Genomic DNA, 57671 nt, shown 5'->3' on the forward strand with positions numbered 1-57671 from the left:
GTAAGCCCTGTTCCCATCAGGCAGTAATGAGAAGGCCGTCCCAAAAGGGGCGGCCTTTTTTTTATGGGCGTCAGTCGAGTTTGATGTCAGCGCCTTTTGGACCGCCCTCTTCGACTTCCACGCCGAATGTCTCAAGGAAGCGGCAGACCATCATGTAGTAGCCGATCAGCAGAACCAACTCTTCCAGCAGGGACGGTCCGAAATGTTTCAGAACCGGTTTGAGCGCGCCGTCTGAGGGATGGGGATGCGTTACCAGATGGTCTGTAAAGGTCAGTGCCAGTTTCTGCTCGTGGCTCAAGCCGTCGGCATTTGGACCAGATTTCACCGCTTCGATCAGTTCGCCATCCATGCCGATCGCCAATCCGATAGCCTCGTGCTGGCTCGTTTCATATTTGGCATTGGACAAGTACCCGACACGCAGGATCACACATTCGCGGGTGATCGGATCCAGTTTTCCATTTTGCAGAAAGGCCGTACCCATGCCGATAAAGGGCTTCAGCAGATGAGGAGCATGGCCAAGCATTTGGAAGATATTGAGCGGGGCGAGCTTATCCAGAAAGGCTTTCTGGTCTTCAGGAAGGGCGTCAACGTCGGGATAGGGGATGCGGGACACAATTTTTCTCCATGGGCTGAAGCTCTAGTCTTGCGGCATGACGGCATTTGAGGCAAACCGCTCTTTCGCCTGTAGGGGTATAGCTCAGTTGGTAGAGCATCGGTCTCCAAAACCGAGGGTCGAGGGTTCAAGTCCTTCTGCCCCTGCCAGGCGGATTTCCGAATTTTCAGTCAATACAGTCCGTTTCCGGGCTGCTGGTCCTGGCGGCGCTTAGATGATTGAAAAATCGCGGGGCGGTGCGATGCTGGTCAGAATTGACGGGAATTTCAGACCATGCCGAACGCAATATCATCGGAACGCGCACAGCCTTGGTGGAAGGGTGCGGTCATCTATCAGATTTATCCGCGGTCGTATCAGGATACGAATGGAGATGGCGTTGGCGATCTGAAAGGCATAATGCAGAGGCTGGACCATGTGGCCTCCCTCGGCGTGGACGGTGTCTGGATATCGCCCTTCTTTACCTCCCCCATGAGGGATTTCGGATATGATGTGGCAGATTATTGCGATGTCGATCCGGCATTTGGCACGTTGGAAGATTTCGACGCACTCTTGAGCCGCGCGCACGCACTCGGCCTGAAAATCGTCATCGATCAGGTCTATGCACACTCATCCGACGCGCATGCCTGGTTCGCCGAGAGCAGAGAGGACCGAACCAATACGCGAGCGGATTGGTATGTCTGGAGCGATCCAAAACCCGATGGAACACCGCCTAATAACTGGCAGGCTGTGTTTGGCGGACCGTCCTGGACATGGGATGCGCGACGGCAGCAATATTACATGCACAATTTCCTGCCGAGCCAGCCGCAATTGAATTTGCACAATCCGGATGTCCAGCAGGCGCTCATCGATGTGATGCGGTTCTGGCTGGATCGCGGCGTGGACGGTTTCCGGCTCGATGCGCTCAATTTTTCCCTGTTCGACCCGGGATTGCGGGACAATCCGCCGAAAATTCCTGCACCCCGAAATGTTTCGCGTCCCTTTGACCTCCAGGAACATGTCTACGATCAATCACATCCAGATCTGCCGGGATTCCTGCAGCGCTTGCGAATGCTCATGGACCAATATGGAGAAATATTCTCGGTCGCGGAAGTTCCAGGTCCAAGCCCGCTCGAGGAGATGCGTGCCTATACGGCGGGCCAGCTGCATCTCAATTCCGCCTACAGCTTCGATTTCCTCTATGCGAAGCGGTTGGGCGTCGAAGCGATTGTTGCATCGCAAAGCAACTGGCTTGGCGCGCCAGGAGAGGGCTGGCCATCATGGGCCTTTTCAAATCATGATGCGCCGCGGTGTGTCAGCCGCTGGTTGGAGGGTGCCGATCCTGTTGTTCGGGCCAAATTGACCACAGCTTTGCTGTTTTGCCTGCGCGGGAATCCCATCCTTTATCAAGGCGAGGAGCTTGGCCTACCGCAGGCGGAGATTGCGTTTGAGGATTTGCAGGACCCTGAAGCAATCGCGAATTGGCCCCGCACGCTCGGCCGCGATGGCGCTCGCACGCCAATGCCCTGGGCCAGCGCCGATACATATTGCGGTTTCAGCGATGCCAAGCCGTGGCTGCCTCTGGGCCAGGGCCATGCGGATTTGGCGGTAGATCTTCAGGAAGCCGATCCCCAGTCTATGCTTCAATTCACACGCACGCTCGCGCGTGTGCGCGCCAGCTCGCCCGCGTTACAATATGGCGAAATCGAATTTATCGACTTGTCCGGGGACTTGCTCGTGTTTCGTCGGCTATGGGAAGGCGAAACGATTGAGTGCGTCTTCAATATTGGCGGGACCGAAGTGGTGGCTGCGATCACAGACGTTTCATCTGATCAGGTTCTAATGTGCGTCGGAAGCGATAGTCCAAACAAGACACGCGTCCCGCCATACTCGTGTCGGATTTCCCGCCACTAGGACAAGCCGCAGGATTCGCGGACGATAAGTTCGGTTGGCAGACGCTCAGATCGCATGCTGCCTGTGTCCACCGACGCAATCAGCTTGGCGACAAGGATCCGCCCGGCCCGCGCAGGATCCTGTGAGATCGTGCTCAGGGCAGGATAGCCATAGGCGGAGAGTTGAAGATCGTCATAACCAATCACCGAGACGTCATCGGGCACACGCACTCCCTCTCTGAGCAAGCTGCGAATGGTGGCCAGGGCAATCAGGTCATTTGCTCCGAAAACAGCATCAAACGTGACGCCGCGCTCCATCAGGCTGGAAATTGCAGCTTCGGCGGATTCTACGTCAAAACTTGACTGGAGCGTGAGGTCCGCGTCGAGCGGAATGTCAGCCCGACGATGCGCAGAGATATAGCCTTCATAGCGCTGCAAAATCTCTGGATTGGACGTATCACCCACAAAAGCGATTCGCCGGCGGCCGAGATTCAGCAGGTGAGACGTCGCCCGTTTGCCGCCGCGCAAGTTATCCGAGCCGATAGAGCAGTATTTCTGGCCGGGGATTTCCGCGCCCCAAACTATGAAACGGCTTTCAGTTTCGGCCAGTTGGTTGAATCTTTCGTGCAAGAAGCTCTGGCCAAGAAATATGACGCCCTCAGCACGGTTCGCGGTCATGATGGAGGCGAGGTCGTCCTGGTTTTTCGGGGCCAGATAAGAGATCAGCACATCGCAGCCAGCCAAACGCCCAGCCTCACTGAGGCCGCTGATCAGTTCCTGAAAGAACGGGTCAGAGACTTCCGTCTGGCGCCCAGCCAGTGTGGGCACGACGACTGCAATCGTCGCAGCAGCGCCGGACAAGAGCGCCGGCATGGATGGGCGGAAATTATAGTTGTGCTCGCGGGCGATCTTCCAGACCCGACGCTTGGTTTCATCATTTACTGCGGGGCTGTTATTTAGGGCGCGCGAAACAGTTGCGATCGAGACACCCGCGATTGAGGCAAGATCCTCCAAACGCGTTCTAGTGCTGGACATCTCGTGCTTCCTCCGCTTAAGAACACCAAAAACAACGTTGTCACATGTTTGGTCTATTCGTCCAGACCGTTGATCAAAGAGTCTGCAAAATTTGCAGAGAAGCACTACCAGCCGGGGAAGCGAAGCTAAAGTGAAGAATGATGATACCAAAATTTGCGTTTCACGACCTTTGCGAGTCTGACGAATAAGCTGACAAACTAGAAAATACTCGGGATCGATCCGAATTCGGCCTGATTCCGCCAATGTTCACCTCGAGCGCTCTGGAGACTGCCTGATGGCAAAATTCATTCCTGTCGATCCGTTCGACATCGTTATCTTCGGCGGGACAGGTGACCTCTCCCGGCGCAAGCTCTTGCCTGCCTTGTTTCACAGATGGCTGGATGGCCAGATTCCGGAATCCAGCCGTATTGTTGGCACTGCGCGCAGTGAGATGGACACCAAAGAATATCGCAAGATGGCAAGAGAAGCCTGTGAGTCAGCGTCTGGCGACAACTGGGATACGAAGGAATGGTCCAAGTTCGAGAAGTTGATTGAGTATGTGTCCATTGATGCAACACAGGAAGATGCAGATTGGGCCACCCTCAAATCTTTCCTGACACTGGATGACAACCGTCCGTGCGTATTTTACCTCGCTACGTCGCCGCGCCTGTATGTTCAAATATGTGAAGCACTGGGCAAGGCGGGCCTGTCAGAGGGCAACACTCGGGTTGTGCTGGAAAAGCCGATCGGGACCGATCTGGAATCTGCCAAGGCGATCAATGACGGTGTTGCTCAAGTCTACGCCGAACGCCAAGTTTTTCGGATTGACCATTATCTTGGCAAAGAGACGGTACAGAACCTCATGGTCCTGCGATTTGCCAATATGCTGTTCGAGCCAATTTGGTCTCGCAATTATGTGGACCATGTTCAGATCACGGTTGCTGAAGACCTGGGTCTTGAGGGACGTGCAGATTATTATGATAAATCCGGTGCCCTGAGAGACATGGTGCAAAACCATATGCTCCAGCTGCTGTGCCTGACGGCTATGGAGCCGCCGAACCAACTCGACGATGATGATGTTCGTACCGAGAAAATCAAGGTACTCAACGCGCTGACACCGATCACGGGCGAAGCCGCCAAGAAGCAAACCGTTCGCGGGCAATACAAGGCTGGTGTGAAAGACAACAAGCCCGTTAAAGGCTATCTGGAAGAGTTGAGTTCTGAAACCGTCAGCTCGACTGAGACCTTTGTGGCGATCAAGGCCAATATCGACAACTGGCGATGGGCGGGCGTCCCCTTCTATCTGCGGACTGGCAAGCGGATGTCGCAGCGTCACTCGGATATCATCATTCAGTTCAAACCAACACCCCATTCCTTGTTCGGGGAGGGGTATGAGAGTGCGAACAAGCTGGTTATTCGTCTGCAGCCGGATGAAGGTGTGCGCCTGTTCGTTCAAATCAAGGAGCCGGGTCCGGGCGGTCTACGCGTCAAGTCTCTGCCCTTGAACCTCTCCTACGCCGAAAGCTTCACGGTTCGGTATCCGGACGCGTATGAACGACTATTGATGGACGTCGTGCGCGGAAACCTTTCCCTCTTCATGCGCAAGGATGAAGTTGAAGCGGCCTGGACTTGGGTTGATGGGCTTATCGAAGCCTGGGAAAAATCAGGTGATCGCCCCGAAGCCTACACAGCCGGTTCGGATGGCCCACTCGCTGCTGCCATGATGATGGACCGCGACAATCGGGCATGGTGGGAGGGATCATGAGCGGATTGGCGCATGAATTCATGATGTTTGACAGCCGCGATGAGGCAACGCGCTTTGTAACGCAATTCATAGCAGGTGGGCTGACGAAGGCGTTGGAGCTGAAAGGCACCGCGTCGCTGATGGTGTCAGGTGGCTCAACGCCGGGGCCGATATTTGATGCCCTTGCCACGACCGAGCTGGATTGGGCGCGGGTCATGGTTGGTCTCGTCGATGAACGTTGGGTCAACCCTGAAGACGACGCATCCAACGAGCGCCTCGTACGCAGCCGACTGCTAAAGGCAAACGCCGGAGCTGCAGGCTTTCTGCCGATGAAAACAATGGACGCCATGCCGCAGGAAGCTGTGGCAGACAGAGACAAGGCGTATGCCCCGCACTGTGAGCCCGCAGACGTGGTTTTTCTTGGTATGGGTGAGGATGGTCATACCGCCAGCTGGTTTCCGGGTTCGAAGGATCTGTCAGCCGCTCTGGAAAGTAAAAATGTGGTTGCAGCCGTTGATGCGACCGGGTGTCCGGTCGCCGGTGAAAATCCGCAGCGTATTACCCTTACAGGCAAGGGCGTAACGAGTGCGTCGTCCGCGATTCTGCTAATCTTCGGAGAAGCGAAAAAGGCAGTGTTCGACACGGCGATAATGTCGTCCGTGCAGGAAAAGCCTATTAAATATGCAATCGATAAATTGGGGCCGCGTTTGACGGTCGTATGGGCAGCATAATGGTTGAGATGAATTCGACAATCGCAGAAGTGACCGCGCGCATTCGAGAGCGGTCACGAGACGCGCGCCAAGCATATCTCGAAATGATCCGTAGTCGTCGCCCCAAGGATTTCGCCCGACGGAGGATGTCTGAAAGCAGTTTGGCGCATGCCTCGGCGGGATGCGCGGTGATTGAGAAGACACAATTACTCGGCGCTGGCTGGCCGAACATTGGTGTCATTACAGCCTATAACGACATGCTTTCTGCGCATGCGCCGTATCAGGACTATCCAGCCATTATCCGGGATGCCGCTCGGGAGGTGAACGCCATTGCGCAAGTTGCCGGAGGCGTCCCCGCCATGTGCGATGGCGTCACACAGGGCTTTACCGGGATGGAGCTGTCGCTGTTTTCTCGCGACGTGATCGCGATGGCGTCGGCCATCGGCCTGAGCCACGACGTATTTGATGGCGCGATGCATCTGGGTGTTTGTGACAAAATTGTTCCCGGCCTCGTGATCGCCGCGCTACGGTTTGGCTGGATTCCGTCTGTGTTTGTGCCAGCTGGGCCGATGCCGTCCGGTCTGCCCAACCCTGAAAAGCAACGTGTTCGTCAGCTGTTCGCGGAAGGCAAGGTAGGTCGTGACGCGCTCTTGAAAGCGGAGTCAGAGAGCTATCATACGCAGGGCACGTGCACATTCTACGGCACAGCGAACTCGAACCAGATGCTGATGGAAGTCATGGGGTTCCACTTGCCAGGTGCTGCCTTCGCCAATCCAGGCACACCTATTCGCGAAGCGCTGACACGTGCAGCCACACATCGCGTCGCGGAGATCCATGCGCAGGGCGATCACTATATGCCAGCGGGCGAAATGATCGATGAGCGGTCTATTGTGAATGGCGTGGTAGGTCTGATGGCGACGGGGGGGTCTACCAATCATGCACTTCACTTGCCAGCCATGGCAGCTGCTGCGGGCATCATTCTAACTCTGGAAGACTTTGCGGATATCAGCGCGGTGACGCCGCTGCTGGCGCGTGTTTATCCAAACGGACCGGCTGATGTGAATCATTTTCACGCAGCAGGCGGTATGGGTTTCCTCGTGCGCGAATTGCTTGAAGCCGGTTTAATGGATGGCGACGCGATGGGCGTGGCTGGTCCGATATCAGGCTATGCAGTGGAGCCTTATCTGGAAAACGGCAAAGCCGCTTGGCGTCCTGCGCCGGCAACAAGTGGGAATACGGACATATTACGGTCGGTATCTGACCCGTTCTCCAAGGATGGTGGATTGCGGATGATGGACGGGCCGATTGGCTTGGGCGTCAGCAAGGTGTCCGCTGTAAAGCCGGAGCATCGCGTTGTGGAAGCGCCTGCTATCATATTCGATTCCCAGGAAGCGCTGAAAGCGGCATTTGATGCAGGAGAACTGGACAAGGACTTCGTCGCTATTGTTCGGTTCCAGGGACCGGCGGCGAATGGTATGCCCGAATTGCATACGCTCACGCCGCCGCTTGCGGTTTTGCAGGACAGGGGATTCAAGGTCGCGTTGGTAACAGATGGACGCATGTCGGGCGCGAGCGGCAAAGTGCCGTCCGCGATTCATGTGAGTCCGGAAGGTTCTCGCGGTGGCCCGATCGCGAAAGTGCAAAATGGCGACATGATTGTGTTTGATGCCGAGCGCGGTGTGCTCGATATCAAGGTTGATCCGGAAGAGTTTGCAAAGCGCATCCCGGACGAATACAGGCCAAACGACAACGGCATGGGACTTGGCCGCGAAATGTTCACCTATTTCCGGGAATTGGCAGGTCCTGTCAATTTCTCGAATCGGGGGGACTGACCTGATGCGTGAGTCCGTGCTGGTAGGGGATGTAGGGGGAACGAATGTCAGGTTCGCTTTGGCCGAGAAGCCGGGCGGTAAAGTTGAGATCAATGACTATTCAAAACTATCGGGGGACAGTTTCGAAACATTTGCCGCAGCGTTGCGCCAATATCTGGAAGACACCGGATTAAAGCCGAAGCATGCCTGTTTTGCCATGGCCGGGCCTGTGCAGGATGGCGAAGTGATGCTGACCAACCGGGATTGGCACGTCTCGGCCCGGCGCCTGTGCGAGACGTTTGGCTTCGACGATATTAGAATCATCAATGATTTCACCGCGATGGCGCGATCGGTGCCTGAGCATTCCGGCGACTATTTTGAGGAAATCCTGCCTGGTGAAGAAATGACGGAACTGCCTGTAATAGTGGCCGGGCCTGGCACCGGGTTCGGTGTGGCATCCTTATTTCCACTGGGCGACGATGCCTGGCAGGTTCTCACCGGTGAGGGCGGGCACATCGCCTATGCGCCAAGGGATGCATTGGAATTCGACATAGCAAGTGTTCTCATGCGGAATCAGGGCTATGTATCGAATGAATTGGTTGCATCGGGCATGGGGCTCGAATTCGTCCATCGCGCCTTTTGCGAAGTCTTCGGGCGCGAATTGGAAGACATCTCGCCTGAGGAGATGCGACACCGGGCCGATCAAGGTGACGAGATGTTTGATCAACTGATCGCCATGCGCGCGAAAGCCGTCATGGGGGCGGTCGGCGATCTGGCGCTCGCAAATGGAGCACTCGGCGGCGTCGTTCTTGCCGGCGGGGTAACTGAGCGGATCGTTGATTATTTGCGACGACCTGAATCGGTTGCCCGGTTCCGCGATCGCGGGCCGATGTCTGGCTACCTTGCGAATTGTCCGGTACGCCTTATGCACGACCCCGAGGCGCCTCTGATTGGCGCTGCTGCCTATTATGCCCAGGAGACGCTTAAATGAATTCCTCGCTTGATGCCCTGAAAGCAGCTGCCCAACGGGCACCGATTGTTCCTGTGCTTGTTGTGCCTGATGTGGACGCAGCGGCTCCATTGGCGCGCGCGCTTGTTGAGGGCGGTCTCACGATCGCCGAAGTTACGCTGCGCACGCCAAGTGGCTTGAAGGTCATCGAGGAAATGAAGAAGGCGCAGCCGGATTTGATCGTGGGAGCGGGGACGGTCTTGACGAAGGAGGACGTGGTGAATTCAATGAATGCCGGTTCTGACTTCCTTGTATCTCCCGGCATGTCGCCCGGCCTGCTGGACGCACTTGGTGATTACATGGGCATCACAATTCCGGGCGTGGCGACCGCCAGCGAAGCGATGACGCGCTATGAGGAAGGGTTCAAGATGCTGAAACTGTTTCCGGCCGCGATTGCTGGCGGCGTAGGCGCGCTCAAGGCGCTGTCCGGACCGCTGCCGCATCTCCAATTCATGCCGACGGGCGGTGTCAGCGCCGATAATGCGGGTGAGTATCTGGCCCTGCCAAACGTGGTGGCGGTGGGCGGCTCCTGGATCGCGACGGAGAAGGATGTAACCACTGGGGCGTGGTCCTCCGTCGCTGAGAAGGCAAGGACGGCGCTTGGCAGGATCTAATCGCCGTCCTCAAATGACCGCCGGGTCTCAGGAGCGTCCGAAGACGCGCTCGAAGGTCGTGTCCACGTGTTTGAAATGGTAGCCAAGGTCGAACAAGGACTCGAGTTCGGAATCTGTCAGTCGGGATGATACTTCCTCATCCTGTTTGAGCAGGTCGAGAAGGTCACCTTCCTTCTTCCAGGTCCGCATCGCATTGCGCTGGACCAGACGATAGCTGTCTTCACGGCTGACGCCTTTTTCGACGAGGGCCAACAAGATGCGTTGCGAATTGTGGAGGCCACCCATGCTGTCGATCGTGCTCATCATGTTTTCCGGATAGACCAAGAGGTTCTCGATCACGCCGCCAAGACGGTGCAGCGCAAAATCAAGATGCACGGTCGCGTCCGGGCCGATGCCACGTTCGACCGAGGAGTGCGAGATATCGCGCTCATGCCATAGCGCAACATTTTCCATGGCAGGCGTCACAGCGGAGCGGACAAGCCGGGCAAGACCGGTAAGGTTCTCCGTCAGAATGGGATTGCGCTTGTGTGGCATGGCGGATGAGCCCTTCTGGCCCGCCGAGAAGAACTCTTCGGCTTCGAGCACTTCAGTGCGCTGGAGGTGACGTACTTCTGTTGAAAGCCGTTCAATAGAAGACGCGATCACACCCAAGACTGCGAAGAACATGGCATGGCGGTCGCGCGGGATGACCTGGGTAGAAACGGGCTCGACGCTGAGACCGAGCTTTTCGGCAACATGAGTCTCAATGGACGGGTCGATATTTGCAAATGTGCCAACTGCGCCGGAGATTGCACACGTCGCCACTTCTTCGCGAGCCAGCACCAGGCGGGTCCGTGCGCGCTGGAATTCGGCATGATAGCCGGCAAGTTTCACACCGAATGTAGTGGGTTCTGCATGAATCCCGTGACTGCGGCCAATAGTGGGTGTCAGCTTGTGTTCAAAGGCTCGCTTTTCGAGTGCGGCCAAGACGCGGTCTACACCAATCACTAGGAGGTCGGTTGCGCGTACAAGCTGGACATTGAAACATGTGTCCAGGACATCTGAAGAGGTCATGCCCTTGTGCAAGAAGCGCGCTTCGTCACCAACGTGTTCTGCGACATTCGTCAGAAAGGCGATGACGTCATGCTTCACTTCACGCTCGATCTCATCGATCCGATCTACGTCGAACGCCGCACGTTCGCGGACCGCTGCGGAGACTCCTTCCGGAATCAGACCCTTCTGCTCCATGGCTTCGGCTGCGAGGGTCTCGATCTCCAGCCAGATGCCGAATTTGGATTCGGGAGACCAAATGGCTGCCATTTCGGGGCGGGTGTATCTGGGGATCATGGAGTACCTCGGGGCTGGGATTCGGCTTTCTAATACTGGCTGGAGCACAGAACACCAGTGTCTCGGTAAATTGAGCGCAGAGGAAACTGCGTGGCGGGTGCGTATCTCCTGGTGCGGGGAGGGTTGCGGAATATGAGTGCATGGTTGAAATGCGTGGTAATTGGTAGACTGGAACGCTTGTATGTTTCGGTGGCGGCTGGAGCAGGTTCATGCAACTCAAACCGATGATCGCGACCGCTGCTGGGCTTCTGATGATGGGACCAGCGCTGGCCGAAAACATAACTGGAACCTGCCATGCGCCTGTTTTAATTCCGGAAACGTTCGAGACCGTGACCGAGCAGGTGCTGCACGAGCCCGAACGAACCGAAATTCGTATTTATCCCGCCGAATACAAAACAGTGTCGCGGTTGGTCGAGGTCAAACAGGCCGCGACCGAGTATAGGATCGTGCCTGCAGTCTATGAGGCGGTTACAGAGCAAGTGCTGGTCCGGCCGGAACGAACAGAGACGGTTGTGATCCCGGCAGAATACGAAACCTACACCGAACAAGTGCTGGTCCGGCAGGCTTATTCGACTTTGGATTTAAAGGAAGATGTGGCTGGTCGCGCGATTGCCGGCGAGGATGATGCCAGCAAACCTCCGGGGAACGACGTGCTTGCGTCGGTCGATGTCCCGGCAGAGTACAAGACAATTACACGCACGCGTATTGTGAAGCCTGACCAGTCCGAGACACGCATAGTTCCAGCAGAGTATCATACGCTCGTGAAGCAGGTCCTGGTCGAACCGGCACGTGTCGAGCCGGTTGCGATACCAGCGGAGTATGAAACGCTCATGATCGAACAATTGGTCAGGCCCGCCCGTGAAGAAATCGTCTCGATCCCGGCGACGTATCGCACGGTCGAGAAACGGATCGTGACAGGCGAGGGGAGGGCGGTATGGAAGACTGTGTTGTGCGACGAAGATATATCTCCCGAGACGATTACTGTCCTTCAGAAAGCGCTTTCACAAGTCGGTCATGCGGTCGAAATTGATGGCAAATTCGGGCCCGCAACGATGAGCGCGCTGAAAGCGTATCAGCGGGAGCAGGGCTTGGGTGTGGGTCAGCTGTCGTTTGAAACGCTAGAGGCACTCGACATAGCTGCTCACTGATCCTCTGGATGCGAATGGATCGCAAAAAGCCGATTGAATTCATGGCTATGGTGCCGAGCCTGCTGCGCCCGTTCTGCTTTGCGCCGTGACGCACCGCCGCAGTATAGTGCACGTGAGTTGGGCAATAATTCAGGCTAGACTGAGTTGCTGCGATATATTGCGTCTGTCTGTTGCGCCATAGGCGAAACCGTCCTAATCCGGCGCCAGATCAAGCCACCCCTGCGGCAGGAGACAAGGTACCATGTCAGAGATCGAACGCTTGGCACTCGACTATTTGCCCGTGATCATTTTTCTGGTCATCGGCGCCGTGATTTCGGGCCTGTTCATTCTAGGTTCGGTGCTTCTGGCGCCCAGCAATCCGGATCCGGAAAAGAACTCAGCATATGAGTGCGGCTTCCCCGCTTTTGACGACGCGCGGATGAAGTTCGATGTGCGATTCTATCTCGTCGCGATTCTGTTCATCATCTTTGACCTGGAAGTGGCATTTCTGTTCCCGTGGGCAGTAAGCCTTGGAACGATTGGCTTGGTCGGATTCTGGTCCATGGTTGGTTTCCTCGGTGTTTTGACCATCGGATTTGTTTATGAGTGGCGCCGCGGTGCGCTGGAGTGGGAATAATGGCTGACGATTACAAGACATATGCTCTTGGCGGCGCGCGGACGGGAGTCGAAGGCGGCTTTCAGCCCGGCAATGATGACCCGTTCTATACCGGCCTGTCAGACCAATTGGCTGATAAAGGCTATTTCACCGCCGCAGCCGATGATCTGATCACTTGGGCGCGGACCGGTTCCCTGATGTGGATGACGTTCGGCCTTGCCTGCTGCGCCGTGGAAATGATGCACGCCGGCAACCCGCGTTACGACCTTGAGCGCTTCGGTATGGCGCCGCGCGGTTCACCCCGCCAGTCGGACGTGATGATCGTTGCCGGCACCCTGACCAACAAGATGGCACCCGCCCTGCGCAAGGTTTACGATCAGATGCCGGAGCCACGTTATGTGATTTCCATGGGTAGCTGTGCCAATGGTGGCGGCTATTACCATTACAGCTACAGCGTTGTGCGTGGCTGCGATCGAATCGTGCCGGTCGATATCTATATTCCGGGGTGCCCGCCGACTGCTGAAGCGCTGGTTTACGGCTTCTTGCAGCTGCAGAAGAAGATTCGCCGCGAAGGCTCGCTGGAACGGTAGGAGCTGACATGATGACAACAGAAGCTATCGAAGCCCTGGGTGAACTGGGCGCTCATATCGCCGCGCGCCAGCCGGATGCCGTCAAGTCTGCGGACGTGACGCTTGGCGAGTTGACCGTGTTGGCCGAGCGCGATCACATTGTGAGCCTGATGCGCTTCCTGCGCGACGACCAGCAGTGCAATTTCGAGACCTTTGTCGATGTTTGCGGGGTTGATTATCCGGAGCGGACCGAGCGGTTCGAAGTCGTTTATCACCTGCTTTCGATGCGGATGAATCATCGTGTGCGCGTACGTATCAGTACCGATGAAGATACGCCCGTTCCAAGTATTGTCGGGCTTTGGCCTGCCGCAAACTGGTTCGAACGGGAAGCCTTCGACATGTATGGCATCCAGTTCTCCGATCATCCTGACCTTCGCCGCATCCTCACCGATTATGGCTTTGAGGGGTATCCGCTGCGCAAGGACTTCCCCCTGACAGGCCATTATGAAGTGCGTTACGACGACCTTGAAAAGCGCGTCGTCTATGAGCCGGTCGAACTGCCGCAGGAATATCGCAATTTCGATTTCCTCTCACCGTGGGAGGGTATGACCAGTCATATTCCCGGGGACGAGAAAGCCGAGGAGCCTTCTGAATAATGGCTGACACCGCGCACATCTCCGAAATGGAAGACCGAAAGTTCACACTGAATTTCGGTCCTCAACATCCGGCCGCCCACGGCGTCCTTCGTATGATTCTCGATCTCGATGGCGAGATCGTGACCCGTGTGGACAGCCATATCGGCTTGCTGCATCGCGGCACCGAGAAGCTGCTGGAGTACAAGACATTCCTGCAGGGAATGCCATATTTCGACCGACTGGACTATTGCTCTCCCATGAATCAGGAGCACGCCTGGTGCCTGGCCGTCGAGAAGCTGCTGGGCGTCGAAGTCCCCCGGCGGGCAAGCTTGATTCGCGTGCTCTATTCAGAGCTCGGCCGGATCATGTCGCACTTGCTGAATGTAACAACGCAGATCCTCGACGTAGGCGCGTTGACGCCGATCACCTGGGGTTTTGAAGAACGTGAAAAACTGTGCGTGTTCTATGAGCGCGCCTCAGGCAGCCGCATGCACGCCGCTTATTTCCGCCCTGGCGGCGTCCATCAGGACCTGCCGCAGAACCTCATTGACGATATTGCGGAATGGTGTGAGCAATTCCCGGGCAAGCTTGATCACATCGAAAGCCTGGTCACCGAAAATCGCATCTTCAAACAGCGCAATGTCGATATCGGCCTAGTTGATGAGAAGACCATCATGGAGTGGGGATTCTCGGGCGTGATGGTGCGTGGGTCGGGTTTCGCCTGGGACCTTCGCCGCTCGCAGCCTTATGAATGCTATTCCGAGCTCGATTTCAAAATTCCGGTTGGCCGGAATGGCGACAATTACGACCGCTATGTCTGCCGTATGGAAGAGATGCGCGAGTCGGTGAAGATCATGCAGCAATGTGTTGACCTCATGTCGAAAGAGGGGCCCGGGCCTGTCCTTGTGCCCGGTTCGAAGCTTGCGCCGCCGCGCCGGGCCGAGATGAAGAATTCGATGGAAGCCCTGATCCATCACTTCAAGCTGTACACTGAAGGTTTCCATGTTCCGGAAGGCGAGACCTATGTCGCCATCGAGGCGCCGAAGGGCGAGTTCGGCGTCTATCTCGTCTCGGACGGGACGAACCGCCCGTATCGCGCCAAGATTCGCGCGCCGGGCTATCCGCACCTGCAGGCGATGGACCATCTCAGCAAGGGTCACATGCTGGCGGACGTGTCCGCCATCTTGGGCTCACTCGATATCGTGTTCGGGGAAATCGACCGATGAGTACTGCGCAGACACGCTTTTTTGACGAACATCCTCTCAAGGATGAAGCCCGTCGCTGTTTTTCGAAAAGGGGCGAGTAGTGGCACTACGCCGTTTTGATATGGAGGCTGGAGGCGACACATTCGCGTTCAAGCCCGAGACCGAAGAGAAAATTGCGTTCTGGCGCGGCAAGTATCCGGCTGACAAGCAGCGGTCTGCGGTGATCCCGATGCTGTGGTTGGCGCAAAAGGACAATAGTGGCTGGCTATCCGAGCCTGCTATGCGTGAAGTCGCCGATCGTCTGGAGATGCCGTATATCCGCGTCTATGAAGTCGCGACCTTCTACACGATGTTCCGTCTGCAGCCGGTCGGAAAGTACCACATCCAACTCTGCGGCACGACGCCTTGCCAGTTGCGTGGCGCGGAGAAGCTGAAGGAGGTCTGCCAGACCGAGATCGGCAAGCAGATGTTCGTGACCGATGATGGTCGTCTGTCCTGGGAAGAGGTCGAGTGTCTTGGCGCGTGCGTGAATGCGCCCATGGTTCAGGTGAATGACGATTATTTCGAAGATTTGACCCCAGATTCGCTGGGGATGATTCTCAACAAGCTGAAGAATGGCGTCGAGGCACATCCCGGCCCGCAGGTCGACCGGATCAATAGCGCGCCGGAAGGGGGCACGGCTATCCTGACCGATCCGCAATTATTCGATGGAACACGCAACCAGTCGGGTGCTTTGCCCAATTTGCCGACCGCCGAGCCAGAACCGGAGCCGACGGCTGCCGGCAAACCAGCGGAATCTGCGCCGACGAACACACAACGCGAAGTTCCCCAAAAGGAAAATACCGGCAAGACGACGCTGATCTCGAAGACGGAAACCGCCGAGAAATCTGCACCTGCTGCCGTTTCAGGCGAAAAGCCGGAATCGGTCGCGATCGCCTCTGAAGACCATGATGATCTGAAGCGCATCAAGGGTATCGGACCGAAGAATGAGGATGCGCTCAATGAACTCGGCATCTTCACCTTCCAGCAGATCGCGGACTGGACGCCAGCCAATATTGACTGGGTCGAAGACTATATGAGCTTCCCGGGTCGGATCGAGCGGGAAGACTGGATCGCGCAAGCAAAAGAGCTGGCCACGGGCGGCGAGACCGAGTTCTCGAAGCGGGTCGATGCGGGGCAGGTTGCCTCCAGCAGGGATGATGAGGACTAGGCCATGCTGCAGGACAAGGATCGCATCTTCACAAACCTCTATGGTTTGCACTCACCCGACCTCGAAGCGGCGAAGAAACGCGGCGCCTGGCACCTCACCAAGGAGATGCTGGATCAGGGGCCAGACTGGATATGCGACCAGATCAAGGCCTCAGGCTTGCGCGGTCGCGGCGGCGCTGGCTTTCCGACCGGTCTGAAATGGACGTTCATGCCGAAGGAAGTGCGCGATCGACCGCACTATCTGGTCGTCAATGCTGACGAGTCCGAGCCCGGCACGTGCAAGGATCGCGAGATCATGCGGCATGATCCGCATCTGCTCATCGAGGGCTGCATGGTGGCAAGCCGCGCGATGCGCGCCCATAAATGCTATGTCTACCTGCGTGGTGAGTATATCAATGAGCGCCATGCGCTCGAGAAAGCCGTCAAGGAAGCCTATGAGGCAAAGCTGATCGGCAAGGACAATGTGAATGGCTGGGATTTCGATCTCTATGTCCATCACGGGGCCGGCGCCTATATCTGCGGCGAGGAGACAGCCTTGCTGGAAAGCCTTGAAGGCAAGAAGGGACAGCCCCGGCTGAAACCACCGTTTCCGGCCAATGCTGGCCTGTATGGCTGCCCAACAACAGTAAACAATGTCGAGTCGATTGCAGTGGCTCCGACCATTCTTCGCCGCGGTGCTGAGTGGTTTGCCGGATTTGGCCGTCCAAACAATGCGGGCACAAAACTGTTCTGTGTTTCCGGGCATGTGAACAAGCCATGTAATGTCGAAGAAGAAATGTCGGTCACTTTCCGTGAGCTGATTGATAATCACTGCGGCGGTATCCGGGGTGGTTGGGACAATCTCAAGGCGGTGATCCCCGGTGGATCGTCCGTGCCGATGGTGCCGGCCGAGCAGATCATGGACGCCTACATGGATTTCGACACACTGCGGGACCTTAAATCAGGCCTGGGCACGGCGGCGGTGATCGTGATGGACAAGGACACCGACCTGATCAAGGCAATTGCCCGTCTCGCATATTTCTACAAACATGAAAGCTGCGGCCAGTGCACGCCGTGCCGTGAAGGCACAGGCTGGATGTGGCGCGTCATGGAGCGAATGGTCAAAGGCGAAGCCGAGCATGATGAGATCGAGACGCTCCTGGATGTAACCAAGCAGGTTGAAGGCCACACGATTTGCGCACTCGGTGACGCAGCGGCCTGGCCGATTCAGGGCCTGATCCGCCACTTCCGCCATGAGATTGAGGATCGCATCAACCAGTACAGACTGCCGCGCGCCATGGTGCAGGGCGCAGTCGTGGCAGCGGAGTAGAGATATGTCCGACGACCTTTTTAAGTTGAATGTCGATGGCAAGGACATTGAGGTCCCACGCGCCTACACGCTGATGCAGGCGTGTGAGGAAGCGGGTGCTGAGATTCCGCGCTTCTGCTATCATGAGCGCCTGTCGGTCGCCGGCAATTGCCGCATGTGCCTTGTCGAATGGGAAGGCGCACCGAAGCCGATTGCTTCGTGCGCGCAAACCGTGGGCGACATGCGTCCGAACCGGGATGGATCGGCACCGAACATCCGCACCAAGGGCGCCTATGTGGAAAAGGCCCGTAATGGTGTCATGGAATTCCTGCTGATCAACCATCCGCTGGATTGCCCGATCTGCGACCAGGGCGGCGAGTGCGACCTGCAGGATCAGGCCATGGCCTATGGCCGCGCCGGCAGTCGCTATGACGAGAACAAGCGTGCCGTTGAAGACAAGAATATGGGCCCGCTGGTCAAGACGATCATGACCCGCTGCATCCAGTGCACGCGATGCGTGCGCTTCGCCGCCGAAGTCGCGGGGGTCGAGGAGCTCGGCATGATTTCGCGTGGCGAAAATGCCGAAATCACGACCTATCTGGAAAAGAGCCTGACATCCGAACTGTCTGGCAACGTCATTGATTTGTGTCCGGTTGGTGCGCTGACCTCCAAGCCATACGCATTCAATGCGCGCCCCTGGGAGCTGCGTAAAACGTCCTCCATTGATGTGATGGACGCCATGGGCGCTGCGATCCGCGTGGACGCCAAGGGTGATGGCGTGATGCGCATCCTTCCTGAAGTGAGCGAAGGCATCAACGAGGAGTGGCTGTCGGACAAATCCCGTTTCATTTGGGATGGCCTAGCCCGCCAACGCCTCGACAAGCCTTACATTCGCGAGAACGGCAAACTGCGCCCGGCTAATTGGGGCGAGGCTTTTGCGGCCGTGAAAGAGGCGCTGTCGGCATCCCCTGAAAAAATCGGCGTTGTCGCCGGAGACTTGATCGAGGTTGAGCAGGCCAAGGCAGCGCTTGATTTTTTCCGAGGGCTCGGTGTGGAGAATACAGATTGTCGTCCCGCCGGGGCGCAATATGGCACAGATGGGGTGCGCGAACGTTATATCCTGAATGGCACACTGGCTGGCGTAGAAGATGCTGACGCCTTGCTGTTGATCGGTACGAATCCGCGCGTTGAAGCCGCTGTCTGGAATGCGCGCATCCGCAAGGCATGGCTTTGGGCTGACCTGAAAGTTGGCCGTATCGGCGAAGCTGCGGATCTGACATATGAGCATGCCTGGCTCGGCGATGGCGCGTCGGCGCTTGCAAATATCCGCAATTCGGACTTCGGCAAAGTGCTCGCAGATGCCGAGCGGCCGATGGTCGTCATCGGCGAACGCGCGCTCTGCGGCGAAGATGGCGCAGCAGTTCTCGCTAAAGCGCTGGAACTGGCAAACGAAATTGGCGCCGTTAAAGACGGCTGGGCCGGATTTGGCGTTCTTCACAATGCGGCGGGCCGCGTGGGCGCGCTGGACGTTGGGTTCGTGCCTGGCGAGGGTGGAGCCGCGACGGCAGATATCCTGTCCGGCGGGATGGAAACGGTCGTGCTTCTCGGGGCTGACGAGCTCGATCTGTCTAACCTTGGCAATTCGAAAGTCATTTACATAGGCTCGCATGGCGATGCGGGGGCTGCGCGTGCGGACATTATTTTGCCGAGTGCCGCTTATACCGAAATGTCCGCCACCTTTGTGAACACCGAAGGCCGCGTCCAGATGACGAGCCGCGCTGTGCAGCCAAAAGGTGAGGCACGCGAAGGCTGGGCCATTTTCCGAGCCTTGTCGGAAGTTGTTGGCAAGAAACTGCCCTATGATACCGCCGATGCGCTGCGTGCTGAATTGCGCGGTCCTGAGGGTGAAAGCACCACTTTCTCAGGACTTGGATTCGCGCCGGGCGCGATGGGGGCGGAGGCCCTCAAAACGCCAATCACGACTCCTTCGACAATCCTTGTGACCGCGACATTCCGTCCGGTGTTTGACGATTTCTATATGACGAACCCGATCGCACGGGCGTCCAAGACGATGGCCGAATGTTCTGCGCTGGCCTCAGCGCTGGACACTCCGGTAGCAGCGGAGTAGGGCGGGCGCCATGAGCAACTACGTCGAGTCTCTCGGGCAACTTTGGGGGCCATTGCTGGTCCTCGGACAGATCGCACTGTTCACGCTCGTCCTGTTGTTATCGATCGCATTCCTCCTGCTTTTGGATCGCAAGGTCTGGGCTGGCGTGATGATGCGCAAAGGCCCGAACGTTGTTGGACCTTTCGGCCTGATGCAGTCATTCGCCGATTTCGGAAAATTCCTGCTCAAGGAAATCGTGATTCCGGCTGGTGCGAACAAGACCGTCTTTCTTATCGCGCCAATCCTGACCTGTACGCTGGCCTTCGCGGCCTGGGCGGCGATTCCGGTTGCGCCCGGCACTGCAAGCGGCACGAGCTGGGTCATCTCGAACCTCAATGTCGGCGTGCTTTACCTGTTCGCGATCAGTTCGCTGGGCGTCTATGGCATCATTATGGGCGGCTGGGCGTCGAACTCCAAATATCCGTTCCTCGGCGCCCTGCGCTCGGCAGCGCAGATGGTCTCCTATGAAGTGTCGATCGGCTTCGTGATCGTGACCGTCATCTTGCTGGTAGGTTCGATGAACCTGACGGATATCGTGAACGCGCAGGAAGGCGGTATCTGGACCTGGCATGCTTTCAGTTTCCAGCACTTCCCGCTGATCCTCGTCATGTTCCCGATGTTCATTATCTTCTTCGTATCAGCGCTTGCTGAGACCAACCGGCCACCCTTCGATTTGCCGGAAGCCGAATCCGAGCTCGTCGCGGGTTACCAAGTGGAATACGGCTCAACGCCCTACCTGCTTTTCATGCTGGGCGAGTATCTCAACATTGTTCTGATGTGCGCGTTGATGACGATCCTTTTCCTTGGCGGCTGGCACGGTCCATTCGCGCTGGGAGAGGAATTTGTCCGCGATCACCCCTTCGTGAATGCATTCGCCGGCTTGTTCTGGTTCATGTTCAAGATCCTGTTCCTGTTCATAATGTTCGCGATGGTGAAGGCGATTGTCCCTCGTTACCGCTATGACCAGCTGATGCGCCTGGGGTGGAAGATCTTCCTGCCAACCTCGCTCGTGGCGGTTCTGATTGTGTCCGGCTATGTCGTTTATCTGGGAGTTCAGTCATGAGTCTGGCTCAAACCATCCGCGGCGCGCTCCTGACCGATTTCCTCGGCGCGCTCGTCGTGGCGACAAGGGAAGTGTTCACGCGCAAGGCAACGGTGAACTATCCGTTTGAGAAAAATCCTCTTTCGCCGCGCTTTCGCGGGGAACACGCTTTGCGGCGCTATCCCAGCGGTGAAGAGCGCTGCATCGCCTGTAAATTGTGTGAGGCAATCTGCCCGGCGCAGGCCATCACGATTGAGGCTGAGCCGCGCGCAGACGGTGCCCGTCGTACCACACGTTATGATATCGACATGGTGAAATGCATCTATTGCGGCTTCTGTCAGGAGGCCTGTCCGGTCGATGCCATCGTGGAGGGGCCGAACTTCGAATTCGCCACTGAAACGCGCGAAGAGCTGTTCTACGACAAGGACCGCCTGCTCGCGAATGGAGATCGTTGGGAACGACTGATCGCCAAGAATCTGGAACTCGACGCGCCTTATCGCTAGGCCGCCGGAACTATTAACTCGTGGGGCGTTCTGCCCTGCCAAGAAGGGGGCCTAGTAGGGCTGTGGCAGTCATCGCTTTCTATCTGATCGCGGCCGTCGTGCTCGTCTCGGCGCTGTCGGTGATCATGGCGCGCAACCCCGTTCATTCGGTGTTGTGGCTCATTCTCGCATTCTTCTCATCGGCCGGTTTGCTTGTGCTGATTGGCGCTGAGTTCCTGGCGATGCTTTTGGTCGTTGTCTATGTCGGCGCGGTTGCTGTGTTATTCCTGTTCGTCGTTATGATGCTGGACGTCGACTTCGTCGAGCTCAAGCGCGGCACACTGAGATACTGGCCGTTTGCTGTGCTTGTCGGGATCATATTTGCCGCCGAAATCGTGCTGGCATCGGTGATCGGCACAGCAGACATGGAGACCAATTTCGATGCATCTCCGGGCGCTGAGACTAATGCCGAGGCCATTGGGCAGGTAATGTATACGCAATACCTGCTGCTGTTCCAGATGGCGGGCATCATCCTGCTCGTTGCCATGGTTGGTGCCATCGTGCTGACGCTGCGCCACCGTCCAGAGACCAAGCGCCAGAACATTGCCAAGCAGACATCGCGCCGTCGCAGCGATGCCTATGAATTGAAAGACCCCACTCCGGGGCAGGGGATCTAAGAAATGGACCTTGGGCTTTCCCATTTTCTCGCCGTCTCGGCGGCCCTGTTCACAATCGGGGTCGTGGGCATCTTCGTGAACCGCAAGAACATCATCGTCATCCTGATGGCGATTGAGCTGATCCTGTTGTCGGTAAACCTCAACCTCATTGCCTTTGCGGTATTTAGTGGCACGATTGCCGGGCAGGTCTTCGCGATGTTGGTACTGACAGTTGCGGCAGCCGAGGCAGCTGTTGGTCTTGCCATTCTCGTCGTCTACTTCCGCAATCGCGGTGATATCTCGGTCGAAAATGTCGACCTGATGAAGGGGTAGGGCGATGCTTCCAGATATCCTGATCCTCTATATCGTCCTTGCGCCAGGGCTCGTGGCGCTGACCGGCCTGGCACACAAGCAGATTGGCGACAAAATCGTCATGGGGCTGACCACTGCTGTCGTATTATCAGCAGGCGCGCTGTCGCTGATCCAGCTGTTCGCCTATGTGGCGGGTCTTGGTGGTCACACGGGCACTGAGGAGCATCATGCAAGTCTCGTCGCCGCGACGACCGGCATGGAAATCAAGCAGCATGTGATTACCCTCATGCCATGGATAAGCGTCGGCGAATTCCAGGCGAATTGGGCAATCCGCGTCGACACGTTGTCCATTGTGATGATGGCGGTGATTACCGGCGTATCCGGCCTCGTGCATCTCTATTCCTGGGGATATATGAGCGAGGACCCGCACAAGGCGCGCTTCTTCAGCTATTTGTCGCTCTTCACCTTCATGATGCTCATGCTGGTGACCGCTGACAATTTCATCCAGTTGTTCTTCGGCTGGGAAGGCGTGGGTCTCGCTTCCTACCTGTTGATCGGCTTCTGGTACCAGAATAAGGCGCCGAACGACGCCTCCATCAAGGCTTTCGTTACCAACCGTGTAGGCGATTTCGGCCTTGCGCTGGGCATCATGGCCGTCTTCTTCGTATTCCGCTCGGTCGAGTTCGGTCCGGTACTGGACGCCGTGCGCAACAATGTGGCGGTTGTGCCTGTTGGTTTCACGGAAGCGGCACCGGTCCGCGATCTGATGATTCCGTTCCTGCATTGGAATCTGAACGCGCTGGAAGTTATCGGTGTGCTGCTCTTCATTGGCGCCATGGGCAAGTCGGCCCAGTTCTTCCTGCATGTCTGGTTGCCGGATGCGATGGAAGGTCCGACACCGGTATCGGCCTTGATCCACGCCGCAACCATGGTGACGGCGGGCGTCTATCTCGTCTGCCTCTTGTCGCCGATCTATGAGTACACATTCTGGGCTGCAGGCATGATCACCATCGTGGGCGCGGTGACCGCGCTCTATGCGGCCACGGTTGGTATGGCGCAAAACGATATCAAGCGCGTGATTGCCTATTCGACCTGTTCCCAGCTTGGCTACATGTTCTTCGTGGCAGGTGTCGGCGCCTATGAAGCGGCCATGTTCCACCTCTTCACGCACGCCTTCTTCAAGGCGCTTTTGTTCCTTGGCGCTGGCTCGGTTATCCATGGTATGCACCATGAGCAGGATATGCGTCGCATGGGCGGGCTCGCCAAATTCATGCCGCTCACCTATGCGGCCATGATGATCGGGACGATTGCCATTATCGGCCTCGGTATTCCGCACACCCAGATCGGTTTCGCTGGCTTCTTCTCCAAGGACGCCATCCTGGAAAGCACTTTCGCCGCTGGCCAGTCCAAGGTCATGTTCGGTCAGGTAGCTTTCTGGTTCGGCCTGATTGCAGCCTTCCTGACGAGCTTCTATTCGTGGCGCCTGATCTACATGACGTTCCACGGTCCAAAGACCTGGGAAGCTCATGATCATCATGACAACCACGCTCTTGAAGATGTGCATGGAGTTGATGAGGCACATGGCCACGCTCATGACCACACACCGCATGAGAGCCCGCTCGTCATGCTGGTGCCTCTGGGACTGCTCAGCTTGGGTGCGATTTTCGCGGGCGTATATTTCTACGACGCATTCGTGGACAGCAATAATGAGACTTTCTGGGCCGGCGCGATCTATCGCGCCGCAGAGAACCATGTCCTGCATGATCGTCATAATGTGCCTGAATGGGTGTTGTACGCCCCGCTGGTCGTTACGATCGCCGGCTTCCTGATTGCGACGTTCACCTATTACTTCAACCGGGGTGTTGGTAAGCGTGTTGCCGACAGCGGCGGTCCGCTGCACTCGCTGTTCTACAACAAATGGTATTTCGACGAGATCTATCAGGCCACGCTCATCAAGGGCTCGGCCATGCTCGGCAATCTCTTCTGGAAGGCGGACAAAAAGATCATCGACGGCATCGGGCCTGATGGTGTTGTGGCCGTGACCAAGGCTTCGGCTGGACGCTTGTCCAAGATGCATACCGGATATCTCTACCACTACGCATTTGTGATTATCGGTGCTGCACTCGTATTCGGCGGAATATTGTGGCTGCGCGCTGGAGGAGCCAACTAATGGGCGGTTTTCCCATTCTTTCAGCGATGACGTTCCTGCCCTTGGCAGGCGCACTCATCATCATGCTCGTGCGCGCAGCGACAGCTGGCAGCCGGGATGCATCCTCCAGTGATACCGAGGGGCGTACAGCGCTCCTGGCTGGCCTGATCATTTCCGGTGCAACCTTCATTGCATCCCTCGCGGCATTTGGTGCGTTTGATGCGTCTCAATCGGGCTATCAGCTCGTCGAGCAATACAGCTGGTATCGTAACATCAGCTACAAGATGGGCATTGATGGCCTGTCTATTTCGCTTATTTTGCTGACCACTTTCCTGATCCCTATCTGCCTGCTGGCCAGCTGGAACTCGATCCACAAGCGCGTGACGGAGTATGTGGTCGCCTTTCTCGTTCTTGAGACCTTCATCATCGGCGTCTTCACCGCGATGGACCTCGTCCTGTTCTATATCTTCTTCGAAGCCGGCCTGATTCCGATGTTCCTGATCATTGGTATCTGGGGCGGCAAGGACAAGATCTATGCGGCGTTCAAATTCTTCCTCTATACGCTGATCGGTTCACTGCTGATGCTCGTGGCCGTGGTGTACATGTACCAGGTTGCTGGTGGTTCTGACTTCGAGATTCTGGAGAAATATTCCTTCGATCCGAACGTTCAGACCTGGCTCTGGCTGGCCTTTATGGCGTCGTTCGCCGTGAAGCTGCCTATGTGGCCGGTTCATACATGGTTGCCGGATGCACACGTGCAGGCACCGACTGCGGGATCCGTTTTGCTGGCAGGCATTCTTCTGAAGATGGGCGGCTATGGATTCCTGCGCTTTTCGTTGCCCATGTTCCCGGACGCGAGCCACATGTTTCAGCCGATGATGTTCGCACTGGCGGTGATCGCCATCGTATACACGTCGCTCGTCGCGTGGCGGCAGACGGACATGAAGAAACTGATCGCATATTCATCTGTTGCGCATATGGGCTTTGTTACGCTCGGCGTGTTCGCCTTCAATGAGGCCGGCGTTCAGGGGGCCATTTTCCAGATGCTGAGCCACGGCCTGATCTCCGCCGCACTCTTTCTGATCGTTGGCGTCGTTTATGACCGGATGCACACTCGTGAAATTTCCGCCTATGGCGGATTGGTTCACCGGATGCCGGTCTATGCCACGTTCTTCATGCTGTTCACCATGGCCAATGTCGGTCTTCCTGGCACGTCTGGCTTCATCGGCGAGATCCTGACCATGGTCGGTGGCTTCCAAGCTTCAACCTGGGCAGCGTTTGGCGCCGCGCTTGGTGTGATCTTTTCGGCCGTTTATATGCTCACCCTGTATCGCCGGACAGTGTTTGGAAAAATCACCAATCCCGATCTGAACACGATTAAGGATATGAACAGGATTGAATGGATCTGCATTGCTCCACTCGCCATCCTCACAATCCTGTTTGGTGTTGCACCCAATTTGATTTTCAACATTACCGAAGGTTCTGCCTTGCGCATTCTGAACCTGATGGCGGGAGGCTGATCTCGTGATTGATTTCACTGCCATGATACTGACTGTTGGGCCTGAGCTCTGGCTCGTGGCGATTGCCTTGATTGGCGTGCTTGTGGGCGCCACGTTGAAGGATCGTTTCAACAGCGTATCTATCAAGTTCGGCGCTCTTGCCCTCTTTGCGGCCGCCGCGTTTTCGCTGATGAACTATGAAGGCGGCGAAGCCTTCAATGGTCTCGTTCGTACGAACACGTTCGTGAACTTCGCAAAATTTGTCAGCTATGTCTTGGCGGGATTTGCGCTGCTCACATCTGAGGGTTTCCTGAAGCGGCATGGTACCATTCGGTATGAATATTCCCTGCTGATCCTGCTCGCCTCCTTCGGCATGGGCATGATCCTGTCGGCGGCTGACTTGATGACGCTCTATATGGGCGTCGAAACGCTTAGTCTGTCTTCCTATGTCCTGGCTGCGTTTCATCGGGATTCTGCCAAGGCGTCCGAAGCTGGGTTGAAGTACTTCGTTTTGGGGGCGCTTGCATCTGGCATGCTGCTGTATGGCGCATCACTCGTCTACGGGTTCAGCGGTTCGACAGAATATGCCGTGATCGCTGCAGCGGACCCATCGATCGGCATGATGTTCGGCATGGTCCTGATGATTGTCGGTCTCGCCTTCAAAGTCTCTGCTGCGCCCATGCATATCTGGACGCCGGACGTGTATGAGGGCGCGCCGACACCGGTCGTTGCGTTCTTCGCCTCTGCGCCCAAAATGGCGAGCATGGTGGTCTTTGCGAATGTCATGTTCACCATGTTTGGCGACGTGATCGACCAGTGGCAGTTGATCATTTGTATCATTGCCGGTTTGTCCATGATTGTCGGGTCACTTGGCGCGCTGACACAAACCAATATCAAGCGCTTGCTTGGCTACTCATCGATTGCGAATATGGGCTACGCGCTCGTCGCTGTTGCCGCGGGTCCGGAATTGGGAGCGGGGCCTTTGCTGGTCTTCCTGACGCTGTACGTGATTGCGTCACTTGGCCTGTTCATGGGCGTACTCGCCATGCGTCGCAAAGGCGGCATGGTGGAAGGGATCAACGAGCTTGGTGGGTTGATGCGAAAGCGTCCCGTGCTGGCGATCGCGCTTTCCATTCTGATCTTTTCGATGGCGGGCCTTCCACCGTTCGGTGGGTTCTTCGGAAAATGGGAAGTATTGTCCGCCGGGGTTGAGGCTGGGCTGATGCCAGTCGTGATAATTCTCGTGCTCGCGTCGGTCGTATCGCTTGGCTATTATCTCCGTCTGATCAAGATCATGTGGTTTGACGAGCCAACAGAGCGTTTTGAAGCGGTCGATGGCCCGGTAACGATTACAGTTCTGCTTGCAGCGCTGATTGCCGGTATCCTGTTCCTGTTCTTCATAAGCGCACTATCAGGATGGGCGGGCACAGCGGCTCTGGGACTTGCAGGTTGAGCTTAACCTGGCCCGTCTACCATCTTGGCGTCATAGACAGCACCAATTCCGAAGCGAGGCGGCGGGCGAAGGCTGGCGATTTCGACGATTGCTGGCTTGTCGCAGAAGCTCAGACCGCTGGGCGCGGTCGTTTGCAGCGTCCGTGGATTTCGCCGTCTGGAAACTTGTTTTCCACCGCGCTGTTTCATGAGCCCGGCGGCATTCCAGTAGCCTCCCGTATTCCCTTCGCCGGGGCGTTGGCTGTTTCTGATGTGGCTGCGCAGCTCGCGCCTGACGCCCACGTCCGTTTGAAATGGCCGAACGATGCGCGCGTAAATGGCGCCAAAATCTCCGGCATTCTGATCGAAACCGGCGGGCAGGGCGCTGCGTTCTGGGTCGCCGCAGGCATTGGGATCAATGTGGCTTCCGCACCTGAGGGCGCCGGCCAAATGGCAACATCACTGCATTCCTTGAGGGGCGACGCGGTCCTGACTCCGGCTGATGTCCTGACGGCGATTCGTGGTGCGTTTGGGCGTCGTCTTGACCAGGCGCGGCAAGGATTTGAAACGTTGCGGCAAGACTGGCTGAAAGTCGCTGAAGGGCTCGGTCAGACGATCTCGGTTTCGCGAAACGGCGATCCCCTGATAGGCGTATTGGAAGATATGGCGGAAGACGGGTCGCTGGTGCTTAGATTGCCCGACGGACGCCGGGAGACAGTACGGGCTGGTGATGTCAGCCTGATAGGGAGTAGCTAGGCGATGCTGCTGGCAATTGATGTAGGCAACACGAACACGGTGTTCGGCATTCATGATGGCGAGACGTGGGTCAATCAGTGGCGCAGCGCAACCGATGCCACCAAGACCGCCGACGACCACGCCGCATGGTTGTGGCGGTTGGCTGACATGTACGGGATGGAGTTGAAGCGCATCAAAGGGTGCGTGATTTCAACCGTAGTACCTCAGGCCCAGTTCAATTTTCGCAATCTCGCACGTCGCTACCTCAATCTCGAGCCCTTGTTCATCGGGGATCCCAGCCTGAAAACGGGTGTCGAAGTCCGCATTCACCGGCCCGAACAGGTTGGGGCCGACCGGATTGTGAGTGCGCTTGGGGCGCACATGACCTATTCCGGCAATCTCATTGTAATTGATAGTGGGACTGCAACAACGTTTGACGTTGTGGCGGAAGATGGCGGCTTTGAGGGCGGCATCATCTCTCCAGGTATCAATCTGTCCATGCGGGCGCTACATGATGCGGCGGCGCAGTTGCCACGCATCGCGATCCAGAAACCAGCCCAGGTAATCGGTCAGGATACGATCAGCGCCATGCAGTCAGGTGTGTTCTGGGGGTATATCGATCTCATTGATGGGCTCGTAACCCGGATCAAGGCCGAATATGGAAAGCCAATGAAAGTGGTTGCCACCGGCGGTGTGGCCTCCCTCTTTGAAGGCGCCAGCGAGACAATAGATTATTACGATCAGGATATTACCATTCGCGGCCTGCTCGAAATCTACAAACGGAACAGTTGAGACCTATGGCAGACACGAACGGTATAGAGGACGAGCTGGTTTTCCTCCCCCTGGGGGGCTGCGATGAGATCGGCATGAACCTCAATGCCTATGGCTACGGTCCGGCGCATGACCGCCGTTGGATCATTGCCGACCTCGGTGTGACGTTCGGATCACTTGAGACACCAGGGATCGACCTGATCTGCGCGGATCCCGAATATCTAATCGGGGAAAAGATCGACGCGGTATTCCTGACACATGCGCATGAGGACCATATCGGCGCAGTCGGCCTGTTGTATCCTCGCCTGCAGACAAAGGCCCCGATCTATGCGACGCCATTCACGGCAGAGCTCGTGCGCTCGAAAATGGTTGAGCGGGGCGTGGACCCGTCCTGGCTCAAGCCGGTTGCGCTGGGCGGAACAGTTCAGGCCGGGCCGTTCGAGGTTACCTATGTCACGCTGACTCACTCAATTCCCGAGCCGAACGCCTTGGCGATCAAGACGCCGCTGGGCACGATCCTGCACACCGGCGACTGGAAGATCGATCCGGATCCCCAGATCGGATCTGCGACGGACGTCAAAGGCCTGACTGCCCTAGGGGATGAAGGCGTTCTCGCCATGGTCTGTGACTCGACCAATGTCTTCGAAGAAGGGGAGTCCGGGTCCGAAGAATCGGTGAAGCAAGGGCTGACAGACCTGATCGCCGAGCAGAAACAAGCTGTGGCCGTGACCACGTTTGCATCGAATGTGGCACGCGTGAAATCGATCGTCGAAGCTGCCGAGTCGGCGGGCCGGGCTGTATGCCTGGTCGGGCGCAGCATGCATCGCATTACGGACGCGGCAAAATCCGTCGGCATATTGCCGCCGCATATGGAATTCATTGACGAATCCGAAGCGAGCCAGATTCCCGCCGAACACATCCTGTATCTCTGTACGGGAAGTCAGGGTGAAGCGCGGGCCGCATTGACGAGAATCTCACGGCGGGATCATCGTAATGTGTCGCTCCATGAAGGCGACACAGTGATCTTCTCGTCCCGACAGATCCCAGGCAATGAAAAGGGGATTTTTGCGCTTCAGAATGCACTGGCAGAGCAGGGCGTCAGGGTGATCACGCCGCGCATGGTGCCATATCCGATACATGTCTCCGGTCACCCTTGCCGGGACGAACTGCGCCGCATGTATGGATGGGTGCGACCGCAAGTATCAATTCCCGTGCACGGCGAGCGTCGGCACATCATGGAACATGCCAATTTCGCGAAATCCCTGCAGGTTCCCCATGCTGTAACACCGCAAAATGGCAGCCTGATCCGGATCGCACCGGGAAAGGCCCAGATTGTTGACGTCGTTCCAGCCGGTCGGTTGTTTCTGGATGGGGATCGGCTGGTGCCGGAAGGTGCGCAGGGAATTGAGGAACGCCGGAAGCTTTCCTGGGCTGGAATCATCTTCGCGTCCATGACGCTGGACGATGATGGAGACATACTTGACGGCCCCATCGTGTTGGCAAAAGGCCTGTCGGAGACAGATGGTCGCCTCGCTGATGAGAGTATCGAGCCGCTTGAGATCGCTGCCGAGGATGCAATTGGTCGCATGAAGAAACGCGACCGAATGGACGATGATGCCGTCGAGCGAACCGTCGGCCGCGCCTTGCGGAAAGCTTGTCTTGAAACATTTGGTCACCGTCCCGTAATAGAAGTGATCGTTCTGAGGAGTTGAAACCTGTGTCAGAGTTTAAAATTGGTCCGTTGAACCATGTCGGTGTTGCAGTGCCAGATCTTGAAGCCGCTTGCGAAACCTATCGGACACTCTATGGGGCCACAGATATCACCACGCCGTTCGACATGCCGGAACAGGGCGTAAAGGTCTGTTTCGTCAATCTGCCGAATAGCCAGATTGAGCTCATCGAGCCTTTGAGCGTCGAATCCCCTATCGCCAATTTCATCACGAAGAACCCGAAAGGCGGCCAGCATCATGTCTGCTTTGAAGTGGATGACATCGACCAGGCGGTCGAAGAGATGGGCAAGCGTGGCGCCACAGTCCTCGGGAAGCCCCGGATTGGTGCCCATGGGACTCCCATTGTCTTTGTCCACCCGAAGAATTCGAACGGTGTCCTGATCGAGCTGATGGAAACTCCCAAGGAAGCCCACTAATGACCATTTTCGGCGCTGGTGTTGTCTTCACCATTGCCTGGTGGCTGTCCTTTTTCGTCGTTCTTCCGATCGGCGTGAAGGGCCAGTGGGAAGACGATTCCACGATTGACGGAACGGAAGAAGCGGCGCCGAAAAACCCCATGCTTGCCAAAAAAGCGCTATGGGCCACAGGCGGCGCGATTGTTCTGACAGGTCTTACAGCCATCATCGTGCCACGTTTGCTTGCGCAATAGGGGGCGCTGCGGCTAGGTGGCCTTCGTTTACCGCGCGATCACGGAGATTCCATGCGTCTGTCGAAGTATTTCCTGCCCGTATCCAAAGAAGCCCCGTCAGATGCGGCCATCGCCTCGCATCAATTGATGCTGCGCACCGGCATGGTCCGCCAGAACGGCGCCGGTATCTACACATGGCTGCCACTTGGCCTTCGTGTCCTCAAGAAGATCGAACAGATTGTGCGCGAAGAGATGAACCGCGCAGGCGCTGTGGAAATGTTGATGCCGACGCTTCAGCAAGCCGATCTCTGGCGCGAGTCCGGTCGGTATGAAGCCTATGGCAAGGAGATGTTGCGCATTACCGACCGGCATGACCGCGACATGCTGTACGGGCCGACCAATGAGGAGCTCGTCACGGATGTGTTCCGTTCATATGTGAAGAGCTACAAGCAACTTCCGCTGAACCTCTATCACCAGCAATGGAAATTCCGGGACGAGATCCGCCCGCGTTTCGGAGTGATGCGCGGTCGCGAGTTCATGATGAAGGATGCCTATTCCTTTGATCTGACCCCAGAAGACGCGCGCCACTCCTACAACCGGATGTTCTGCGCCTATCTCAATACATTCTCCCGCCTTGGCCTAACCGGCGTTCCCATGCGGGCAGACACGGGCCCGATTGGGGGCGAGTTAAGCCATGAATTCATCATTCTCGCCGAAACTGGCGAGAGCGCTGTGTTCTGCGACAAGGCTCTGCTGGATATGCCCGCGCCGGGTCTGGACCTGGATTTTTCGTCCGACCTGACAGCAGAAGTCGAAAAGCGGACGCAATACTATGCCGCGACCGAAGAGATGCATGACGAAGCTGCCTTCGCTGAACTGCCGGAAGACCGAAAGGTCTCTGCGCGCGGTATTGAAGTCGGCCACATCTTCTATTTCGGCACCAAGTATTCCGAACCCATGAACGCAGTTGTCCAGGGACCTGACGGCCAAATGGTGCCGGTCGAGATGGGGAGCTACGGGATCGGCGTTTCGCGCCTTGTCGGGGGTATTATTGAAGCCTGCCATGACGAGAATGGCATTGTCTGGCCCGAAAGCGTTGCGCCGTTTCATGTCGGTATCGTCAATATGCGGGTCGGCGATGAGGAATGTGACAAGGTTTGTGAGCAAGCCTATCAGGCGCTCGAACTTGCCGGAATAGACACGCTATATGACGAGACTGATGACAGGGCTGGCGGCAAGTTCGCGCGGATGGATCTGATTGGTCTACCATGGCAGATTGTCATCGGACCACGTGGTATCAAAAACGGTGTCGTTGAAGTCAAGAATCGCAAAACGGGTGAGAAATCAGAAATGCCGCTCGCGGATGCCCTCAGCAAGGTGCGGCCCGAATGAGTGATATTCCGTCAGCGGCCGCGCCGTTTGGGAAGCTGGAGCGCACACTCGCCTGGCGGTACTTGCGCGCCAAGCGGGAGCATGGCGGTGCAAGCCTGATATCGATCATTTCCTTTGTCGGCATCTTCTTTGCGGTTGCTGCGCTGATCATCACCATGTCCATCATGAGCGGTTTCAGGGCGACCTTGCTGGATGCTTTGCTGGGCGGTCAGCCACATGTCTACGGCGTTGTTGCGTCGTATACAGAGGAAGAAGCCGAACAGATTGCGGAGACGATCTCTCGGATTGATGGTGTGTCCAGTGTCGCACCGTATATTGAAGAATATGTGCTCGTGACGGCGAATGGTCGCAAGACGGGGGCGGCCGTGCGGGCCATCCGCAAGGAAGACCTCGCCACTATGCCTTTCCTGAAGGATGGCGGGGCGGCGGCCATTGAATCCGGGTTTGGCGAAGGCAAGAATGGCGGCAATGTCGTCATGATGGGGGCATTTCTGGCTGCTGGCCGGGAAGGCCTCGGTGTCCGGCCGGGCGACAAGGTAGAGATCATTACATCGCAGACCAATGCCGGACCTCTCGGATCAACGCCGCGCAGCAAGGCCTACACTGTCGGAGACGTTTTCAAGACGGGAAGCGTTGAGCTCGACCGGCTTTATATCTTTATGCCGATGGAGCAGGCGCAGATCCTGTTTCAGTCCAAGGATCGCTACCAAATGCTGGATATCCGACTGGATGATCCGAACAAAACAGCCGCGGCCATGGAGGCCATAGCGGCAGCTACAGGCAATGCGCTTTACGTATTTGACTGGAAAAGCCAGCGCGCGGGCTACCTCAACGCATTGCAGGTTGAGCGGACCATGGTGCGTATGCTCGTCATGGTGATCATGGGTATTGCCACACTGAACATCATCGTCGGCGTTGTTATGCTGGTGAAGAACAAGACACGCGATATCGCCATTCTGAGAACGATTGGTCTTGGACGCGGCGGTGTGCTCCGTGTCTTCCTGCTCGTCGGAACCATACTTGGTACATTGGGCGCGCTGCTTGGCATGGCGATCGGCATTCTTGTTGTCACGAACATCGACGCTGTGGAGGCGTTCATCAATCTGTTTGTGCCAGGCGAGGTTTTCGATGCTGAAGTCTACGGCCTGGAGGGTCTACCTGCGATCCTCGATTGGGGCGAAGTCCTGCAGACCGGCCTGTATGCGCTCGGCATGTCCATGCTCGTTTCCATCATTCCGGCCTGGTGGGCTTCCCGTCAGGACCCGGTCAGCGCGTTGAGGTTCGAATAATGGCCCAACCCGTTCTCGAACTTCGCGATATTGACCGGTACTACAAGACGGCCGCTGGCGAATTGCACGTTCTTGGCGGAACCAATCTGCAGCTGAATGCAGGCGAGTTGGTCGGACTGGTCGGCCCATCTGGTTCCGGAAAATCTACCCTGTTGCACACTGCAGGCCTGCTGGAGCGACCAGAATCTGGCAAGGTCATGCTGGATGGCATTGATTGCCTCGCCCTGGACGACAAGGGCCGCACGGCGATACGTCGGGCCAAGATCGGTTTCGTCTACCAGTTCCATCACTTGCTGCCGGAATTCAATGCAGCGGATAATGTGGCGATGCCTCTGATGATCGCAGGCACGAAACAATCTGCTGCGCGCGAAAAGGCGGAACACTTGTTGGCTGAAATGGGGCTTGATGAGCGCGGCCATCACCAACCCGCGCAAATGTCGGGTGGGGAGCAGCAACGCGTCGCAATTGCCCGCGCCCTGGCAAACGACCCGCGTCTTGTCATCGCCGACGAGCCTACAGGAAACCTTGACCCCGGTACGACGGAGCGCGTGTTCGCGACCCTGATAAAAATGGTTCGCGATGAAGGCGCTGCTGTGCTGGTGGCGACGCACAATCTGTCACTGATCCGCCACATGGATCGCGTCCTGACCTTGGCTGACGGCAAACTGGTCGACTACCAGCCGGACTAAGTTGTGGAACGTAGCGCTTGGCCTCTGGTCTGGCGGTAATGCGCGCGGCACAGTATCCTGTGAAAAGGAGATTTCCCGTGACTGAGTCGCCCTTCATCCATCTTGCCGTCCGGTCGAGCTATTCCTTGCTCGAAAGCATGATCACGCCCAAGGGCCTGAAGGCTTGGTGTGTCGAGCAGGGAATGCCTGCTGTGGCGATTACCGACCGGAACAATCTTTATGGCGCACTGGAAATCTCGCTGACGCTGACGGATGCAGGTATCCAGCCCATCATGGCATGCTGCTTCGATGTTACAGACGGTATGCCAAAGAGCGAACCGACCCGGGTGTCGCTCTATGCGCAGAACGAGATCGGCTACAAGCGCTTGATGCTGTTGTCTTCGCGAGCCTATTTGGACGCAGCCGATGGTGTGCCAAAGCTTTCACGGGAGTTGTTGCTGGACAAAACAGACGGGCTGATCCTGCTGACCGGCGGCGCAGAAGGTGAAGTCGCGCGCCACCTTTTGAAAGCTCGTATTGCGGATGCTCGAACCGAACTCTCCACGCTTGCCTCAGCTTATCCGGGGCGCTGCTATGTAGAGATCACGCGTCATGGTACCGAAGATGAGTATGCCTGCGAGGAGGGATTGATTGACCTCGCCTATGTACTCGGCTTGCCGCTGGTAGCGACGCATGATGCCCGGTTCATGAAGCCGTCGGACGCCAAGGCACACGATGCAATGATGTGTATTTCGAATGGCCAGTATCTGGGCCAGGAAGATCGCAAGCGTGTCGATGCATCCCAATATCTCAAAACCGCTGAAGAAATGCGGGAACTGTTCGCTGACATTCCCGAAGCCATTGCGAACACGTTCGAAATCGCCCAGCGCTGCGCGGTGAAGGCAGAGACGCACAAGCCCATCCTGCCGAACTTTTCGAATGAAGGACGTTCGGAATCAGAAGAACTCCGCAAGCAGGCCCTCGAGGGGCTGGAATACCGTCTTGGCGCGGCGGACAAGCTGTATGCGGAGCGGGATACCTATTTTGAACGGCTTGATTACGAACTGACGATCATCGAGCGCATGGGGTTTCCAGGCTACTTCCTGATCGTCTCCGACTTCATCAAATGGGCCAAGGACAATGACATCCCGGTGGGGCCGGGGCGGGGCTCCGGTGCGGGCTCGCTCGTCGCTTGGGTGCTTCTGATCACGGACCTTGATCCGCTCCGCTTTGATCTGCTCTTCGAGCGCTTCCTGAACCCCGAACGTGTGTCGATGCCGGATTTCGATATCGATTTCTGTCAGGAACGTCGGGGAGAAGTCATCCGCTATGTGCGCGACAAGTATGGCGCCGACTCCGTCGCCATGATCATCACGTTCGGCACATTGCAGGCCAAGGCCGTCGTCCGCGATGTCGGCCGCGTGATGCAGATGCCATATGGTCAGGTCGACCGGCTTGCCAAACTCATTCCATTCAATCCAGCCAATCCACCCAAGCTGCAGGATGCGATCGACGACGAGCCGAAATTCCAGGATGAAATCGACGCCGACGAGCGTGTTGGGGAACTGCTGGAAGTCGCTCTGTCGCTCGAAGGCAAGTACCGAAATGCGGGCACGCACGCCGCAGGTGTTGTGATTGGTGATCGACCACTGGTCGAGCTTGTGCCGCTCTACAACGATCCACGAGCGGACCTGCCAGCGACCCAGTTCAACATGAAATACGCTGAAATGGCGGGGCTGGTGAAGTTCGACTTCCTCGGCCTGAAAACCCTGACGGTGATCGACCGGGCGCTCAAGCTGATCCGACGGGACGGGCGAGATGTCGGGCCGGAATGGCAAAGCCTGGATGATCAGGCCACATACGACCTCATGGCGAGCGGCGAGACGCTGGGCGTGTTTCAGCTCGAAGGCGCCGGCATGCGGGATACGCTCAAGAAGGTGCGTCCGCACAATCTTGAGGACGTCATTGCCATCATCTCACTCTACCGGCCCGGTCCGATGGAAAACATTCCAGTTTATGTCCAGGGCAAGGAAGACCCATCTTCAGTCATCTATCAGCATCCGGACCTGAAACCTGTCCTCGAGGCCACTTACGGAGTGCCTGTTTACCAGGAGCAGGTCATGCGAATGGCGCAGGAGATCGCTGGCTACTCCCTTGGCGAAGCTGACCTTCTTCGTCGTGCCATGGGTAAGAAGAAAGTCGAGGAGATGATCGCCCAGCGGAAGCGGTTCGTCGAAGGTGCGGCTGAACAAAAGGGGATGGAAGAGAAACTCGCCAACGACATCTTCGATACGATGGAGAAGTTCGCCGGCTACGGTTTCAACAAATCCCACGCTGCGGCCTACGCTTTGATCGGTTACCATACGGGCTACCTGAAGCGGCATTTCCCGGTCGAATTCCTCGCCGCTTCGATGAGTCTTGATATCGGAAACACTGACAAGCTCGCGGCCTTCTTCCAGGAAGCCAAGCGACTAAAAATTCCGGTTCTGGCTCCTGATGTAAACACTTCTTCGGCAGACTTCGATGTGCGTGACGGTGCGGTCGTATATGCGCTCGGCGCACTGAAGGGCGTCGGACTTGAGGCCATGAAACATGTCGTCGAGATACGGGACGGAGATGGTCGCTTTGCTGATCTCTATGATTTTGCTGAACGCGTCGATCCGAAACATGTGAACAAGAAAGCGTTTGAATCGCTTTCCAAGGCCGGTGCATTCGATGGCATGGAGCCGAACCGCGCCAGAATGCTGGAGTCAGCGCCGCTGCTGGCAAATTTGGCGGTTAGTGCAGCCCAGGACCGACAAGGCGGGCAGGGCGGTCTATTTGCCGAGGCCGAACCTGCACTAAGGCCGGTGTTACCGAAAACCAAGGCCTGGAATGGTCAACAGAAGCTGGATCAGGAGTTCAAGTCGATCGGGTTCTACTTCTCTGGCCATCCCCTGGATGACGTGCTTGAGGGATTGGACCGCGAACGCGTGACCCTGGCCATGGAGGTGCAGGATCGTGCCTCAGACGGCAAGCCGCTCGAGATGATCGGCGTCGTCCGCGCGCGTAGCGATAAACCTGCGCGCAATGGCGGCAAGTTTGCGTTCCTGACGCTTTCCGACCCATCTGGCGAAGTCGAGATGATGGTATTCCCCGAAACCTTGTCCCAAAACTACGATTTGCTGCAGGTCGGCAATGCGGTGGCGATTACTGTCGGGGTGAAACGAAACGCCGAAGAAATCAAACTGAACGCTGAACGGGTATTAAAGCTTGAAGCAGCCAGACTGTCGAAGGCAATGGGGGCGCTCAAGATTCGGCTCGCTGTTGGCGCATATGTTGGCGATCTGGCGGGAGTGGTTGGCCATCTTGCAAAGCTTCAGGACCTGGAACAGGGCGAACTCCTGATCGAAATGCCACTGGAAGACGGCCGAGTTGTCACCATGAAGCTGCCGGCAACTTACACGATTGGCCTGAGTGCACAGCGGGCCCTGAAAGAAGCGCCCGGCGTGGAGCGCGTCGAGCCCCTCAAAGCGGCCTGACAAAAGCCGCGCCAGAACTCTTGCAGGCATCGGCATTTTCTGTATAAGCCGCCACATCAGAAACCAGTTCACGGGTGCATCCGGTGCGACGGGCCATAGGGGTCCAACGTTCCACTCGTGACGGCCAACCGGATGGAGAAAATCTATGGCCCTACCTGACTTCAACATGCGTCAGCTGCTCGAAGCTGGCGTTCACTTCGGTCACCAAACCCACCGCTGGAATCCTCGCATGAAGCCGTATATCTACGGTGATCGTTCGGGAATCCACATCATGGACCTGTCCCAGACTGTCCCTTCGCTGCACCAGGCCCTGGTCTTTGTGCGCGACACGGTCGCAAAAGGTGGTCGGGTCCTGTTCGTGGGCACCAAGCGTCAGGCCCAGGAGCCGATTGCCGAAGCTGCTGGCCGTTGCGCTCAGTATTACATGAACCATCGCTGGCTCGGCGGCACGCTGACCAACTGGTCCACTGTTTCCAATTCCATCAAGCAGCTCAAAGAGCTGAACGCGATGTTTGAAAGCGGCGACAGCGGCCAAGGCCTCACCAAGAAAGAATTGCTCGACCTTGAGCGTCGCCGTGACAAGCTTCAGCTCTCTCTTGGCGGTATCGCAGACATGGGCGGCCTGCCGGCTGCTATGATCGTGATCGATACGAACAAGGAAGCGATTGCTGTCCAGGAAGCTCGCAAGCTGGGAATTCCGGTCGTCGCCGTGCTTGATACAAATTGTGACCCGGCTGACGCCGATTATGGCTTCCCTGGTAATGACGATGCTGCGCGCGCCATTTCCCTTTACTGCAACCTGTTCGCGGATGCCGTACTGGACGGTCTGGCAGAGTCGACGGCTGGCCTGGGTGTTGACCTTGGTGAGATGGAAGATATCGACGCCATGGCCGAAGCTGACGTGGCTGTGGCCGCAGAGGGCGAAACCGCCGAAGATACAACAGGCGCCTAGGAACAGGCGTCTGACCTGAAGACCAAACTGAAGGAATACAGCAATGGCTGAGATTACCGCTGCGCTTGTTAAAGCACTGCGCGAGAAGACTGGCGCAGGCATGATGGATGCCAAAAAGGCGCTCGTCGAAAACAATGGCGATGAAGCCGCGGCCACCGATTGGCTGCGCGCGAAAGGCCTCTCGAAAGCAGCCAAGAAATCTGGACGCACCGCCGCTGATGGTCTCGTTTCAGTCCAAGTCTCGGACGACGGCAAGACCGGCGCAATTGTGGAATTGAACGCTGAAACCGACTTTGTCGCCCGGAACGAAAAATTCCAGGCGGCGCTGGCCGGGATCACCAAAGCTGCCCTCGAAACGGACGGATCCGTCGAAGGGTTGTCTGCGGCTCCAGCGCCGGATGGCGAAGGCTCTGTTGATGACCTGATCAAACGTCTGATTGCGACCGTTGGCGAGAATATGACCCTGCGTCGCAGTGCGAAGCTGACGGCTGACGGCAAGGTGGCTTCGTATATCCACAATGCTGAAACGGCAGGCATGGGCAAAGTCGGCGTGCTTGTCGCCCTCGACGGTTCTGGCGATCTGGAAGAAATCGGCCGCAAGGTTGCGATGCATATCGCGGCAACGTCGCCTGCTTCAGCCACCACTGATGAGCTGGATCCAGAGATTGTTGAGGCTGAAAAGCGCGTGCTCACTGAGCAGGCTCGCGAAAGTGGCAAGCCTGACAATGTCATCGAGAAGATGATCGTTGGCCGGATGCAGAAATTCTACAAGGAAGTTGTTCTTGTAGAGCAGCCATTCGTGATGAACCCTGACCAGACAGTGGGCAAGTTCCTTGAGGAGCAGGGCGCAACGCTGAAGGGCTTCGTGCACTTCAAGCTGGGCGAAGGCATCGAGAAAGAAGAAGACAACTTCGCCGACGAAGTTGCATCCATGACAAAAGGCAGCTGATCACGCTTGCCTTTCGGCCCGCAAAGGGCTTTGAACATCCCGGTCGCCCATGACAGGCGGCCGGGAATCTTTTAGGAGCCTGTAAGGCCGATAATACCGGAGACACCGCCCATGCAGACCGAAGAGTCAGACTCCAGCCCCTTGAAATACAAACGGGTGTTGTTGAAGCTCTCCGGAGAGGCGCTGATGGGCCCCGGACAATTCGGAATTGATATTCCGACGTGCGAGAAGTTCGCACATGCAATCAAGCAAGCTCAAGACACGGGCGCGGAAGTCTGCCTCGTCATTGGTGGCGGCAACATATTCCGCGGCGTCGCAGGCGCGGCCAAGGGTATGGAGCGTGCGCAGGCCGACTCCATGGGCATGCTGGCCACGATCATGAATGCTCTTGCCATGCAAAGCGTGCTTGAGAGCATTGGCGTCCCGACGCGCGTGCAATCCGCAATCCGCATGGAGTCGATTTGCGAGCCCTATATTCGCCGACGGGCCCAACGACATATGGAAAAAGGCCGCGTTGTGATCTTTGCGGCCGGCATTGGAAACCCATTCTTCACGACAGATACCGGGGCTGCGCTGCGGGCGATCGAAATGAACTGCGATGCCCTGCTCAAGGGGACGCAAGTCGACGGCGTCTACACAGCAGACCCCAAGATCGACGCAAATGCGACGCGCTACGACGAGGTTGGCTATCAGGAGTTGCTGGCCAAGGATTTGCGCGTGATGGACCCCTCTGCGGTGAGTCTTATGCGCGACAACAACATCCCGATCGTGGTCTTCTCGCTTAAGGAAGAGGGGTCTCTCCTCAAAGTCCTTCATGGGAAGGGCACATCGACAACAATCAACAATCATGGAGCGTAAGTGTCATGAGCTATGACAAGAAGGATCTTGAGCGCCGGATGGAAGGCGCCCTGGCGTCTCTCTCCACTGAATTCAGCGGTCTGCGGACGGGCCGGGCCTCGGTGAACCTGCTAGATGCGGTCATGGTCCCAGCCTATGGTTCAACGGTGCCGTTGAACCAGGTCGCGTCGGTCACCGTGTCTGACAACCGCATGTTGTCGGTCAATGTTTGGGACAAGACTGTCGTTGGTGCGACTGAGCGGGCGATCCGGGATTCCGGCTTGGGCCTGAACCCTGTTACGGACGGCCAGAATTTGCGCATTCCGATCCCGCCGCTCAATGAAGAACGCCGTGTCGAACTCCAGAAAGTCGCTGGCAAATATGCGGAAGCAGCGCGGGTATCCGTGCGCAACATTCGCCGGGATGGCATGGACACGCTCAAGAAGATGGAAAAGGATGGTGATATCAGCGAAGATCGCCACCGTGCGCTGTCTGATGAAGTCCAGAAGTTGACAGACCTCTATGTCAGCAAAGTTGACGACGCGCTGAAAGCCAAAGAAGCGGAGATAATGCAGGTCTGATGTCGACCGACGACGCCTCTGCGCCGTCCGACTCGCATGCGGGCGCATCTCGCGTACCCGCTCACATTGCCATCATCATGGATGGGAATGGTCGGTGGGCGAACGCTCGTGGATTGCCACGGGCCGCAGGGCATGAGCGAGGAGTCGAAGCACTTCGCCGCACTGTTGAGGCGGCTGGCCAGATTGGTGTTCGATACCTGACAGTTTATTCCTTTTCGACTGAGAATTGGCGTCGGCCCGCATCCGAGGTCAACGCCCTGTTTGGGCTCCTGAAAACTTTCATCAAGAAAGATCTCGGAAGGCTCAAGAAGGAAGGCGTGAAGATAAGGGTTATCGGCAGGCGCCAGGGTCTTCCGGATGACATAGCTGGCTTGGTCGAGAGGGCGGAACGTGAAACTGCGGACAATGCTGATTTCTATTTGAACATCGCGTTCAACTATGGGGGGCGCGAGGAGATTGCGCGCGCGTCGCGCAGGCTGGCGGCGGATGTCGAGAGCGGCAAGCTGGCGTCTGAGAATGTGACTGAAGACGTCTTCGCTTCCTATCTCGATACGGTCGATATGCCGGATCCAGATCTTCTCATCCGAACGAGTGGGGAATACCGCTTGAGCAACTTCCTGTTGTGGCAAGCCGCTTATAGCGAACTCGTGTTCTTCGACGTGTTATGGCCAGACTTCGATCGTTCCTTTCTGGAGAAGGCGGTTGCGATCTATAGCGAAAGGGAGCGCCGCTTTGGCGCTGTTTCGAAGGGGAGCGCATAATGGGCGACTGGACCCCGCCCGAAAGCCGCTTTTCCCAGCTTGGACTCCGCTTGCTGACGGCAGCACTCCTTATTCCTGCCGGGTTGTTCGTCGTTTGGTCAGGCGGATGGTGGTTGGCGGCTGCTTGTGCGCTTTTCGGCGGTATCATGGCTTGGGAATGGGCTGGAATGAGCGGGCATCCTCGCGGCTGGCTTCTGAGCTTTGCCGCCGCACTATTCTGCCTCAGCCTCCCTATGGATTTGCCCTGGCTTCACGTCTTCCTGGGTTGTTTCGGGTTGGCGCTTTCGTTTGCGTCCAATGCGGGCGGTTTGCGGATACGATCCGCTGCTATGCTTGGCTGGTTCTATGTTACCGCGATGGCGGCTGGTCTCTGGTTCTTGCGCGAAGGACCCTGGGATGGCCGCACTGTTGCATTGTATTTCATGTCCTTCGTCTGGGCATCTGACGCTGCGGCGTATTTTGTCGGGCGGGGTTTGGGTGGGCCGCGCCTGTTGCCTCAGGAAAGTCCGAACAAGACCTGGAGCGGAGCAACGGGCGCGCTCCTATTCACGGCTGTGTGCGGTATTGCTGCGGCCGATTTGCAGAACTCCAGTCTGATCTTGTGGGTGGTTTTGGGCGCCAGCCTGTCATTTACCGCACAGCTCGGAGATCTTCTTGAAAGTGGCCTCAAGCGCCGGTTCAAGGTGAAGGACTCGAGCAACCTGCTCCCCGGGCATGGGGGTGTTCTTGACAGGGTCGATGGCCTCGGCGCCGTCGGAATCGTTGGTTCACTTCTGTTGTGGAGCTTTCCGTCACTCTCGACCGCACTGGGTCTGTCCTGATGGCCACCCGCCGTATCAGCATCATGGGATCAACGGGATCAATCGGAAAGTCTGCGTTGGATGTCGTCCGTCACGCCAACGCCAATGCAGAGCAGACATTTCAGATCGTAGCGCTTGCGGCCGGCTCGGATGCAGAAGGTCTCGCTGCGCAAGCTATCGCGTTCAATGCTGAAATCGCGGTGATTTCTGATGAGTCCCAGCTGCCGACCCTGAAAACTCTGCTGGCTGGAAGCGATATCGAAGCAGCGGCAGGCGAGACCGCGATCGCAGAAGCAGCAGCGCGCCCGGTGGAGCGCATGTTGGCGGCGATTGTTGGGGCAGCTGGCCTCAAATCCACGATATCCGCCATACGTGCGGGAAATGATGTCGCGATCGCAAACAAGGAAAGCATTGTGTGCGGTGGCAAGCTCATTCTAAGCGAGGCGCGACGCAGGGGCGTCTCGATACTGCCAGTCGATTCTGAGCATTCAGCCATTTTTCAATGTCTTGGCGATGGTCGCTCTCTGGAAAAATTGACAATCACCGCGTCCGGCGGGCCGTTCCTCACGTCGTCTCTGGATCAGATGCGCATGGCGAGCCCCAAGCAAGCGGCCGCCCACCCGAACTGGAGCATGGGCGTCAAGAACTCCATCGACAGTGCGACCCTCATGAACAAAGCGCTTGAGTTCATCGAGGCGGGATTTCTTTTCGATGTCGAAGGGGAGCGCTTGGATGTGATCGTCCATCCTCAATCGATCATTCACGGCATGGCGCACTTTACCGATGGCTCAGTCATCGCGCAGCTTGGTGCGCCAGACATGAAAACGCCGATCTCCTACGCGCTGGGCTGGCCGGACAGGGTTCCAACCGTCGTGGACCGCCTGGACCTCGCCACCTTGGGGCGGCTGGACTTTGAAAATGTTGATGAAACGCGCTTCCCGGCCATTCGGCTGGCGCGTCAGGCATATGCACACGGTGTTCAGGCAACGACCGTATTAAATTGCGCTAATGAATCGGCTGTTTCTGCATTTATTGCGGGCCATTGCGGGTTTCTGGACATAAGCTGGATCGTGGAAGAGACGTTGAATCGCTATTTTTCGGGAAATATGCACGGAATCGCCTGCGATACTCTGGAGGAGATTGCCTTGCTGGACCGTTTCAGTCGAGAAATGGCGCGCGATGTACTAGAGAAGACCCAGCGTCGTACGGGAGGATAACGTTTTGGGTGATTTTCTCAGCCAAGGACCCTTGTTTCTATTTTGCCTGATTTTCATGATGGGCATCGTGGTTATCGTCCACGAGTATGGCCACTACATCGTGGGGCGCTGGTTTGGTGCCGCCGTGGAGTCTTTCTCGGTGGGATTTGGAAAGCCGATATTTGAACGCACTGACAAGCATGGCACCCGCTGGCGCATAAACTGGATCCCGCTCGGTGGCTTTGTGAAATTTGTGGGTGAAAGCCAGATGGCGGGTGATGTCGGCAAGATCGAGCAGGGTCCGATTGGCAGGGCCTATCCCGAGCTCGGGGTCGGGCAACGGTCGCTCGTCAGTCTCGCAGGACCATTTGCCAACTTCATCCTTTCAACCCTTATATTTGCTCTGATACTGGGCGTTCACGGTCGTCCGGTCATGAAGGTTGGCATCGCCGCAGTCGTGCCAGATGGCGCGGCGGCTGAAGCTGGAATGGAATCCGGCGACGTTGTCATGTCAGTGAATGGCAAGTCGGTTAGCGATACGTCCGAAGTCTTGATGGCGATCATCCTGAACCCGAATGAACCAATCGATTTCGTTGTTCAGCGCGGCGATTCCGAGAAAGCCTTGATCGTTACCCCTGATGAAATTGTCCGTGAAAACGATTTTGGGCAGCAGGTCCCCCAAGCGACGATTGGCGTGAGTATCGCTCCGATCTCTTATGGAGAACACATCAACTACAATCCAGTAGAGGCCTTGGGGCAGGGCGTTATCGAAACCGGCGCGACGATCGATCGGACGGTGACGATGCTTACGCGAATCGTTACCGGAAAAATGTCGATGCACGCCATGACGGGGCCTGTGGGAATCGGAGATATTTCCCGCCGCGTGGTTAACAAGGTTTGGGAACAGGAGCAGGCGACGACCGGTCAGAAGCTCGAACGTCTGTTCTGGATGCTGGCAAGCATTTGCGCCGCGATCTCAGTAGGAGTCGGCTTTTTCAACCTTCTTCCGCTGCCGGTATTGGATGGCGGACACCTTGTATTTAATGCATATGAAGCCATTGCGGGCAGGGAAATGCCGCAAAAAGTGCAGGAGGTGGCCCTGACATTCGGGTTGATCCTGTTATTGGGAATGGTCGTGGTGATCACTTGGGGTGATATCATCGAGACCGGCTTGTTCGGAGCAAGAGGCGGCTGATCCGCCTGCCGAAATTAACCAGAGAGTGTGTCGACGATGCGTAAGTTTCTTGCAGCAACCATGATGGCGAGCAGCGTTCTGGCTGTGAACACAGCGCTTGTTCCCATGGGCACTGCTGATGCACAGGAAGATAGTCGCTATGGCGGCACCATCCGCTCCGTCATTGTCGAGGGCAATCAGCGTATCGAGGCGCGTACGGTTCAATCCTACCTGCTTGTAGAGCCTGGTGATTCCTTTGATCCTGACCGCATTGACCTATCCCTGAAGACACTGTTTGCCACCAACCTGTTTGCGGACGTTTCCATTGACCGTGTGGACGACAATCTGGTCGTGCGTGTGGTTGAGAACCCGATCATCAACCGCGTGGTATTCGAAGGAAACAGCGCGCTGGATGACGACAAGCTCAAAGAAGATATCCAGGCCGCACCTCGCGGCATCTTTACCGCTGCCCGTGTCCAATCTGATGTTCAGCGTATCCTCGAACTCTATCGCCAGTCCGGTCGATTTGCCGCCAAAGTCGAACCGCAATACAAACCGCTTGAACAAAACCGGGTTGACCTGATTTTTGAGATCACCGAAGGGCCAGTCACCGGCGTGCGGTCGATCAACTTTCTTGGCAACCAAGCTTACTCGGACTCGCGCCTTCGCAGCGAGATCGTCACGCGTCAATCGCGCCTGTGGCGTTTCTTCAGCTCGAATGACAATTACGATCCGGGCCGTCTGGAATACGACCGCGACCTCTTGCGTCAGTTCTATCAGAATAACGGCTATTACGATTTTCGCGTGACATCCGCTGTGGCTGAACTGACGCCGGATCAGAAAGACTTCTACATCACCATGACGGTGGATGAGGGACGCCAATATTATTTCGGCGAAGTTAAAGTCGAGACGGCGCTTGAAAAGCTCAATGCTGAGGCACTGAAACGTGCTGTACCAATTCAATCCGACACGCTCTTCCGCGGCGACTCGATTGAAGACACGATCGACTCGCTGACTTACGCAGCGGGTATTGCTGGTTACGCCTTTGTTGATGTTCGTCCACAGTTGGACGTGAATCCCGAGACGGGTCTGATTGATGTCACCTTCGCTGTGGATGAAGGTCCTCGGGTTTACATCGATCGGATCAATATTGTCGGTAACACGCAGACACTTGATCGGGTCATTCGTCGGGAACTCCGAATTTCAGAAGGCGATGCGTTCAACCGCATCCTTCTTGATCGTTCCAAGAACCGCGTCCGAGCTCTGGGTTACTTCAAGAATGTCGAAGTGGTTGAGACCCCGTCGGAAGATCCGGACCGGACCATTGTGGATATCAAGGTCGAGGAACAACCAACCGGCGAACTGTCCTTCGCGGCCGGCTTTTCATCCGTGGATGCCTATCTGCTCGACGTCAGCGCGTCACAGCGCAATCTAAGGGGGCGCGGTCAGTCGGTTGTTGCTCGCGTGTCCGCTTCGAGCCGTCAGCAAATTCTGGATTTCCGGTTCACTGAGCCAAGACTGTTTGATCGCAATCTTTCCGGCGGTATTGACGCCTACGCTACTCGCCAGGACTATGAAGATTATTCCGGCTTCACCAGCGATACGATTGGTGCGGGCGTACGCCTCGGTTTCCCTCTTACGGAACGCATGCAGCTGGGCCTTAGCTACAGATTGCAAACCGATGAAGTGAACGTTCTCGATCGTAATTACATCATCGACGAAGACGGATTCTTCGTTACCGACCGCGTCCAGATCACAGGGGCCGACACCCCAGAAGATCTCACAGACGACACCTATCGGCTCGTCGAACCAGGCGATGCCGGTGCGGGCCAACGCGTTGTTGACCAATGTTCGCGCGATTACGTCTTGAGAGATCCCATCTGTCGGGCAGAACGCAGCGATCTGTCCTCGATCCTCGGATACAATTTCTACTGGGACCGCACTAACGATCCGATAAGGCCGTCGCGCGGCTTTGATTTCCGATTCAGCCAGGACCTTGCCGGTATTGGCGGTGATGTGAAGTATTTACGGACTGAGTCTACCGCGACCATGTATCGTGGCATCTGGCGCGATGTAATTGCGAGCCTTCGTGTTTCCGGAGGGTATGTTTTCCCATTGGAAGACGGCCAGGGCGTGAGGATCAACAACCGTTTCTTCCGGGGTGGCAGCACGTTCCGCGGGTTTGACGTCGCAGGCATCGGCCCGCGAGAGATTGTCCGCGTAGTCGATCCTGAAACTGGGGAAGTTGTTCAGACTCGCCGCCTCAATTCGCAAGGCGGGAATGTCTATTATCAAAGCACATTCGAACTCAGCCTGCCGAGCTTCCTGCCTGAAGAATACGGTATCAAGAGCGCGCTGTTCGCAGAGGCGGGTGCCCTGGGCTCTCTTCGTGGACCAGACGTCGGTCCCACAATCTACTTCACCGATCAATCAACCGGCCTGCCAGCAGTCCGGCTGACCAAGACGGCTGCATCCATGCGGGCGTCGGCCGGTCTAAGTGTTTTCTGGGACTCTCCGTTTGGTCCCATTCGGTTCGATTTCTCTCAAATTCTCAAACGGGAAGACTATGACCGGACGGAAACGTTCCGGTTCTCGACCTCAACAAGATTCTAATTTCAAGCTGAAAGACAGGAGACTAGAATGTCCCGACTCAAGAACTTCATTTTCGCCATGGTGGCGTCACTCGCCGCAATTGCCTTGGTTGCGCCGGAATCTTTCGCTCAGGGCACCACGGTCATTACGATCGATGAGGCAAAAATCCTGCGCGACAGCAAAGCTGGCAAAGACATTCAGGCCAAGCTTCAAAGCATCGAATCTCAGATCAATACCGAGTTGACGCCAACCAAGACGTCGCTTGAGGCTGAAGGCAAGGCGCTGAATACTGAACTGCAAGGTAAGACACGCGAGCAGATTGCCGGCGACGCAGCAATGGTTGCCCGCCTCAACGCGTACGACAAGAAGGCCGGTGATTTCGGCAAGGCGCGCCAAAAAGCTGCCAGTGAGTTTCAGCTGACCGAGCGTCAGGCTCTTATCGATTTCAACAAGGCGCTTGAGCCGGTTCTCCTGCAGGTCGTGAGTGAAAAAAATGCCCAGATCGTGCTGTCCAAGAGCGCTCTGATCTATGGCGTGGATTCTGTTGATGTCTCCGCACTGGTCATCAGCAAGTTGGACGCTACGACGCCTACACTTTCGGTCGTCCGCAAGCGCATTCCTGACCAGCCAGCGCAGTAAATTGAGACATTCGTGCCAGTAGACGTTCGATTTTTCGCGCCATTGGGATCTCTTTCTCTTGGCGAACTGGCCAAACAGACCGGATCCGGTCTCTTCGGAGATGAAGATCTGGAACTGACAGGTATCTCCTCGGCTGCGAACGGCCGCCGGGGAGACCTTGGATTTCTCGATGGAGACGGAAAGTCTGCTATCGAGATCAATCCCGACATCTCAGCCCTTGTCGTAAATGATGCCAATGTGGCCCGCATTCCCGACGGCATCCCCTATATCGTTTCAAAGTTTCCCCGCCATGTTCACGGAACAGCTGCGGTAAAACTGTTTCGTCCACGTCATTTGGATTGGCATGGTGAGTCTGCCATTTCGCCCGATGCCACGATAGACGAGAGCGTCTGGATCGCACCGGGTGCTGCCATCGCACCTGGCGCCGTGATCGGTGCCGGCACATTCATCGGGGCGAATGCTGTTATTGGTCCAGGCGTCCAGATTGGCCGCAATTGCGTTATCGGCCCGGCCGCGACCGTATTCTGCGCGCTTATAGGGGATCATGTGAGACTACTGTCCGGTGCCCGTATAGGCGAGGCAGGGTTCGGCGTCATGCCCGGTCCCAGCGGGGCGGAGGATGCTCCACATTATGGCCGCGTCATCCTGCAGGATCATGTCACCATAGGGGCCAATTCCTGTGTCGATCGGGGGGCCTTTGACGACACAATTCTCGGGGAACGAACACGGATCGATAATCTGTGCCAGATCGCTCACAATGTGGTGCTTGGTCGCTCGGTTCTCATGGCGGCATTCGGTGGTATTTCAGGATCGGTTCAGATCGGTGATGGCACAATGCTTGGTGGACGCGTTGGAATCGCGGATCATGTGAAAGTCGGCGAGGGTGTATCTCTGGCGGCCTCTTCGGGTTTGTTCAGAAATATCGAAGACGGCGAAACATGGGGCGGAACACCTGCCAAACCTCTCCGCCAATGGATGCGCGAGATCGCGTGGTTGCAGAAGAACGCAAACCCGAAGAAAAAGGGTTAGTCAGCGCGTCCCAGCAGCTTTTGGAAACTCATGTCCACACAAATTCACCCCACTGCCTACATTGAGGACGGAGCCGCTCTCGGTGATGGTGTCGTTGTAGGGCCATTCTGTCATATTGGTCCAAACGCACGCATTGGGGCTAATTCCGTCCTGATGACGCATTCTGTCGTGACCGGTCACACAGAACTGGGGGAGGGGTGTGTCCTGCACCCGCATGCGGTATTGGGTGGTGTGCCTCAAGTTATAGGGTTTGAGTCGACACCGGACTCTCGACTGGTTGTCGGTGAGAACTGCGTCTTTCGTGAGTATTCAACCGCCCATTCCGGCATGCCCAAATTTGGCGGCCTTACAACGATCGGGAACAATTGCTTTGTCATGATCGGGGCGCACATCGCCCATGACAACCACATTGGTAATAATGTCGTCATGGCAAATAATGTTTCTCTGGCTGGCCATATCACAGTCGGAGACAATGTGTGGTTCGGCGGTCTAGCCGCCGTTCACCAATTCTCTCGCATCGGAAGGAATGCTTTCATCGGCGGGGGAGCGATTGTTGTGGAAGATGTAATTCCGTTTGGATCGGTCGTCGGCAATCACGCCAAACTGTCGGGCCTGAACATGGTCGGTCTCAAGCGCCGAGGCTTCTCGAAAGCAGATATCCGGGACATTCGCGCCGCTTACAAAGCCATCTTTCTTGGAGATGGCTTGTTCAAGGATCGGCTGGAACAGGCGTCGCAGGATTATGCGGAGAATCCGCTGGCCATGGAGATCATCACATTCATCCGTGAGGGCGACCGCCCCATCTGCAAGCCAGGTTGATGATGTAATGGCTCCACTCGGTATCATCGCAGGACTGGGCGACCTACCAGTTGCCATCGCAGAGAATGCCATTGAGGAAGGGCAGGGTGCCTATGTGCTCCGCCTGAAGGGCTTTGATGATCCGGCACTGGCCAGGTTTCCGGGGGAAGCCATAGGTCTGGGTGAAGTCGGTGGAATACTGAAAAAGCTGAAATCTGCAGGGTGTGAGGAAGTTGTATTCGCTGGCATCGTCAAACGCCCGGATTTCAGCAATCTAAAACTCGATGTGAAGGGCGTGACCCTTCTCCCTAAAGTGTTGTCTGCCGCCAAGAAGGGCGACGATGCGTTGCTGCGTGTCTTGGTGAATGAGTTCGAGAAGCAGGGCTTCAAGGTTCTCGGCAGCCACGAAGCGCACAAGCAGTTGCTGGCGCCGGAGGGGATCATCGCGGGTCATCAGCCGACTGACGAAGAATTTCTTGACATAGAACATGCTGCGCGTGTCGCGTCTGCGACGGGTGCGCTTGATATCGGACAGGGATCGGTCGTCTGCAACGGGCTGGTTCTGGCTGTTGAAGCCCAGGAAGGGACTGATGCGATGCTGGATCGCTGCGCGGCTCTGCCAGAGGAAATCCGAGGGTCAGCCTTGAGCCGGAAAGGCGTTCTCGTCAAACGGCCAAAGCCTGCGCAGGAGCTCCGGATCGATCTGCCTACCACGGGCGTTTCGACGGTAGAGAAGGTTGCCGTCGCGGGGCTCGCTGGCCTCGCAATAGAAGCGGGGGGCGCTCTGCTGCTCAACCGCCGCAAAATGATCGAGCGCGCTGAGGAATTAGGCGTATTTATCTATGGTTTTACTCCAGAGACAGGGCGGTGAGCGCGCCGCGCATCTACATGGTCGCCGCCGAAACATCTGGCGACCTGTTGGCCAGGGAAGTTGTTGAAGACATTCGCAGGCGAAATCCAGACGCGCATGTTTCCGGCATTGGTGGCGGAGAACTTGCGTCGGTCGGAATAGAATCTGCAATTGATATCAGTCCACTGTCGATCCTTGGGTTTGTCGAAGGTCTCAGAGCGTATGGCGACGTAGTTCGTCTCGCTGATGCAGCAGCCGACGCCATCATCGCGAATGACCCGGATGTTGTTGTTCTGGTCGACTCTTGGGGGTTCATGCTGAGGGTTGCTCAGCGTGTCCGGTTGCGCGCACCGAATATTCGGCTGGTAAAGCTTGTGGGACCGCAAGTCTGGGCGACCCGGCCCGGTCGCGCGAAGACGTTGGCTTCTGTCGTCGATCATCTATTATGCATTCATGATCTGGAGGTTCCGTTCTATGAACCCTTTGGACTCAAGACGACAGTGATTGGCAATCCTGCCATTTCCCGCCATGTTCAAGGAAATGGGTCCAGCTTTCGCGCGGGCCAGAGTATACCCGAGGACGCAAAGCTTGTTCTTGTATTGCCAGGTAGTCGACCCAGCGAAATCAAGCGCGTTGCTCCCGAATTGGTGAGCGCAGCCAAAGCGCTGAAATCGAACGATCCAAATCTCAAAATCGTCTTCATGCCGGCTTCCAACGTCGCAACTCAATTCCGGGAAGATTTTCCAGGCATTGCGTCATGGTCGATTGTCTCAAGCGATCCCGGCGCACGATATGACGCAATGGCGGCGGCAGATCTGGCGCTTGCTTGCTCTGGTACGGTGACCACGGAACTTGCCATGCAGGACACGCCTATGATCGTTGCGTACAAGACAGGATGGATCACATGGGCCTTGGCGCGAGGCCTGCTTTACAGCAAAACGCATATTACATTGCTCAATATTGTGAGCGATGATCAGGAAGTCGTGCCGGAATTTGTTCAAACCCGGCTTAAGTCTGACCTTATCGCTGCCGCGGCGCAGGATTGGTTGACTGATCCAGATAAACTGTCAGCACAGTTAGATCGGCAACGAATTGCGCTTGATCGGATGAAAGAAGGCGATAGGGATGCCAGCGAAATTGCGGCAGGCGTCATTCTGGATGAGGCGGCAGCACGGTCAGCAGGATCCATCTCGCTTCAGTCCTGAACAAATGATCGGTCGATCAGGGTCTTGAGCCCCCACAGACCTGGAAACTGAATTGTGTGACCCCATTTTTCAGCTATTGCAGAACGCGCCCCAAGGCTGACAAGTTTGAGGTAATCCTTCTGCGGATCATAATCCTGTAAAGGTGCGCCGCTCAGCTTCGCGATCAGATTCTGCATGAGGACGGGCCCTTGCCGCACGGCATACACACCCGCTTTGGGTATGCGACCCTTTTGGAGAGAAGCCACATCGCCTGAAGTGAAAATGTCTGGATGTGAGATCGACTGCAGGCATGAATTTATGACTGGAAATCCGCCACTCGTCTCAAGGCCTGATTCTTCCAACCAGCCAGGCGCGCGCGCACCGGCGGTCCATAGAACCAGTTTTGCCGTCAGGGACTGTCCAGAATCCACCATCAGGCAGCTATTCTCATGGGCGCGCACTTGTGCGTTTTCAATAATTGTTACGCTTGCCGCGTTCAGGCGCTCGCATAGCGCATGCCTCAATGATGGCGAACTTGATGAAAGTATTTCCGACCGATCCACGATTGCCAAAGGGGTAGATGTAGGGAGGCGGCAGGCGTTCATCTTGTGCCGAACAGCTAGCGCAAGCTCAACACCGCCGAGGCCACCCCCAATGATTGCAACTCCTTCGGAGAGATTACCTGAATCCTGTTGCCACGCTTCAACGAAATGCGACATCGGCTTTACGGCCAGGTTGCCTTTCTTTTCTGAGAGGCTTACGGGCGCAGACACGATCCCGACATCGATAGACGCCTGGGTGAAGGAGTAGGATGCACCCGTTTCCCCGGTCGCAGTTTTCCCGACCGGATCAAAATCAACGATTGAATCATAGACAATATCGACCCCGGCTTCGACACATAAGCGGTTCAGATCGACCTCCACTTCGCTTCGGTCAAAATGTCCCGCAACCAAGCCAGGCACCATGCCACTATAGACGGCGTAGGCCCGTGGGTTCACCAGCTTGAATTTCATGTGCGGGCAGGGGTGTTTCTTGAGCCAGCGAAGCGCTGTGATGTGTGCGTGTCCGCCGCCTATCAGAAGCACATCGCATCGCATGACCGGTCAGGCTCCCAACGGCTTGTCTGACCACCATGACTGGAGCGCAGTGGCGATAGCGGCGCATTCAGCACCCGCCGTCCTCGGTCCATTGAAAACAACCATGGCGGAGCCTTCGAGGGCCGTTTCCTGCAATGCATCGACCGGCCAGCGCGCCCCGTAAACCTTGCAGTCGCCGAGCGTCGTCAGATACTCGCCAAACTCGCTCTCACGACCATCACGAAACAGTGGTAGCCATAGCATCAGCACCGCCTTTGGCCACCGCTTCAGGGCTTTGGGAGTCCACAGCGCCAACGCATCAATATCGCGACTTGTTTCGTAACTCGGATCGACCAGACAGACCATGGTTTCACCGCTTCTGGGAGACAGTTTCAGCGCGCTGGCGTATCCATCCGCTTTTTTGATCTGAATACGGTCGTCATCGCCGATGGCATGATTCAAGGCTTCGTATTCAGCTGGATGCTTTTCGAATAACACGTAGCGAGTATCCGTAGGCAGTAGGGTCTGCGCATGAGCGGGAGAGCCGGGGTAGCTATTGATACCAGCCGTCTCAACGAACTCGACCCATGATCGAAGCGGTTTAGGAGTCTGCCCCTCCAATATGGAGAGAATGCCGTCCCCGGCCTCATCTCCTTTTCGCGCCTGCGGGCCTTCAAGATCGTATCGTCCTCGACCTGAATGTGTTTCCACATAGAGAATGCGATCATTACGCTGTGTCAGGTGACGGCACACGGAGTGCAAGACCGCGTGCTTGAGTACGTCCGCGCGGTTTCCCGCGTGAAATCCGTGTTGATACGAAAGCATGCGTCAGGTCATTCCATTCAGGAAAAAGTCCCCGCCGAACAGGGCGGGGACGATCGTTTAGTCTTGTTCCAGGCTCTTCTTGCGAACAGATTCGAACTCGTTGCCCGCATACCATGTGGGCCATTTATCAGATTGGGCAATCTGTAGGCCAACCTGGTAAAGCGCCTGGATGTCTTCGGTGAAGCCGGACAGATCCCAATCATCGGAATACTCATCCATTGGCTTGTGATAGCGCTCGGCCGTGTAGACGGCGGCGGCTGCCTTGCCTGCAGCCACACCGCCATCGACCTTGTCCTGACCGCCATCCGCGTACAACATGGGCACGCCTTTCTTGGCGAGGGAGATATGGTCCGAGCGATAGAAATAGCCGGCTTCGGGTTTGGCATCCGGCTTGATCACGCGGCCTTGCTCGTCGAGCACATCTTTCAACATGTCCTCGAGCTCGGACGCGCCGTATCCGACAACTACCATGTCCTTGGTCCGGCCAATCGGCAGCGCACCATCCATGTTGATACCCGCAACGACTTGACGATGGGGCACCAACGGGTTTTCGGCATAATAGGCAGAACCAAGCAAACCGGATTCTTCGAGCGTCACAGACAGGAAAAGGGCCGACCGCTCGAGTTCTTCGCTTGCCATGGCTTCAGCAATCTCGAGAAGCGCGGCAGAGCCGGTCGCATTGTCGACAGCGCCGTTGAATATCTGGTCCTGATAGAAATCCTCGCCCGGCGCGCCGGTCTTTTCTTCAGACTTCTTTCCGAGATGATCCCAGTGCGCTGTGTACAGCATGTACTCATCCGGCGCGGTTGCCCCGGGTAGTTTTCCGACAACGTTCCGGCTTTCAAGCTGTTCGATCGCTTGCGAAATCTTCCCGCTCGCCTTTATTCCGTCTAGCGCGACAGGTTCGAAGTCTTTTGATTTTGCCTGTTGTTTCAGCGTTTCCAGATCGAGGCCTGCACTGGCAAACAGGGACTCGGCCGTGTCTCGTGTAATCCAGCCTTCGAGCATTGTACGCTCAGCGCCGCCATCGGCACGCACGAGATCTGACTGCGCACCGCTCCACGAGTTGGAAACAACATCCCAACCGTATGATGCTGGTTCGGTCTCGTGAATGACAATAGCGGCAGTTGCGCCCTGTCGTGCCGCTTCTTCGAACTTGTATGTCCAGCGCCCGTAATAGGTCATGGACTTGCCCTTGAAGAGGTCTGGGTCACCGGTTGCAAATCCAGGATCGTTGACAAGCATAACGACGGTTTTACCGGTGAAATCCTGATCCGTGTAGTCGTTCCAGTCATATTCCGGAGCGACAGATCCGTAGCCGACGAAAACAACGTCGGTGGGATCAAAGCTCAGCTCATTGGTATTTTGGCGCTTGGTCCAGAAAACGACGTCTTCCTTTGGCGTCATCGGCAGCTCGGTACCATCGGGTGTGGTAAGCTTGAAGTATGAGGCGCCCGTGTCGACCGTTTGGTTCACCATTTTGACCGTCTGGAAAAAGCTTCCATCGTCTCCCGCCGGCATCAGACCGATGCGCTGCATCTCAGCCGCAATCCAGTCGGCCGACGCTTCGCCAGCCTCGGTCCCCGGACCGCGGCCTTCGAATGTGTCGTCGGCAAGGGTCTTGATTCGAACCGCAAGATCATCCGCCGTAATATCCGCACTGGTCTGATCTGGAAGCGGCATCAACAATTCAGATGATGCTTCAGGCTCCGTTGTGATCGGTGTGTCCGTCGCGGTTTCTTGTGCGCCGCAGGCCGCGAGCGTTAGCACGGACGCCGAAATGAGTAGTCGCTTCATTTTTGTATTTCCCCGTCAAAGACTCTTGTTGGTCATGATCTGGCACGAGCGATATCAATCGGCAAGGAAGGGGTTCACCAGAAATCTGGCCCCAGAATCACGAGGGAAGGGGAATCCACTCATCCTCATCTCCCGGAACCGCAGGAAATCTTGCCGTGCCTCCAGCCCGGATTGCAGCTGTCCAGTCCGCTCTGGCCGCGGCTATCTTTTCGGCGTCGCTCGAGACGAAATTCCAGTTGATCTTTCGCGGAGATTCCATTGGTGCGCCGCCGCAGATAACTGCTTTTGTGCTAGGAGCCATAACAACCGGCACATCGACATTCGGTTCAAGCACAGCCATACGGCCAACGCCTACAATCGTATCACCGATTTTGGCTTCGCCCGTCACTACATAGAGGGCGCGCTCCAGAGCGAGATCGCTAGGCAGGACAATTTCGGATTCGGATGTTGCTTCGAGAGCGACGTAAATGATCGGCCATGGAAACGAAACGGGTGATGTTTTGTCCCATGCAGTCCCGGCAAGTATTTTGACAGTCACATTGTCCACCAGGAACTCCGGTAGAGTATCGGCACTATGGTGGACAAAGGCGGGCGCGCTGTCCTCCTCATCCCTGGGCAGGGCAACCCAGGTCTGAAGGCCGTGCAAGTTTTGCCCGTTCTCGCGCTGAGTATCTGGAGTGCGCTCCGAATGAACAATGCCTCGCCCCGCCGTCATCCAGTTGACGGCTCCGGGCTCGATCACCAGATCGGTTCCGAGTGAATCCCGATGCCGGATTGCACCATCAAACAGGAAAGTGACGGTCGCCAGACCGATATGAGGGTGGGGGCGAACGTCAAATGTCGAGCCCGGCGGATATTCAGTCGGACCGAAGTGATCGAAGAACACGAAAGGCCCCACAGATTTGTGCGCGTGAAATGGAAGAATTCTGCGGACCTGAAAGCCGCCTCCGAGGTCATGAATGCGGGGGTCGATAATGCGGGATATGGGCATCGGCTCGGACTTTCTGCAATCTGGACACAGTTACGAATTGTATGAAACGCCATGTCTCTCCATTTGAAAACACAACTCGAAAAAATTCGGGCTTGCCGTCTGTGCGAAGGCCAGATGGATCGCCAGCCGAACCCGATTCTTCAACTGCATTCCGGTGCGCGCATTCTCATTGCGAGTCAGGCACCGGGCAACAAGGCTGATCGCTCTGGTGTGCCCTTCAAAGATCCGTCGGGATCGCGGCTTCGCGACTGGATGCAGATATCTGAGCAAGATTTTTATGATCCCGGAATGGTCGCCATCCTGCCAATGGGCTTCTGCTTTCCCGGATATGACCGAAATGGTGGGGACCGCCCGCCTATGCGGATTTGCGCCCAGACCTGGCGAACGCAAACACTGGACCTGTTGACGAACACTAAAGTGACCTTGCTCATCGGTGCCCATGCGCAGGCTTGGCACCTGGGCGCACGTCGCAAGTCCAGCTTGACTGAAACCGTTCGATGTTGGAAGGAGTATGCAAGTGAGCGAATATTCACATTACCGCATCCGAGTTGGAGAAACACGTCTTGGCTAGAACGCAACCCCTGGTTCGAACGAGAGGTCTTGCCCTCATTGCGCGCCGAAGTGCGTGGGGCTTTGGCGCGCTGATAATTCTTTACGCGACCTTCCTGCTCTCGGGGTGCGTTCATCCCGTCACGGCTGGCTCACTCGCCAATGTTACCAACTCCGTTCCACAATTTCTGCCTGAGCGTGATGTTTTCATTTCTCATGACGGCGCAGAACTTGGTCTGACGGTCTGGGCCGCGCAGACTG

General features: G+C 56.6%; 53 protein-coding genes and 1 tRNA gene (1 of these 54 running past the window's edge). 47 read left to right on the forward strand and 7 right to left on the reverse strand.

Annotated elements, in window-relative coordinates:
- Window positions 1-70: 70 nt before the first annotated feature.
- Window positions 71-613: a carboxymuconolactone decarboxylase family protein gene (locus tag L53_RS04045; RefSeq protein ID WP_051607572.1), complete on the reverse strand. Its 543-nt coding sequence runs from the start codon at window positions 611-613 to the stop codon at window positions 71-73.
- Between the two features lie 73 nt (window positions 614-686).
- Between L53_RS04045 and L53_RS04050 the strand changes: the two genes are divergently transcribed.
- Together L53_RS04050 and L53_RS04055 are read left to right on the forward strand one after the other, a co-directional pair.
- Window positions 687-762, forward strand: a tRNA-Trp gene (locus L53_RS04050).
- Between the two features lie 124 nt (window positions 763-886).
- Window positions 887-2503 (forward strand): alpha-amylase family glycosyl hydrolase, encoded by a 1617-nt coding sequence (locus L53_RS04055; protein WP_034812256.1) that lies wholly within the window; start codon window positions 887-889, stop codon window positions 2501-2503.
- Here L53_RS04055 and L53_RS04060 read toward each other — a convergent pair.
- The gene (locus tag L53_RS04060) at window positions 2500-3516 is read right to left on the reverse strand and encodes a LacI family DNA-binding transcriptional regulator (RefSeq protein WP_034812257.1); all 1017 of its coding nucleotides are present in this window, start codon (window positions 3514-3516) and stop codon (window positions 2500-2502) included. The two genes, L53_RS04055 and L53_RS04060, sit on opposite strands and share 4 nt — an antisense overlap.
- Before the next feature lie 274 nt (window positions 3517-3790).
- Between L53_RS04060 and zwf the strand changes: the two genes are divergently transcribed.
- The 5 genes from zwf to eda are packed head-to-tail and all read left to right on the forward strand — an operon-like array spanning window position 3791 to window position 9383.
- Window positions 3791-5260: a glucose-6-phosphate dehydrogenase gene (gene zwf / locus L53_RS04065; protein WP_034812259.1), complete on the forward strand. Its 1470-nt coding sequence runs from the start codon at window positions 3791-3793 to the stop codon at window positions 5258-5260.
- Window positions 5257-5970, forward strand: coding sequence for a 6-phosphogluconolactonase (gene pgl, locus L53_RS04070; RefSeq protein ID WP_034812261.1), 714 nt, complete (start codon window positions 5257-5259; stop codon window positions 5968-5970). Before zwf ends, pgl begins: the two co-directional genes overlap by 4 nt.
- Entirely contained in the window at window positions 5970-7781 is a 1812-nt protein-coding gene (gene edd / locus L53_RS04075) for a phosphogluconate dehydratase (RefSeq protein WP_051607573.1), read from the forward strand. Before pgl ends, edd begins: the two co-directional genes overlap by 1 nt.
- A 4-nt stretch (window positions 7782-7785) precedes the next feature.
- On the forward strand, window positions 7786-8751 hold the full coding sequence (locus L53_RS04080; RefSeq protein WP_034812262.1) for a glucokinase: 966 nt from the start codon (window positions 7786-7788) through the stop codon (window positions 8749-8751).
- Complete coding sequence (gene eda, locus L53_RS04085) at window positions 8748-9383, forward strand: bifunctional 4-hydroxy-2-oxoglutarate aldolase/2-dehydro-3-deoxy-phosphogluconate aldolase (protein WP_051607574.1); 636 nt, start codon at window positions 8748-8750, stop codon at window positions 9381-9383. Before L53_RS04080 ends, eda begins: the two co-directional genes overlap by 4 nt.
- A gap of 27 nt (window positions 9384-9410) precedes the next feature.
- Here the strand turns inward: eda and purB are convergent, their stop codons facing one another.
- Entirely contained in the window at window positions 9411-10709 is a 1299-nt protein-coding gene (gene purB, locus L53_RS04090; RefSeq protein WP_034812265.1) for an adenylosuccinate lyase, read from the reverse strand.
- 209 nt (window positions 10710-10918) lie between these two features.
- On the opposite strand from purB, the gene L53_RS04095 reads away from it, so the two are divergent.
- From L53_RS04095 to L53_RS04280, 38 genes are all read left to right on the forward strand, one after another.
- The gene (locus L53_RS04095) at window positions 10919-11857 is read left to right on the forward strand and encodes a peptidoglycan-binding protein (RefSeq protein WP_034812267.1); all 939 of its coding nucleotides are present in this window, start codon (window positions 10919-10921) and stop codon (window positions 11855-11857) included.
- Window positions 11858-12098: 241 nt separating this feature from the next.
- Window positions 12099-12473, forward strand: a complete 375-nt coding sequence (locus L53_RS04100; protein WP_034812269.1) for an NADH-quinone oxidoreductase subunit A — start codon at window positions 12099-12101, stop codon at window positions 12471-12473.
- The gene (locus L53_RS04105; RefSeq protein ID WP_034812271.1) at window positions 12473-13042 is read left to right on the forward strand and encodes an NADH-quinone oxidoreductase subunit B family protein; all 570 of its coding nucleotides are present in this window, start codon (window positions 12473-12475) and stop codon (window positions 13040-13042) included. The genes L53_RS04100 and L53_RS04105 overlap by 1 nt, the downstream gene beginning before the upstream one ends.
- 8 nt (window positions 13043-13050) lie before the next feature.
- The gene (locus L53_RS04110; RefSeq protein ID WP_233347563.1) at window positions 13051-13677 is read left to right on the forward strand and encodes an NADH-quinone oxidoreductase subunit C; all 627 of its coding nucleotides are present in this window, start codon (window positions 13051-13053) and stop codon (window positions 13675-13677) included.
- Window positions 13677-14882, forward strand: a complete 1206-nt coding sequence (locus L53_RS04115) for an NADH-quinone oxidoreductase subunit D (RefSeq protein ID WP_034812273.1) — start codon at window positions 13677-13679, stop codon at window positions 14880-14882. The genes L53_RS04110 and L53_RS04115 overlap by 1 nt, the downstream gene beginning before the upstream one ends.
- 79 nt (window positions 14883-14961) lie before the next feature.
- The gene (gene nuoE, locus L53_RS04120; protein ID WP_034812276.1) at window positions 14962-16071 is read left to right on the forward strand and encodes an NADH-quinone oxidoreductase subunit NuoE; all 1110 of its coding nucleotides are present in this window, start codon (window positions 14962-14964) and stop codon (window positions 16069-16071) included.
- Between the two features lie 3 nt (window positions 16072-16074).
- Complete coding sequence (nuoF, locus tag L53_RS04125; protein WP_034812279.1) at window positions 16075-17379, forward strand: NADH-quinone oxidoreductase subunit NuoF; 1305 nt, start codon at window positions 16075-16077, stop codon at window positions 17377-17379.
- 4 nt (window positions 17380-17383) lie between these two features.
- Window positions 17384-19486, forward strand: coding sequence for an NADH-quinone oxidoreductase subunit NuoG (gene nuoG, locus L53_RS04130; RefSeq protein ID WP_034812282.1), 2103 nt, complete (start codon window positions 17384-17386; stop codon window positions 19484-19486).
- A 10-nt stretch (window positions 19487-19496) separates the two neighbouring features.
- On the forward strand, window positions 19497-20588 hold the full coding sequence (gene nuoH / locus L53_RS04135) for an NADH-quinone oxidoreductase subunit NuoH (protein WP_034812283.1): 1092 nt from the start codon (window positions 19497-19499) through the stop codon (window positions 20586-20588).
- Window positions 20585-21070, forward strand: a complete 486-nt coding sequence (gene nuoI, locus L53_RS04140; RefSeq protein WP_034812285.1) for an NADH-quinone oxidoreductase subunit NuoI — start codon at window positions 20585-20587, stop codon at window positions 21068-21070. Before nuoH ends, nuoI begins: the two co-directional genes overlap by 4 nt.
- A gap of 62 nt (window positions 21071-21132) precedes the next feature.
- Window positions 21133-21726, forward strand: a complete 594-nt coding sequence (locus L53_RS04145; protein ID WP_034812287.1) for an NADH-quinone oxidoreductase subunit J — start codon at window positions 21133-21135, stop codon at window positions 21724-21726.
- 3 nt (window positions 21727-21729) lie between these two features.
- Window positions 21730-22038, forward strand: a complete 309-nt coding sequence (gene nuoK / locus L53_RS04150; protein WP_034812289.1) for an NADH-quinone oxidoreductase subunit NuoK — start codon at window positions 21730-21732, stop codon at window positions 22036-22038.
- 4 nt (window positions 22039-22042) lie between these two features.
- A complete protein-coding gene (gene nuoL / locus L53_RS04155) occupies window positions 22043-24187 on the forward strand; it encodes an NADH-quinone oxidoreductase subunit L (protein ID WP_034812292.1) in 2145 nt (714 codons plus the stop codon).
- Window positions 24187-25686: an NADH-quinone oxidoreductase subunit M gene (locus tag L53_RS04160; protein WP_034812293.1), complete on the forward strand. Its 1500-nt coding sequence runs from the start codon at window positions 24187-24189 to the stop codon at window positions 25684-25686. The genes nuoL and L53_RS04160 overlap by 1 nt, the downstream gene beginning before the upstream one ends.
- 4 nt (window positions 25687-25690) lie before the next feature.
- A complete protein-coding gene (gene nuoN, locus L53_RS04165; protein WP_051607575.1) occupies window positions 25691-27118 on the forward strand; it encodes an NADH-quinone oxidoreductase subunit NuoN in 1428 nt (475 codons plus the stop codon).
- Complete coding sequence (locus L53_RS04170) at window positions 27115-27852, forward strand: biotin--[acetyl-CoA-carboxylase] ligase (protein ID WP_034812297.1); 738 nt, start codon at window positions 27115-27117, stop codon at window positions 27850-27852. The genes nuoN and L53_RS04170 overlap by 4 nt, the downstream gene beginning before the upstream one ends.
- 3 nt (window positions 27853-27855) lie before the next feature.
- The gene (locus L53_RS04175) at window positions 27856-28623 is read left to right on the forward strand and encodes a type III pantothenate kinase (RefSeq protein ID WP_034812300.1); all 768 of its coding nucleotides are present in this window, start codon (window positions 27856-27858) and stop codon (window positions 28621-28623) included.
- 5 nt (window positions 28624-28628) lie between these two features.
- Window positions 28629-30314, forward strand: coding sequence for a ribonuclease J (locus tag L53_RS04180; RefSeq protein ID WP_034812303.1), 1686 nt, complete (start codon window positions 28629-28631; stop codon window positions 30312-30314).
- 5 nt (window positions 30315-30319) lie between these two features.
- Window positions 30320-30748 carry a methylmalonyl-CoA epimerase gene (mce, locus tag L53_RS04185; protein WP_034812456.1) on the forward strand — a complete coding sequence of 143 codons (429 nt, stop codon included), beginning with the start codon at window positions 30320-30322 and terminating at the stop codon, window positions 30746-30748.
- A complete protein-coding gene (locus L53_RS04190; RefSeq protein ID WP_034812304.1) occupies window positions 30748-30981 on the forward strand; it encodes a DUF1467 family protein in 234 nt (77 codons plus the stop codon). Before mce ends, L53_RS04190 begins: the two co-directional genes overlap by 1 nt.
- 51 nt (window positions 30982-31032) lie before the next feature.
- Window positions 31033-32352 carry a proline--tRNA ligase gene (gene proS / locus L53_RS04195; RefSeq protein ID WP_034812307.1) on the forward strand — a complete coding sequence of 440 codons (1320 nt, stop codon included), beginning with the start codon at window positions 31033-31035 and terminating at the stop codon, window positions 32350-32352.
- The gene (locus L53_RS04200) at window positions 32349-33641 is read left to right on the forward strand and encodes an ABC transporter permease (protein ID WP_034812310.1); all 1293 of its coding nucleotides are present in this window, start codon (window positions 32349-32351) and stop codon (window positions 33639-33641) included. Before proS ends, L53_RS04200 begins: the two co-directional genes overlap by 4 nt.
- Window positions 33641-34330 carry an ABC transporter ATP-binding protein gene (locus tag L53_RS04205; RefSeq protein ID WP_034812313.1) on the forward strand — a complete coding sequence of 230 codons (690 nt, stop codon included), beginning with the start codon at window positions 33641-33643 and terminating at the stop codon, window positions 34328-34330. Before L53_RS04200 ends, L53_RS04205 begins: the two co-directional genes overlap by 1 nt.
- Window positions 34331-34368: 38 nt before the next feature.
- Window positions 34369-37830 carry a DNA polymerase III subunit alpha gene (gene dnaE, locus L53_RS04210; RefSeq protein ID WP_051607576.1) on the forward strand — a complete coding sequence of 1154 codons (3462 nt, stop codon included), beginning with the start codon at window positions 34369-34371 and terminating at the stop codon, window positions 37828-37830.
- 145 nt (window positions 37831-37975) lie between these two features.
- A complete protein-coding gene (gene rpsB, locus L53_RS04215; RefSeq protein WP_034812319.1) occupies window positions 37976-38782 on the forward strand; it encodes a 30S ribosomal protein S2 in 807 nt (268 codons plus the stop codon).
- 43 nt (window positions 38783-38825) lie between these two features.
- Window positions 38826-39731, forward strand: a complete 906-nt coding sequence (gene tsf / locus L53_RS04220) for a translation elongation factor Ts (RefSeq protein WP_034812322.1) — start codon at window positions 38826-38828, stop codon at window positions 39729-39731.
- A 111-nt stretch (window positions 39732-39842) separates the two neighbouring features.
- A complete protein-coding gene (pyrH, locus tag L53_RS04225) occupies window positions 39843-40589 on the forward strand; it encodes a UMP kinase (protein ID WP_034812325.1) in 747 nt (248 codons plus the stop codon).
- A gap of 5 nt (window positions 40590-40594) precedes the next feature.
- Entirely contained in the window at window positions 40595-41149 is a 555-nt protein-coding gene (frr, locus tag L53_RS04230; RefSeq protein ID WP_034812328.1) for a ribosome recycling factor, read from the forward strand.
- On the forward strand, window positions 41149-41910 hold the full coding sequence (locus L53_RS04235) for an isoprenyl transferase (protein ID WP_034812331.1): 762 nt from the start codon (window positions 41149-41151) through the stop codon (window positions 41908-41910). Before frr ends, L53_RS04235 begins: the two co-directional genes overlap by 1 nt.
- Window positions 41910-42731, forward strand: coding sequence for a phosphatidate cytidylyltransferase (locus tag L53_RS16215; RefSeq protein ID WP_051607577.1), 822 nt, complete (start codon window positions 41910-41912; stop codon window positions 42729-42731). The genes L53_RS04235 and L53_RS16215 overlap by 1 nt, the downstream gene beginning before the upstream one ends.
- Window positions 42731-43927: a 1-deoxy-D-xylulose-5-phosphate reductoisomerase gene (gene dxr, locus L53_RS04245; protein ID WP_034812461.1), complete on the forward strand. Its 1197-nt coding sequence runs from the start codon at window positions 42731-42733 to the stop codon at window positions 43925-43927. Before L53_RS16215 ends, dxr begins: the two co-directional genes overlap by 1 nt.
- Before the next feature lie 4 nt (window positions 43928-43931).
- Window positions 43932-45101, forward strand: a complete 1170-nt coding sequence (locus tag L53_RS04250) for an RIP metalloprotease (protein ID WP_051607578.1) — start codon at window positions 43932-43934, stop codon at window positions 45099-45101.
- Between the two features lie 36 nt (window positions 45102-45137).
- Entirely contained in the window at window positions 45138-47693 is a 2556-nt protein-coding gene (gene bamA, locus L53_RS04255) for an outer membrane protein assembly factor BamA (protein ID WP_034812333.1), read from the forward strand.
- 27 nt (window positions 47694-47720) lie between these two features.
- Entirely contained in the window at window positions 47721-48311 is a 591-nt protein-coding gene (locus tag L53_RS04260) for an OmpH family outer membrane protein (protein ID WP_034812336.1), read from the forward strand.
- Between the two features lie 12 nt (window positions 48312-48323).
- Window positions 48324-49340 (forward strand): UDP-3-O-(3-hydroxymyristoyl)glucosamine N-acyltransferase, encoded by a 1017-nt coding sequence (lpxD, locus tag L53_RS04265; RefSeq protein ID WP_034812338.1) that lies wholly within the window; start codon window positions 48324-48326, stop codon window positions 49338-49340.
- 30 nt (window positions 49341-49370) lie between these two features.
- Complete coding sequence (gene lpxA, locus L53_RS04270) at window positions 49371-50159, forward strand: acyl-ACP--UDP-N-acetylglucosamine O-acyltransferase (RefSeq protein ID WP_034812340.1); 789 nt, start codon at window positions 49371-49373, stop codon at window positions 50157-50159.
- Window positions 50160-50166: 7 nt separating this feature from the next.
- Window positions 50167-51009: an LpxI family protein gene (locus L53_RS04275; protein WP_034812343.1), complete on the forward strand. Its 843-nt coding sequence runs from the start codon at window positions 50167-50169 to the stop codon at window positions 51007-51009.
- Complete coding sequence (locus L53_RS04280) at window positions 51006-52193, forward strand: lipid-A-disaccharide synthase (protein ID WP_034812346.1); 1188 nt, start codon at window positions 51006-51008, stop codon at window positions 52191-52193. The genes L53_RS04275 and L53_RS04280 overlap by 4 nt, the downstream gene beginning before the upstream one ends.
- Here the strand turns inward: L53_RS04280 and L53_RS04285 are convergent.
- From L53_RS04285 to L53_RS04300, 4 genes are all read right to left on the reverse strand, one after another.
- Complete coding sequence (locus L53_RS04285) at window positions 52184-53269, reverse strand: FAD-dependent oxidoreductase (RefSeq protein WP_084333092.1); 1086 nt, start codon at window positions 53267-53269, stop codon at window positions 52184-52186. The genes L53_RS04280 and L53_RS04285 overlap by 10 nt on opposite strands.
- Before the next feature lie 6 nt (window positions 53270-53275).
- Entirely contained in the window at window positions 53276-53959 is a 684-nt protein-coding gene (gene rlmJ, locus L53_RS16710) for a 23S rRNA (adenine(2030)-N(6))-methyltransferase RlmJ (RefSeq protein ID WP_198019737.1), read from the reverse strand.
- Between the two features lie 171 nt (window positions 53960-54130).
- Window positions 54131-55870, reverse strand: a complete 1740-nt coding sequence (locus L53_RS04295) for a M28 family metallopeptidase (protein WP_034812351.1) — start codon at window positions 55868-55870, stop codon at window positions 54131-54133.
- A 97-nt stretch (window positions 55871-55967) separates the two neighbouring features.
- Window positions 55968-56861: a pirin family protein gene (locus L53_RS04300; protein WP_034812354.1), complete on the reverse strand. Its 894-nt coding sequence runs from the start codon at window positions 56859-56861 to the stop codon at window positions 55968-55970.
- Between the two features lie 114 nt (window positions 56862-56975).
- On the opposite strand from L53_RS04300, the gene L53_RS04305 reads away from it, so the two are divergent.
- Both L53_RS04305 and L53_RS04310 read left to right on the forward strand, forming a co-directional pair.
- On the forward strand, window positions 56976-57506 hold the full coding sequence (locus tag L53_RS04305) for a uracil-DNA glycosylase family protein (RefSeq protein WP_233347579.1): 531 nt from the start codon (window positions 56976-56978) through the stop codon (window positions 57504-57506).
- Window positions 57425-57671, forward strand: the 5' end (the start) of a protein-coding gene (locus L53_RS04310; RefSeq protein ID WP_233347565.1) for an alpha/beta fold hydrolase. It continues 812 nt past the right edge of the window; 247 of the gene's 1059 nt are visible here — the first part of the coding sequence; its start codon is at window positions 57425-57427; the stop codon falls past the right edge of the window. The genes L53_RS04305 and L53_RS04310 overlap by 82 nt, the downstream gene beginning before the upstream one ends.

The organism is Hyphomonas sp. L-53-1-40 (assembly GCF_000682775.1).
In the GTDB taxonomy this organism is placed as follows: Bacteria; Pseudomonadota; Alphaproteobacteria; order Caulobacterales; family Hyphomonadaceae; genus Hyphomonas.

Bases quoted from the DNA above. Each gene is read 5' to 3' on its own strand.
- nuoI (WP_034812285.1), top strand. From the start codon at position 20,585: ATGAGTCTGGCTCAAACCATCCGCGGCGCGCTCCTGACCGATTTCCTC.
- L53_RS04205 (WP_034812313.1), top strand. From the start codon at position 33,641: ATGGCCCAACCCGTTCTCGAACTTCGCGATATTGACCGGTACTACAAG.
- L53_RS04305 (WP_233347579.1), top strand. From the start codon at position 56,976: ATGGATCGCCAGCCGAACCCGATTCTTCAACTGCATTCCGGTGCGCGC.
- nuoG (WP_034812282.1), top strand. From the start codon at position 17,384: ATGTCCGACGACCTTTTTAAGTTGAATGTCGATGGCAAGGACATTGAG.
- L53_RS04180 (WP_034812303.1), top strand. From the start codon at position 28,629: ATGGCAGACACGAACGGTATAGAGGACGAGCTGGTTTTCCTCCCCCTG.
- L53_RS04055 (WP_034812256.1), top strand. From the start codon at position 887: ATGCCGAACGCAATATCATCGGAACGCGCACAGCCTTGGTGGAAGGGT.
- L53_RS04100 (WP_034812269.1), top strand. From the start codon at position 12,099: ATGTCAGAGATCGAACGCTTGGCACTCGACTATTTGCCCGTGATCATT.
- L53_RS04095 (WP_034812267.1), top strand. From the start codon at position 10,919: ATGCAACTCAAACCGATGATCGCGACCGCTGCTGGGCTTCTGATGATG.
- L53_RS04200 (WP_034812310.1), top strand. From the start codon at position 32,349: ATGAGTGATATTCCGTCAGCGGCCGCGCCGTTTGGGAAGCTGGAGCGC.
- dnaE (WP_051607576.1), top strand. From the start codon at position 34,369: ATGCGCGCGGCACAGTATCCTGTGAAAAGGAGATTTCCCGTGACTGAG.
- L53_RS04160 (WP_034812293.1), top strand. From the start codon at position 24,187: ATGGGCGGTTTTCCCATTCTTTCAGCGATGACGTTCCTGCCCTTGGCA.
- purB (WP_034812265.1), bottom strand. From the start codon at position 10,709: ATGATCCCCAGATACACCCGCCCCGAAATGGCAGCCATTTGGTCTCCC.
- frr (WP_034812328.1), top strand. From the start codon at position 40,595: ATGAGCTATGACAAGAAGGATCTTGAGCGCCGGATGGAAGGCGCCCTG.
- L53_RS04115 (WP_034812273.1), top strand. From the start codon at position 13,677: ATGGCTGACACCGCGCACATCTCCGAAATGGAAGACCGAAAGTTCACA.
- nuoL (WP_034812292.1), top strand. From the start codon at position 22,043: ATGCTTCCAGATATCCTGATCCTCTATATCGTCCTTGCGCCAGGGCTC.
- eda (WP_051607574.1), top strand. From the start codon at position 8,748: ATGAATTCCTCGCTTGATGCCCTGAAAGCAGCTGCCCAACGGGCACCG.
- L53_RS04235 (WP_034812331.1), top strand. From the start codon at position 41,149: ATGTCGACCGACGACGCCTCTGCGCCGTCCGACTCGCATGCGGGCGCA.
- L53_RS04105 (WP_034812271.1), top strand. From the start codon at position 12,473: ATGGCTGACGATTACAAGACATATGCTCTTGGCGGCGCGCGGACGGGA.
- edd (WP_051607573.1), top strand. From the start codon at position 5,970: ATGGTTGAGATGAATTCGACAATCGCAGAAGTGACCGCGCGCATTCGA.
- zwf (WP_034812259.1), top strand. From the start codon at position 3,791: ATGGCAAAATTCATTCCTGTCGATCCGTTCGACATCGTTATCTTCGGC.
- tsf (WP_034812322.1), top strand. From the start codon at position 38,826: ATGGCTGAGATTACCGCTGCGCTTGTTAAAGCACTGCGCGAGAAGACT.
- L53_RS04175 (WP_034812300.1), top strand. From the start codon at position 27,856: ATGCTGCTGGCAATTGATGTAGGCAACACGAACACGGTGTTCGGCATT.
- nuoH (WP_034812283.1), top strand. From the start codon at position 19,497: ATGAGCAACTACGTCGAGTCTCTCGGGCAACTTTGGGGGCCATTGCTG.
- L53_RS04190 (WP_034812304.1), top strand. From the start codon at position 30,748: ATGACCATTTTCGGCGCTGGTGTTGTCTTCACCATTGCCTGGTGGCTG.
- L53_RS04080 (WP_034812262.1), top strand. From the start codon at position 7,786: ATGCGTGAGTCCGTGCTGGTAGGGGATGTAGGGGGAACGAATGTCAGG.
- L53_RS04285 (WP_084333092.1), bottom strand. From the start codon at position 53,269: ATGCGATGCGATGTGCTTCTGATAGGCGGCGGACACGCACACATCACA.
- nuoK (WP_034812289.1), top strand. From the start codon at position 21,730: ATGGACCTTGGGCTTTCCCATTTTCTCGCCGTCTCGGCGGCCCTGTTC.
- L53_RS04275 (WP_034812343.1), top strand. From the start codon at position 50,167: ATGGCTCCACTCGGTATCATCGCAGGACTGGGCGACCTACCAGTTGCC.
- L53_RS04295 (WP_034812351.1), bottom strand. From the start codon at position 55,870: ATGAAGCGACTACTCATTTCGGCGTCCGTGCTAACGCTCGCGGCCTGC.
- lpxA (WP_034812340.1), top strand. From the start codon at position 49,371: ATGTCCACACAAATTCACCCCACTGCCTACATTGAGGACGGAGCCGCT.
- bamA (WP_034812333.1), top strand. From the start codon at position 45,138: ATGCGTAAGTTTCTTGCAGCAACCATGATGGCGAGCAGCGTTCTGGCT.
- L53_RS04060 (WP_034812257.1), bottom strand. From the start codon at position 3,516: ATGTCCAGCACTAGAACGCGTTTGGAGGATCTTGCCTCAATCGCGGGT.
- L53_RS04110 (WP_233347563.1), top strand. From the start codon at position 13,051: ATGATGACAACAGAAGCTATCGAAGCCCTGGGTGAACTGGGCGCTCAT.
- rpsB (WP_034812319.1), top strand. From the start codon at position 37,976: ATGGCCCTACCTGACTTCAACATGCGTCAGCTGCTCGAAGCTGGCGTT.
- proS (WP_034812307.1), top strand. From the start codon at position 31,033: ATGCGTCTGTCGAAGTATTTCCTGCCCGTATCCAAAGAAGCCCCGTCA.
- L53_RS16215 (WP_051607577.1), top strand. From the start codon at position 41,910: ATGGGCGACTGGACCCCGCCCGAAAGCCGCTTTTCCCAGCTTGGACTC.
- dxr (WP_034812461.1), top strand. From the start codon at position 42,731: ATGGCCACCCGCCGTATCAGCATCATGGGATCAACGGGATCAATCGGA.
- nuoF (WP_034812279.1), top strand. From the start codon at position 16,075: ATGCTGCAGGACAAGGATCGCATCTTCACAAACCTCTATGGTTTGCAC.
- L53_RS04300 (WP_034812354.1), bottom strand. From the start codon at position 56,861: ATGCCCATATCCCGCATTATCGACCCCCGCATTCATGACCTCGGAGGC.
- L53_RS04260 (WP_034812336.1), top strand. From the start codon at position 47,721: ATGTCCCGACTCAAGAACTTCATTTTCGCCATGGTGGCGTCACTCGCC.
- pyrH (WP_034812325.1), top strand. From the start codon at position 39,843: ATGCAGACCGAAGAGTCAGACTCCAGCCCCTTGAAATACAAACGGGTG.
- pgl (WP_034812261.1), top strand. From the start codon at position 5,257: ATGAGCGGATTGGCGCATGAATTCATGATGTTTGACAGCCGCGATGAG.